Origin of the sequence: Kandleria sp., assembly GCF_017934775.1 — a bacterium.
Taxonomy (GTDB): Bacteria; Bacillota_I; Bacilli_A; order Erysipelotrichales; family Coprobacillaceae; genus Kandleria; species Kandleria vitulina.
The window spans coordinates 1-53,751 of the sequence record NZ_JAGBIX010000063.1 but is presented as its reverse complement, the minus strand read 5'-3'; the positions used below and the strand labels follow the sequence as shown (position 1 = coordinate 53,751).

Sequence of the window (53,751 nt, the reverse complement as noted above, 5' to 3'; positions counted from 1 at the left end):
TGTTCTTGTAATTAGGTGTATTTGTATTGTTATTTTTCATAGCCTAATTATATCAAAAAAGGTGGCATTCCTCATCACTTATGAGGATGCCACCATTTTTTATTTGAGTGCTGTATTTATTTCGTTACAGCCTCTTTTTTTTATTTTCTTGTCGCAATATCTTCAAAACAGAAATAATCAGGACGATGTCGTGATTGAGTAAATTCAAAAAGAGTACCATCCTTTGTATAAACCTGTCCTGTAATGACTGCCATACAATTATAGTCATTAAGTTCAAGATAGCGCTCATCAACTTCTGTTCTTCTTTCCACGCTCATCGTACGCTTACTTGTCATAATTGAAACACCCAATTGTTCTTCAAGATAGCTATAAGTAGAATCTTCCACAATCTCTTTTGTCAGTCCCTTAACAACATCCTTTAAGAACATATTGATATCTAGAATCAATGGCTTGCCATCAAGATATCTGATCTTCGTAATAAGATAAAGATCACTTCCTACAGGAAAACCACTTTGTCTTGATATATTTTCATCCGCCTTGATTTCCTCAAATACAATCACCTTCGTCTTAGCTTCAAGATGATTACGTTTAGCTGAATCCTTAAACGTCTCAATACCACCGATCAGATAATTCGCTCTACTGATTGGCTGATAGATCACAAAGACCCCACGTCCCTTCTGTGATTGCAGATAACCTTCTGCACTCAATTCTCTAATAGCTCTTCTTACTGTGTTTCTTGAACATCCGTAGACATTCACCAACTGATTCTCTGAAGGAATAAAAGTCTGACCAGGATAAACACCTGTTTCAATCTTCTCCTTTAGATCTTTATATATATTTTCATATTTCATCTTTGGCATAGTTCTTACCTCATTTACTCATTAATTATAAATAAAACATCCTAAAAACTCAATAAATCATCTTTTTATGAAAAGGTTTTCAATTACAGTTGACATGTTTAAACAACTAAGATATATTGTTATTGTGTTAAACATGTTTAAACAAGTAAAAGGAGAAAAGTTATGGGAAAGTATATTGAAGAATCAAAAGAACTTCTCGCTCTCATTGGTGGACGTACCAATATTGGAGCAGTTACTCATTGTATGACACGTATGCGTTTTGTTCTTAATGATGAAAACAAAGCTGATATTAAAGGTATTGAAAGTATGTCTGTTGTAAAAGGTACATTTACACAGGCAGGACAGTTCCAGGTCATTATTGGAAATCAGGTTTCTGATTTCTACAAAGACTTTATCGCTGTTGCCGGTGTTGAAGGTGTTTCTAAAGCTGAAGTTAAACAGGCTGCTAAACAAAATCAGAATATTGCTCAAAGAGCAGTAACTACTTTAGCTGAAATCTTTACGCCACTTCTTCCAGCTATCATTTGTGGAGGTTTGATCCTTGGTTTCCGTAATGTTATTGATTCTATCTACATGTTTGAAAATGGTACAAAGACACTTGTTCAGATCAGCCAGTTCTGGGCTGGGATTGACCAGTTCCTATGGCTGATCGGTGAAGCCGTATTCCACACCGGAATCCCTGTCGGTCTTTGCTGGTCAGTTACAAAGAAAATGGGTGGAACAGAGATGCTAGGAATTATCCTAGGGTTAACTCTTACATCTGGTCAGCTGCTTAATGCCTACGGTGTTGCTGGTGCTGATAAGATTCCATTCTGGAACTTTGGTTTTATGAAAGTCAATATGATCGGTTATCAGGCTCAGGTTATTCCTGCTATTTTTGCTGCATTATCTCTTGTCTATCTTGAACGTTTCTTTAAAAAAATCATCCCTTCAGTTGTATCGATGATTTTTGTACCGTTCTTCTCTTTATTATTATCAGTCATCGCTGCTCACTTTATCCTTGGTCCAATTGGATGGCAGATTGGTAGTGTTATTTCTAAAGTCATCTATGCTGGTATTACAGGATCATTTAGAGTTGTCTTCGGTGCTATCTTTGGTACATTCTATGCACCTCTTGTTATCACAGGGCTTCATCATATGTCAAACGCTATCGATACTCAGCTTGCTGCAGACTTTGGCGGTACTGGACTTTGGCCGATGATTGCCTTATCAAATATTGCTCAGGGGTCTGCTGTTGTAGGAATGATTCTTCTTCAAAAACGTAATGTCCGTGCTCAGGAAGTCAATATTCCATCAGCTATCTCTTGTTATTTAGGGGTTACTGAACCTGCTATGTTTGGGGTAAACTTAAAATATAAATTTCCATTCGTATGTGGAATGATCGGATCAGGTATTGCTGGTATTGTATGTACAGCTACTAATACAACAGCCAATACGATCGGTGTTGGTGGTCTTCCTGGTATCCTTTCTATCCAGACACCATATATTCTAAGTTTCGCTTTATGTATGCTTATCGCTATTGTTATTCCAATTGCCCTTGTCAGCATTGTTGGACAAAGACAGCTTACCGAATCACAGCGTGGCTTTGTCGCTGAATTAGATGACAATGTTGTACCTGGTAAAGAAGAAAAACCATTTGTTACTGCGGCTACTCCAGTTAATGTTAAAAGTGTAGTCAACGGTAAAATCATTTCTCTTAAAGATGTCAACGACGGCGTCTTCTCAGCAGGCCTTATGGGTCCAGGTGTAGCCATTGAACCAGAAACAGAAGAAATTGTCGCACCATGCAACGCTAAAGTTGCTGTAGTGATGGAAGATACTGGACATGCTGTCGGGTTAACATTAGAAAATGGTGCTGAACTGCTTATCCATGTTGGATTAGATACTGTCTACATGAACAAAGAAGGATTCGAAACACTCGTTCGTGTCGATGATCAAGTAAAAGCTGGTCAGCCATTATTAAGATTTAGTAAAGAAGCAATCAAGAAAGCTAATCATCGTGATTGTGTCATGGTCATCATTACCGATCCTGGTTTATCTAAAGACATGGCCTTAAATGAACAAGGAGATGCTTTCGCTAACGAAACAACAATTATTTCAATGAAGTAGGAGGTTTTTTATGAATGATTTTAAAGATAAAGTCATTTATCAGATTTATCCAAAATCTTTTTATGATACCAATCATGACGGTATAGGAGATATTCAAGGTATCATCAAGAAACTTGATTATCTTAAAGATCTTGGTATTGATTACATCTGGTCGACACCATTCTTCGTGTCACCAATGAACGATAATGGCTATGATATAGCCGACTATAGAAAAATAAATCCCGATTTTGGGACAATGGAAGATGTAGAAGAACTTATCAGAGAAGCAGATAAACGTGGTATTGGTATCATGTTGGATATGGTCTTCAACCATACCTCTACTTCCCATCCTTGGTTCAAGAAAGCATTGATGAATGATAAGAAATATCAGGATTACTATATCTTCAGATCATCTAAAAATGCTCCTACAAATTGGCTCTCAAAGTTTGGTGGCAGTGCCTGGAAATATGTTAAAGAGATAGATAAATGGTATCTTCATCTCTTTGATGAAACACAGGCCGATCTCAATTGGGATAACCCTGAAGTAAGAGAAGAACTCAAGAAAATCATTCTCTTCTGGAAAAACAAAGGCGTTAAAGGATTCCGCTTTGATGTCATCAATCTCGTCTCAAAACCTGACATCTTTGTGGATGATTACGAAGGTGATGGCCGTCGCTTCTATAGCGATGGTCCTCACATTCATGAATATCTTCAAGAAATCGTAAGAGATACTGGCATTGAAAATATGATTACCGTAGGAGAAATGTCTTCTACCAACATTAAAGATTGTCAAAAATACTCATCTAAAAAAGAGTTATCCATGGTCTTTAACTTCCATCATCTTAAGATTGATTATCTCAATAATCAAAAATGGGCATTGAAAGATCCTGATTATAAACAGCTTCAATCCCTCTTTAAGACATGGCAGGAAGAAATGCAGAAGACTAATAGCACCAATGCCTTATTCTGGTGCAATCACGATCAGCCTCGCATCGTCTCTCGCCTTGGTGATGAAACACGTTATTTTAAACAATCAGCTAAAATGCTTGCGACACTAATTCATATGATGAGAGGTACACCTTATATCTATCAAGGAGAAGAAATAGGCATGACCAATGCCCATTTCACAGATATCTCCTTCTATCGTGATGTAGAAAGTCTCAACTACTACAAGATTCTTCTTGAAGAAGGAAAAACAAAAGAAGAAGCACTCCACATCCTCTCCTGTCGCTCACGTGATAACAGTCGTACACCAATGCAATGGAGTAATGAAGAACATGCTGGATTTACTTCATCTACTCCTTGGATCAGCATCAATGAAAACTATCATGATATAAATGTAGACAATGCCAAAGAAGATCCAGATTCTATTCTTCATTATTACAAGAAACTCATTCAGTTAAGAAAAGACAAAAAGCTCATCTCTCAGGGAGAAATAAGCTTTATAGAAAGTGATCCTGAGCTTATTGTCTATAAACGACATTATCAGAATGAAGAACTCCTTGTAGTCTGCAATATGAACAATAAAGAACATCCCCTCCCTTATGATATAAAAGACTACAATGTTCTTCTTCATAACTACAATGATATTCATGTAACATTAAGACCCTATGAATGTCTTGTATTAGAAAAAGGTGCCTAAGCACCTTTTTTATTACTATAGACTATTATTCATTAAGATTTACATACCGGAATCCAAAGTTCCATTTTGTAGTCTTTACTGTTCATATCACCTTCATAATAATATTCAAAGTCAGGTTTTCCTGAATGAACATAACCATGCTCAGGGAAGAAAACTTCCATCGCATATTTCCATCCGTTATGAATGCACTCCGGAACAGTGCCTATTAACTCTACAACAGCATACTCTGTTTCTTCAACTTCCAAAACCTCTAAGCCCATACTTCTAGCTTTGTTTACATCATTAACGATGTAAGCTGCCATATAGTTTATTGTATTTGGATTTTCGACATCGTGACAAACACCTACGATTTCACCACTTCCTAAGCTTGCAAGTTCATCGTAGCTATATTTTTCATATAGCTTATCCCAAACACTTGGACATAGTGATGAATTGATGCTTTGTTCATTTAACCCTGCAACTGTAAATGCTTTTTTCTTTTGAATTGTAATGTTCATGCTTCTTCCTCCTCTTACACTTAGTGCCAATTGCACTCGTGAAACTAATTTAAACGGTTTTCCGTTTCTTACTTCAGAAGGAGTAAATCCATGAAAATTCTTAAAAGCTGTCCCAAATGAATCCGATGATTCATATCCAAATCTGAATGCAATATCAATAATTTTTTCATTTGTATTTCTTAATATTACAGCAGCTTCTGTCAATCTTCTGCTTCTCAAATATTCTGAAAGCGTCATTTCAGTCAAAATAGAAAACAAACGACTGAACATAGAATAAGAATATCCAGAAAGCTGAGTTACTTTCTTTTCATCAATCTTATCATCAAGAACTGTTTCAAGATAATCAATCGTACTGTTAAACGATTTAATTATATTCACTTGAACTTCCTCCTTTCTTTCAGTTTATTTTAGTATAGAAGAATATTTCTTTTCTTACCCTACATTATTCGTACAAATTACAAAGGGATCATCCATAGAATATCATTTAATTGAACTTTATCATACCAAATTTATGCATCATAGATATAATATTACAGTCTTGTAATAATCGCTTCTTTTTTAATTTTCGCAATTTGTAATATCTAATTGTTATCTCATATCTGCTTTTTTGAAAGTAACCAGAAAAAAGGGCAAAGCAAGGTAATCACTTGCTTTGCCCTTCACTATAAAATAAATACTTTTTTACTTGCCTACACAAAATCTTGAGAATAATTCATCTAGAAGATCTTCTTTAGCCTGTTCACCAAGAATCTCTTTTAGATTATTCCATGAGTCATAGAGATCTTCTACAATAAGATCAACTGGTATTGATGCTTTCATAGCATCAATACTGCGATCTAATGCTTTAGAGGCATTCATCAGCAGTTCAAGCTGACGCTGGTTAGCTAATACTTCAGCATCTTCTCCATTGATAGAAGAAAAATCAAAGGAATCTTTGATATAGTCTACAAGTTCATCAATATGTGCTTCCTTAGCACTGATGTGAATACCTTCTTCTTCAATGACACATCCCTGATCTGACTTATTGATAATGATAATACGATTTGTATCCTTGGTTTTATCAAGAATCATCTTGTCTTCATCTTCTAGTGGACGAGAACCATCCAATACGACAAGGACAAGGTCTGCTTTATTGATTAAAGATAAAGATTTTTCAACCCCCATCTTTTCAATCATTTCTTCGGTATCATGAATACCGGCTGTATCGATCATATTAAGAACAATGTTGCCAAGACGAATGCTGCCTTCAACAATATCTCTCGTTGTACCAGCGATATCAGTAACAATTGCTTTTTCTTCTTCTAATAATGCATTTAATAATGATGATTTTCCAACATTAGGTTTACCGACAATAACTGTTGAAATACCATCTTTCATTAATGAGACATTCTGTGATTTCGAGATGATCTTATTCATCTTTTCTCTTAAAGAAACAGATTTGGGTAAGAGTGTTTCAGCTGTCATGATTTCTACATCATCATATTCAGGATAATCAATATTGATTTCAATTGAAGTAATGATCTGAATAAGATCTTCTTTTAGATCCTTGATGAAATGAGAAATATTTCCCTGAATTCCTTTTAATGCTAATTTAGATGCTTCATCATTGTTGGCAGTAACCATATCGCTGATTGCTTCAGCCTGAGATAAATCAATTCTTCCATTAAGGAAAGCACGTTTTGAGAACTCCCCTCTTTCAGCCATTCTTGCACCCTTGTTTAAACAAAGATTCAATACTTTTCTAGTGATAAAGACACCACCGTGACAATTGATTTCTACCATCTCTTCACCAGTGAAAGTATGTTTACCACGATAGATGCTGACAAGAACTTCATCTACTTTTTCATCCCCATCAACGATATATCCGTAAGTAATTGTCTGTGTCTTCTTATCCTTGATCTTACCAGTAAAGAACGACTGTACAAAATCAATCACTCCGGTACCTGATAAGCGAATAATAGAAATAGCAGCTTCTAATCGAGATGTCGCAACAGCTGCAATAATATCATCATTCATAATACTTCTTCTCCTTAAATAACATGGATATAATAAGTGATCCCATAAAGGCAATCAACGCAAATAGAAAAGGATTCATTGGATTTTGAGTATAGATCAATCCAGCGATGGAAGAACCAAGAATCATTCCCAATGATTTTATAGCCTGATAAAAGCCAAGAACAAGATTTCTTGATTCCTTTTTTGATAAACTGGTAATCATATTTTGTTCTACAGGAATGATAATAGCATAGAACCCATAAAATATCATGACAATCATTATAAATAGCAAGACATTTTTTACCATCAGAATTATTGCCAGGGAAATACTGCTCGCTAAAAGCAAGAGACTATTGCTTTTAGAAATGCGAGTATGACGCATAATATAAAGACCGATGGTCATATTGGCAACAAGTGACATGAGCCCTACACTTCCTTTAATAAGTCCATTATAGCGACTTGTTAAATGGAAGATATCTTTTAGATAATAGTTGAAGCTCTGATCTAGTGAGGTATAGCCCATGAAGACTAGAACACTCATCATGAATAATAATGCAAATGTCTTATTCATAAATAGTTTCGCATTCATGAATGCGGAAAAGGGATTGGATTCTTTTAATACACCAAGATGGAACTTTTCTTCTTTGGTTTCATGACTTAATAAGAAGAAGGCCAATCCTGTCAATGCGAGCTGAAGAATCTGAATCGCAAAGGACATGAAAAGACTCACTTCTCCAAGCAATCCACCAACAAAATAGCCAATAGCACCAGCTACTGTCTGAATAGTAGCATTAAGCGTCAATAGCGCCCCTCTTTCCTCTGGTCGAGAATGTTCGGCAATATATGTCAAAGAACCGACAAAGAACGCTCCACACGATAGACCCGCAATAAGTCTTGCAGCTAGTATGAATGCGGATGTTCTACCGATACTAAAAAGCAGCTGTCCGATCGCATAGCCAATACTGCCGTAGGCCATGACGGTCTTTGACTGCAATACGTATGTCATCTTTCCCCAGAATGGAGATGAGATGAACATGCCAAATGACATCATCGCATAAGCCATTCCAAACATGGCATTATCGAGATGTAGCCATTTAAAATAAGTTGGGGTAATCGGATGCGCATAGCTCGCAGCTAAATTAAACGATATAATTAATAATAAAAATAATCCTTTTTTCTTCATATTTCTCTCCTTGCCCCATTATATACAAAAGTATGTGATGACGCAAAGCGAACGCTTATTTCAGTTTCTGCTTTTTAATCTTATGGTTTTCCTGATAAAGCATCATCAGTATTTTTAAGATCAGATCTCTTTTATCTGAAGAGATAGTAATCATTGATTTCAATATAGCCGCAATGTGTGGCACATTCATATTTAAGAAGTCTGTCATCGTGACAATGTTGGCTTTCTCTAATACTTCAAATAGTACTTCTACAAATGTTTCTCTTTCATCTACAGGAATAGAGTGAACCCATGTCTTAAATGTCTTTTCTACACGCTGGCTTTCTAGATCTCTTTTATTGGTAAGAAGAAATGATGAACCATTGACAATCCAGGTGTAGCCATCATGTTGAGAGAGACCATCCGCAAAGCTTTGGACGGTCTTATCTTTACGATAATGATCAAGAGCCATTCCTATTAAAGAAAAGTATGGTGTATAGCTATGAATACGATCTTTTATGAGATAGTATCTTTCACTTTCTTCAAAGGGAGATCTGAATCCTGGTCCATCAAAGTTGAAGATGTCATCAATCTTCTTTAAATATTTTTCATTGATATGAAAAGCCGCATAGATAGCTAAGTTTCCCCCTTTAGAATGTCCTCCTAGCTTATAATGCATAAAATATTGACGCCATGATTTTCTTGTAGTCTGTTCTACATACTTTACGGCTCTTACTTGTCCTGCTACTGGTTCCTTGTAGATCATCGTCCAGTTTTCTTTCCATCCTACGAGCGTATCATCTGTTCCTCTGAAGGCAATAAAAGTAGAGAATGGTGCATATTGTATATGTATAGCCGCAAACTGCTTGGCTTGTTCATAATCACTTTCATCTACAAAATGACTCAGCTTGATATTCTTAAAACGTTCACTTACTGCCATCTCATGGAGAAGTTCTCTTTCATGACTTTTTGCATTGTTATGTGGTTTTCTTTTGGGCTTATCTTCCATCAGGAAAACATCGCGTGCTTCTTCATTTTTAACAATGCGCAATTGTTCATATTCTACGTTTCCTACTTCTAGATAAAGCAGTTCATTGTAGGCATCTTGTAATGAGATCGTCTTTTCATTAGAAGAGACGATGCTGTTCCAGTCAAAATATGTAAGCATACTGAATATGAGCGCATCTATTTCATTGAATGACATCTTTCTAAAAGAAAGATGTCCCAAGAATCTTACGTATGTAGTAATGTTGTCTTTTCTTTCCATAATGCATCACCTTGTTTTTGTTATAAACAAAGTATAAATTTCTAATTATCTTTTTATATTTTCTTAAATGCTCGTAAAGCCTTATTCTATGTGCTTTCGAGTATTTTTACTGTAGGAAGATACTTCACGTTTCTTTGCATATTTCCTCATGTCTTAGCTGTCAGAAGTGGTAAATAAGTAGTAAATTCATTTGTACTACTAAGCAACAAGACGCTCCTGTTGCTTCTCTTTATTCAAGCGTTTCATTTCTGCCATTGCAGAATCGAATGTTGCATGTGCGTAATAGTTCAGCGTCATGGCTATATTAGCATGTCCCATAATGTACTGTAATGCCTTTGGATTCATTCCTGCATTTGCATAGTTGGTACAGAATGTATGTCGCAAACTATGTGGAGTGATGTGTGGCAATTTATCCTCGTTATACTTATTGTATTTCTTAACAAGACCTTTCATCATGCCGTTGTAATCACTTGCCACTTTTGGATAGTTCTTTCTATTAAGAAAGAGGAAATCACTATATCCATCAATCTCAACACGCTTATCATTCTTTCGATTCGCTAACACTCGCTTAAATGCTTGATAGGCTTCTTCAACCATAGGAACTTGACGTTCGCCACTTTTGGTCTTTGGTGTTTCAATGTAGTACCCAATTTCAGTATCTCTCAATAGCTGATGGTCTATATTGACAAGACGATTCTCAAAATCTAAATCTGGAAGTGTCAAACCACCAAACTCTGAAATACGAAGACCTGTTTTTAAGAGTATCAGAATTTCATCATAATTTTTGCTGTAGGTTTTATCAGCTTTTGCAAAGGCTAACAGTTTTTCTTCCTGTTCTTCTGTTAGTACGGTCTTAGGGACAGTATCATCATCAAGAACTGCTTTCAGTTGAAAGTCAAATGGATTCTTCCGAACACAATCATCTTGTATAGCAATATAGAATGAAGCCTTTAAAGAACGTTTGTAGTTATTGATGGTTTGATAAGCATAACCATTTTCACTCATTCTAATAGCCCATTCTTTAGCGTCTGATGGCTTAATACTGTCAATACTTCTTACACCTAACTTGTCTTTCTTCAAAATATCCATAAGATATTTGCGTCCAGTTTCAGTGTTTTTTCTAACCTTTGGTCTTTGAGCGTTCTGTTTTGCGTAAAGCTGGCAGAGTGTCATTTTCTTTCCTACAACATCAATACCATCATGAATGTCTTTCTGTAACTCTGCGATTTTCTCTCTAAGTGAGATACAATCACGCTTTCCTGCTGGTACTCGGTCTGTAGCCACAAGTTTCCACGAGTAAACAAATTGCGGTTCTCCAAATGAATCTATATATTTGTATAAGTATCTTCCGTCTTTTCGTTGGCTCTCTCCAGTCTTTAAGATTCGACCTTTATTGTCACGTCTTTTTTCTGACATGGCATTTGCTCCTTTCCTTTATGGAAAGAGCCTTGATACGACTTAATACTATTTTATCATATACAAGACCCTTTGGCGACGCTAGATTGCGTCCAATGTATCTATAATTTTTTCAAATTGTTTTCGTTTAATCTGAATACGATTGCCATTCATAATCAGCCAATTTGCATTTTTATTTTCCTCTGCCAAGCGTCGTAGCTTGTTTTCGCCAATACGAAAATATTTTGACGCTTCTTCAATGGTTAGGGTATAACGTTCCCAAATAGGAATGTCAGTCTGCTTCATAAAATCCTCCTTTCCAAATCACTTATTTGGATTTCATAAAAGTTGTTTTACCAGCAATCGAACAGCTTTAGCAAAGCTCACGGGAGTTCCACCCCTGCATGGTTCTCATGTAGCCATACTCATTGCCTGCGACGGTTTTATCACGCTCGGACTATTGACTGTATGGGAGTATCATTATCACGATAAGAATGTCGTTGCAGGCAATCCTGCTAAAGATTGCTTCTCGGATCACTAACATGAATCGCTCGCTATCTTTATAAGATAGGTCATGGCGGTTAGTTCCGTTGGCTCTTTTCTTATCGAAACGTATTCGATTACTTTTATTCAGTTTTCAAAGAACAATGGCTCGTTAGCCTATCAAAACACATTGAAAGCTCAATATGCTTTGGTGGAATAACAAACCTCCCTGTTCGGGAAGCGTGGAATGGTTTAGCACGCTTCCACGAAAGGAGAGAGGATATTACTTAATTTCAAATGACAAAATCTTTGTAATCAGTCTGGTTTCCATTCTTCCACGTAAGACTTCATCAACGACCATACTTTGATTGCCATATTCATCTTTCATAAGTCGTAGGGAACGCTTCGTTATGTACCCTCTGTAATGATGTAGAATCTGGTTAATCGCTTCGGTATCGCCATCTGTTGCCTTTACAATGAGAGGAAAGGGAATCATAGGATATTGTGTTTTCATTCTTCAAATTCCTCCATAAACTTTTTAATTAAGGCTAGTCCACTGGTTCTATGCCGATAGACAGTAGAACGGTTCAATTTCAACAGGTCTGCAATTTCTGAATCGCTCATGTCCATAAAGTAAAACAGCAGTAGAATTTCACGTTTCTTGTCTGGCAACTCACGTAATGCTTCACTCAACAAATCATTTTCAACGCCTACTGATAACCCATTGAGTGTAAAAATCTGAAAGTCAGTTGAATAGTTATCTGTTGTCGCAAACTGGCTAACAAGATAATCGCCAACATCCGAAAAGGACACCTCACGCTTTGCAATCCTTGAAAGATAAAGCATATAATTCTTTCGCTCGTCTTCCATAGCACGTTTACAGATATAGTCAAACTGATTTTCTATTGTGGTCTGAAAAGAAGATGGTTTCATGTTTCTCACCCCCTTTCTGTCTAGGAAAGGAAGTGAGCCTTGCTCGTTTATCTCCTTTCACTCTTAGTCCCAATGTGAAAGGGGGATTTGTTGCATTACTGATAAATAAACTTTGTAAAAAAGTTCTGAATAGCCAAAAAAGCATATAAACAGATTTATTTCTCTGTTTACATGCTTCTGTTATTCTATCTATATGATTTATAAAACCACATTGGTGGACGTACTTATCTATTGCAGATAGACGACTTTTTTTGACAAGAACCCAATGTAAGGAAATTTATTGTATATGATGTACTTCATGGCGACGTTGACCTCCAACAAACCGCCATTTGGAAGTAATATACAATATTTTAACAGCGTAAATAGCACTACCATATAACGGTTTTTTTTATTGGCGTTTAGTAGTGCTTTTTATTAAATATAAACCTATAAACCATATAACACGTTTTTCTATACCTGTTTTTAATTCAGTAGGAACAATAAAATGTATAGAGGTGGTCTACTATGCGTAAAAAAGAAGATAAATATGATTTTAGAGCCTTTGGTTTAGCCATTAAAGAAGCTCGATTGAAACGAGGTTTAACTCGTGAACAAGTGGGAGCATTGATTGAAATTGACCCACGGTACTTAACTAATATTGAAAATAAAGGGCAACACCCCAGCATACAAGTTCTTTATGACCTTGTATCGTTACTTCATGTTTCCGTTGATGAATTTTTCTTACCTGCTAATAACTTGGTAAAAAGCACCCGACGATTACAGATAGAGAAATACATGGATAGCTTTACAGACAAAGAACTATCCTTAATGGAATCTTTAGCCAGCGGTATCAACGAAGCAAGAAACATCGAAGACTAATTAAAAGAATCCATACATAACGGAAAGAGCCGATAAAATGAGATTGTATTAATCTCATTTTATCGGCTCTGCGTCTTTGCGTCTGGCTCTGTAATCACAGTTACTTTGAACTGCTTTATTTCAATTAAATTTTCTTGTCTGCATTTCGGACAATAGAGGGGGAATTTTTTTAATTCAGTATCTTCCCTTATCTTTAATCGTGTTTTATTTCCACATACAGGACACAATATCCACTTGTAGTTTATAATAACTATCTCCTCCTTTACACTTTAATTCAAATCTTTATTAAAAAATATTTCATCTTATTTAACAAGAAACCATATTTATATAACAACATAAAATACACTAAGTTATTTTATTGAACATATATCGTACTTTATCTATCCGACTATTTGGACGACGGGGCTGGCAAACAGGTTCACCGGTAGTAACATGGTACCCTTTTAACTCTGTTAAACAAACACTACGTCCATTTGTAAAGAAAGTTAAATCACTACGATATTCTTGAATACACCGAGCAGGGATTTCTCCACTAAGAATGACCTCATTATTTTTCAATTGAGTGTCTACGATGTTCGCACAATATTTAGGAGCATCGTTGTATGCTCGTGAAAGATATTCCTGTGGCGCATAAATTTTAAAACTAAGATATGGCTCTAACAATTCTGTTCCAGCTTTTTTTAAGACTTGTTCCAATACAATAGGAGCAAGCATCCGAAAATCTGCTGGGGTACTAACAGGGCTATAGTATAAGCCATACTTAAAACAGATTTTACAATCCGTCACATTCCAACCATATAATCCTTGTTCGCAACCATAGCGTATCCCTTCCATAACTGCATTTTGAAATGATTGATTTAAGTATCCAAGAGAAACCGAGCTCTCATACTGCATTCCACTTCCCAACGGAAGCGGTGATACAGATAAACCAATGGAAGCCCAGAAAGGATTTGGCGGCACTTCGATGTGAATGGTATATTCTGCATTTTTTAACGGTCTCTCCATATAAATGACTGTAGGCTCTTTTAGTTCTATCTCCACATGATACTTTTCTTGCAACAGTGCACTAATCACTTCCATTTGTACTTTCCCTAAGAAAGAAAGTATAATTTCATGTGTCGTAGAATCCACGTAATATCGTAGAAGCGGATCACTATCTGAGATTTCCAAAAGGGCATCAAGCAACATTTCTCTCTGTTCAGGTTTACTCGGTTCAACAGTTGTTTGTAGTAGAGGGTGCGGATTTTCAATCTTTTTTCTCTGTGGCAATAGTTTTGTATCTCCAAGAACACTATTTAACTTCAAAAACTCATTTTGCAAAATAACAATTTCTCCAGAATAAGCTCTATCAATCTTACATAATTCACCATTTATTGAAGTATACATTTCTGTAACTTTTATTTTTTCTTTTTCTGATACTCTAACCGAATCTCGTAAATGTAGTACTCCACTATAAAGGCGTATATATGCAAGACGTTGTCTTTTTTTTGTATATTCAATTTTGAAAACATTTCCGCAAAGTTCAGACGGACCTCGATGTGTTGATGAATAAAATTTATTCGTAATCACTTCTATAAGGTTATCAATCCCTATATTGTTTTTTGCACTTCCGTGATAAACAGGGAACAGGGAACAATTATGAAATCTTATGCTTTCCTCTTGTTCGAGTTCCAATGCTTCTAATGATTTACCGGACATATATTTCTCTAAAAGGTCATCGTTTCCCTCTATTACCGTATCCCATTGTTCAGATTCGGTAAAGTTCGTCACACACATATTAGGATACAGTTCTACCTTCTGTTTGATTACAATTTCGGCAGAAAGTTTCTCTTTAATATCCTGATAAACCGTTGATAAATCAATTCCATTTTGGTCAATCTTATTGATAAAAAAGATTGTGGGAATCCCCATTTTCCTAAGTGCATGAAATAATATACGAGTTTGTGCTTGTACGCCATCTTTTGCAGAAATCAGTAGAATTGCCCCATCTAAAACTGATAATGAACGATATACTTCTGCTAAGAAATCCATATGTCCTGGCGTGTCTATGATGTTCACCTTCGTATTTTCCCACTGAAAAGAGGTTATTCCTGTCTGAATTGTAATTCCTCTCTGACGTTCTAAAAGCGTATTATCCGTCCTCGTTGTACCTTTGTCCACGCTTCCTAATTCTGTAATCGCTCCACTGTTATATAATAAGCTTTCTGTTAAGGTAGTTTTTCCCGCATCAACATGAGCTAAAACTCCAATATTAATAATTTTCATGTGATTTTCCTCCATTCAAAAACCCAAAAGGGCATAAAAATCCCAGTGATAAATACTTTTATCACTGGGATTTTTATGCATAACCATAGGTATACAAAGCATACAGATATTCTCTGGATACTTTAGAATCACATGATAAAGGTATTCTTAAACTGGGTACAAAAAACTAAGCCCTCCTAAAAAAGGACATCTAATTATTTGTTCCCGCTATCAAATTGACAGTTTATTTAAGAATACCTTGCCGCATATTTATTAACTCCTTTTAAATAGTCACTTAAATAATAGCACGTAAGAGCATATTTGTAAAGGAATCTCCAATTTTTTATCAAAAAGAGTACATGATTACAAAGTATCTGTAATCATGTACCAATATTTGTTATTTTACAATCTTCCAATTACTCCCGTTCTTTTCAAGTACCAAATCAAATTGAGATACCTGCGTTGCTTTGGTCTGCTGGTCGATATACTCCACTGTCAGCGATACCGTGACTTGATTATCCTTACGATTGTGAATAGGATTTACCAGTTCTTGAAAGATGTACTCTTTTCCGATTGGTTTTAATATCCCGTCATTCACATAGTAGGAAAGTTCACTGGCTGTCGCTGTAGGATAGAGCTTGAAGAACGTCGTTAAAAACTCATTGATTTCATTGGTTGTAATGGAATCAACCGTCCCCTCACTTTCAATGGCTTTTGGTTTATAACTTGATTTCTTAGGTATGTTGGTAATGGTCGGATTCTTAACCAGTACCATATTTCCAGAACCATCTACATAGACACTCACTATATAAGCAGAGTGGACGGTCTTTGTATTTTCTCCCTCTGTAATGAGCTGGTCTACACTGTAGGTTACATTAAACTCATTGTCGCCAGTTGGCTCTACCGTCCATATCTGAAATCCTCTTACAGAAGACGATACAGGAATATCTTTGCGTACTGTATCAACATTGAGAGCTTGAAGTTCATCTGTCAGATAGCCTTTTAGACTTTCCATTCGATTATCAATGGACTTATCGGATTGCTCCCATGAATAGTAGACTTTCGCAAAGTTCTCTACAAAATTTTCTACATGATGAGTATCAACGTATTCCTTTTCTATGATAGTTGTTTCGTGAATAGTATGAGTATCTATAGCTGTAAAGTGCTTGAATATCGCAAAGCTGAAACTAAGCCCTAAAAGTACCCACAAGGCAATCACAACCTTTTTATGAGGATTGACCTTATAGACACGAGGTTTCTTTTCCTTTGGTATCTGTTTTTCTTTATTCTGATTTTTTCTAAATTTCATCATTAAATCTTCCTTTCTCATTGTTTGATTCGTCCTGCTCCCACTAAATGCTGTTGCCAGTAGGGGCTTGTTAAGTCGGCATAACCGATTGGGTCGCCTGCATGAAACATACGGTTATTGCCAAGGTATATCCCAACATGAGTAATATAAGAGCCAGCGTTATAGGTAGAATGAAAGAAAACCAAATCGCCAGCTTGTGCTTCCGATAGTGGGATATGCTGGGTCACATCATATTGCTGTTGTGCGGTTCGTGGTAAGTTAATTCCAGCTTTTCCATACGTCCATTGTGTCAGTCCGCTACAATCAAAAGAAGTAGTCGGGGAAGCTCCACCGTAAACGTATCGCCAGCCCTCATATTTCAGTGCTTCGTCCATGATGGCTTGTACCGTATCATCATCAAACTCTGTTGTGACAAGATACTGCGTTACCAGTTGCACATAAAACATATTGCCATAGTTGTATCGCCAGCCCCCATTGATAGGTATGGCTATGGGATTGGGGTAAGACACTTTTTCGCCACCTGAATACTCTTTTGAGAAACTTTGAGCCAGTTCAAAGGTATATTTATTTCCACGATTAGCCACATACCCTAAGAAACCACCACCATAATTGTAGGACTGGATAACCGATTCTAAATCTACACTGAGCCTTTCGCTACTGGCTAATAATTCACTGAAATACTTCACACCTTGCTTAATGGATTCTTCTGTACTCAATGAATTAGGTGGAAGACCGAGGGATTCCGAGGACTGCATAACATCTTCCGCAGTACCGCCCGATTCCACCTGTATAATCGCAAGAAGTATGTTGACATATTCTTCAACGCCATATTCTTTGGCATATTTTTCTACCATAGGCTTATGAGCCAGCACTTCTGCGGAAACATTCACACCTCCATAATGAATATTGGAAATTCCGCTGTCCTGTTCATCTGAAAATAAAATGGCAACAAACAGAAGCAGTGAGAAGACCATCAAGAATAATCCAGAACCACCAATCACTAAAGTTTTCAACTTCATGGTTTCTTACCGACTTTCTTAATGGTGGCGGTTTTGATTGGTGGTCTACTTCTTGTATTTTGTAGTGGTACTCTTTGAACAGTAGACGGACGTTCTTTTGTGATTGGACGTTGTGAAGTTCTATCTGCTGTAGTGGTTGAAGTTGCTGGCTTTTGAACGGTTTTTTCTTGAACGGTATTGCCTTGGCGTTCCACTTTTGGACTTGAAAAATCGGACTTAACTGCTGGACGCTCTTGTTTGGCTTGTTGAGATTCCTTATATGAAGTCTGAATATTAGACTGTTTTGAGGTCTGTTCATCATGATATTGTTCTTGTCTTGTAGTCGGTCTTTCATGAACAGAAGAAGCAGGCTGTTTTTTCTGTTTGACCTGTTCCATTTCAGAGCGACGCTTCGCAATGGTTTTTCGCCTTTGTTCCTGCTGTTCCTTGCGTCCACTGGCTCTGTCCGCTTTGGTTTGAGAAATACTACTGGTTAAATCACGGACATTCTCTTTTACTTTGGATTTTCCTTGATATACTGCATATCTTGCATTGGTCGGCAAATCTTTAACCTGTTCTTTCAAACCACTAGCAGTGTCTACCATTCTGTCTTTGGTATCAGCTACTGTACCGATGGTTTGACCGATACGTTTTCCAAGTGTTGATTTTTCCTTTCCGTCTGGTCGGGAGTGATCTGCTTGTGTCCTTGCAGAACTCCCCGAACCCGACTGTCCTTTTTTACCTGTAACAATGGCAGACCCAGCCCCTAGAGTAGTCATGGAACGTCCAAGTTTCCGCTGTAGACGGTGCATGTGAGCGTGCATAAGCATACGAGGTTTTCTCATCACACGACTTCCCACACTTTGAGAATCGTTACTCTGTAGAGAAAACATACTCATTAAATCGCCCAGCTTGAAGTAGATTCCTGCAAAGGTCACAATCTGTAGAAAAGCAATCAAAAAGAACGGATAACCAGCCGATAAGGTATAGAGCATGGTTGAAATACTAAATGCTGTCGTAATAATCAATGTGATTCCAGCTCGTGTCAAAATGGTATTAAAGAGCTTTGTTATGGCTCGTTTTGACATACCATCAAATGATGGAATCATGCTTAAAATAAAGCTCACAGGCAGAAACATAGCATAGATGATAAAAAGTACCTGCGAGAAAATCATGATTCCTGTTAATAGGAATACAAATATGGAAATCCCAATATTGAAGACAAATAGGAAGAAGACTGTACCTAAACGGTTAATGGTCTTTGTAATGGTTAGATTGGTATTGCTTCTGTCTTCAATTTCTTCCGCAACAATTTTTTCTCTGTCTTCGCCATTGTTGGAATCTGGGCTGGTGGAGAGCAGGCTTTCCACACGGTCAATACCGATACTTTCAATGTCTGAACTGTTGTATTGAAGCAGTAGCCACGGTTGCTGAACCTGTATGGAAAACAGGCTATCTCTGATTAAGTCCACGCTGTCCTTGCCTTGACTATCGGAATGGGGCATGACAATCTTCGTGCCAAGTGATAAACTGGCATTACTGATGTCTGATGAAAAGTCATTGATTTTTTTAATGTAGTCGGGAGCGTAGGCAATAAAGGAAGCCGATAGGATAAACACCAGCACAAAATTCATAATGGCATGAATTGCCTTTGTGGTTTCTCTCTTTATCAGTCCCGTATAGGCAACATAAACCCCAAGAACCAAAATCAAGAGTAAGAGGAATCCAACATAGAAACCCTCTGTTGAAAATCCGTTTGCACTCACACCAGCTAAGGTCTGCATATTCTTACCAATGGAATCTGCTGTAGCGGAAATGAAGTCTAAGGAATAGGCTTCCTGTACTAAGTAACCTGTCGCATTGGAAACATACAAACTGATTGTCCAAATAAAATTGGTAATGGCATATAGTCCATACATGACCTGTTTTCCAATCCCGTCCGACCAGTTCCACGGAAGCCAGCCCCAGCTATTATCCACATAAAAATCCAGTTGATAGTTTTCAAGTGGGTATCGGCTGTATTCATTTGCCACATTGACCGTATCATCTACCAAGCCCGCAGCTTGAACCACCGTTCCCAGCATGGCTAAAAGAAAAATGGCAATCACAAGTGTGAAAGCCACTGTCATTGCCACTTTACCTAGACGTTTCAGCGTCCAGTTTGATTTTATTCTGTTTACTATTGATGGTTTCACATTTACACCTCTTTTCGCACAGGTGGTCTGGTATCAAAGGCATGGAGCAGTTCTTCAAATACAGGGTGGAACTGTATCACACCGACACGACCATATAAATCACTGATAAGGCATTGCCCGTTTTCCAAATCACGCAATCGCTTCTGATTGTTTTCGTCCTCTGGGTCTACACCAAAAAAGGCTAAGGTCTTTTTAATCTCGTTAAGGTCAGTGGAACGAAATGCAAATTTTAAGCCGAGGTTATTTTTCAGTTTTTCATCTAAGAGGTCGTCTGTATTTTGGGTCACGAAATATACCCCAGCGTTCATAGCACGACCAGCCCGAACCAGCTTCATAGATAGTGTTTTTCCTTGTGCTACCTGTAAAAAGCTCCATGCTTCGTCTAAATCTACAATCTTGAAAATGCTTCGGTCTGTATGGATAAAGTCTAAAGCAAAGGTACTAATGACAATCAGCATAGCAACGGATAAAAGCTCCATAGTGGTATATTCCTCAAAGGAAGTTTCCTTGTCGGGAAGTACCAAGTCCGCAACCTGTATAATGTTCAGTTGTTTTTCTAAGCTGATAGACTGCTCCACATAACCATTACTGAATAATAAATGTGCAAAGTCATAGTCTGTAAAACTTTCGATATGGTCGGCTATACTGGTACTTAGTGGCGTATTCTCAACCCGTAATTCCTCAATCACTTTCATCAACCCTCGTACTTCACTATTGGTTACTGCACGAATGGCTTTTCTAAGGATTGGGAAGCGTTCCCCATCACGAGAGGAAATCCCCGTAAGGAATGTCAGAATATCAATAGCCAGTGATTCAGAATCTTTGGGATTTTTCATAATCACATAAGGGTCAAGTAAGCCTTTGTTTTTCTCATCAGAAGTCAGAGTGACGATATTGATTTCATGGGAAATCTCTGGCAAGGTTTCTTTCCATCTGCCACGTTCTGCTTTTGGGTCTACAATCACTGCTTGTGCCCCATAAAGCACCGCATAATAGACGATAAGGTTATTCGCAAAGGATTTACCACCACCCAGCGAACCAACAAAAGCCGACGCTAACGCATTGGTTACTGAACCCTTAACCCCTTGACTGGCAAGAGCAGGTTTCAGATAGACATTGCGTCCAGTATCTAAGCTGTAGCCAACATAAATCCCCTCATTTTCCCCCAGCATTTGAGTAGCACCAAAACCTAAACCAGCGAGGAAATCAGAGGTCACGTATTGAATATAATCATTCATATAACGCTTGCTGGCAGGTAAAAATTCTTCATGTAAGCCGAGCATATCCCCAAATGGTCGTACCAGTTTTACGCTTAAATCGTCATAAAAATCTTTCACTTCATTACAACGACGTTTGAGTTCGTCAAGATCATTTGCTGATACCCTTACCACATAAGACAGCTTGTACATAGATTCCTTGCTTTGGTCTAAATTGGTTTCCAGCTCATTCACACTTTCCAGAGCTTCCGCCACATTGGAGCTGGTTTCATTATCACTTTGCCAAGCGTGGTTATCCAAGTCTTTCAGTTCTTTCTTTTTATTGCGGACAGTAGATAGGGCTTTACGATTCGCTACAATTTCCACATTCATTGACGTATCAATCGGGAATGTAAATTGCTGTTGCTGGTAGTAGAAGATTTCAGAGGACGGGAAGTCCAGTTCTCCGACAATGCTGTTAATGGTAAAGTAAGCTACATAGACGGTTTCATCTTCCTGCTGGATTTTCAAATATCGCTGTTTTTCTTCCACCAAACAGCGAGTAGGCTTAATCAAGTCATAGTATTTAATCAGCGTTTCATTATCCAGCTTTTTCTTTGATAGATGGTACTCATACTCTTCATAGGCAGTGCCTGTCTGTCCGTAAAGGTGTTCAATCAGATAGCCGAAGTCGTCCTTATCTAACCTGCGGATTTTGAAACGACGAGAGATTTTATTTTCTAAGAGCTTTTCCATCTTCTGAAAACGCAGGATTTCATCATTACTCATACTAACAAAATCGCCCATCAGCTTATGGTTCACATCATAGACAAAATCAGACAAAGCATTTTTTGCTTCAACGGTAAGACTTTTCATAGAAAACTCCTGATCGTTGAGAAGCAACTTAAAGCCGATAAAGAAACGGTAGTTCACTTGATTTTCGCCAATCATGGATATTAAAGCGTCTGTCTGTTGGTCGATTTTGTCATAGGCAACCGCTTTGAGCTTGCCAGTGACTTCATTTTTGGAACGCTCTTGTGCAGAACGTATGCTGGATTCTGTACTGATTTGTAAAGCATGAATTTTGCCATCACGATTTTGTGCGATAAGCTGTCTGAAAGAATCATGCACTTGTATTTTCTGTTCTGGACTTAGAAATGAGTAATTGTAAGGAACAAGCTCATAGTAAGCATAACATTCCCCGTCTTTATTCCAGACGAGATTGTTTTCAATGTATTTAATTGGATATGCCATAAAATTCACTCCTAACTGCTGTAATGGCTTCTTGTGGCTGGTTTCTGCCAAGCGTTACTTTTTTTCCTGCATAGGTCAGCTTTGGTCGCAGTGCATAAGCAATGACAGACTTCAAAAATCCATAAGGCTTTTTACCATCAAAAGTTTTTGTAGACATAAACCATGTGAAAGCCACAGGAATCCCAAAGTATTTGAGAAATGCTCCCTCTATCATGGAAAGAGGGGGCAAGTTGCCAAGTATCATCACTGCAAAGAGTGACACGACAAACCATGTCATTTGCGTAAAGGTTATGGGAAACGGAAGTCTAAAATCATTGATAGAATACAGTACCTTTTCCACAGACCAGATACTGGTATAGCTTCGTATTTTCTTCATGTAATCAATCCTTTCATAAAAAATAGGGGTAGCTGATTGAGCCACCCCGTAAAATAGAAAATCTGCCAGTAGTAATGTACCGACAGATTTAATAGACGATTTCAAAAATCCCATGATTGGTTGAGATAAACGTTCCTGAAAGGTCTAAATCCCGACCATAGGCTTGATAATCAATATAGTTTTGAAGACTAGCTGGTACTTCGCCTAAAGCACCCGTTTCTTCAATGTAGTAGCGTGCCACGTCATACATATCATCACAATCGGAATGAATGATAATATCCTCTTGATGTTCGCTTAGTTCTTCAATGCTTGAAAAATGAGTGAGCAGAGCAGATAGCTCCGATTGTAATTCTTCGGGTAATTCCGATACCATTTCCCATAGTCGATTGAGTTCGCCAATGGAAGTGTATTCGTCAACCGTAAAGGGTAACTCGTAGTCATGAATGGCGTATTCCTCATATTCATCATTCAAGCCGATTTTCTCTTTGACTTCCTCAAAGTCAATGGGAAAGGTAAACCACGCACCGACCAATTCGCCCTCATTGTATTTGCCTAAATTCGCAATATAGACTTGCATATCGTCCATATATTCACGTCCTTTCTTTGTAGAGATTCAAAAATCCCTACCGCACTTCGTTTGGTGTACCATTCCTTTGCGGAACATAAGAAAACCACTTATATTCCACAAAAGAACGGTTTTATTTAAGCACCAATAATGCGATTGAATAGCTCTAGTAAAATGTCTTTTACTCCAGCAGCGTTGAAGACTAAGCCAACCGCAATAATCGCAATAATTAAAAAGCCAATCAGTTTGCTAAACTCACGCTTGAAGCCAAGATACAAGCCAATCACAACGATTGCTAAAAGCACCAGTGATTGAGCGTTTGATAGAAACCAGTTATAAAGGTTTTGTCCAAAATTCATAAAAATGTTCTCCTCTCTATATTCAATGAATTTGTATTTGAGTTATTTTTTTGTTGTTATCACGTCCTGTTCTTTTACTGACTGTTGCTTCAAAATCTGCTTGTGTCGGTCTGTCAGTTTCGCATGGTCGAGAATGTCTTTTACAACCTGCGTCTGGTTGATTTCATCAAGTTTAATCGCAACCTTTAAGGTCGGGGCAACTTGATGAGATAGCCAGTTCAGCGTCCTTTGGAAGGAGTAAGGCTCTGGTTTTGTGGTTAGTTTTAATCGTTCACGATTGTTCCCAATAAACCAAGCCCATTCTTCATTCAGTTTCCAATCAGAACGAGGTTTGGAATCGTCTTTATCTACAAAACGGATATACCGATTGATAATTTTAAAGGCGGTATGCTCTGGATTGTCATAGACGAGTAAATCACGGACTGCATAATAGGCACGCTCATTTTTCAATCGAATCTCAAAACGGTTTTTTACTTCTGCGTCTTCAATGGGAATATCATTTTTCTTGTACTGCTCGTAGTCCTTTTCATAGATACAGAAATAAACTTCACTTTGTAATGAACCGATATAGAGGGTGTTTCCCATACATTCCTTTTCCTCTTTGCGTACCAGTTCGCCACTGCGATAGCTTTTAAAACTGCGGAAGACGGAGATACATTCTTCCTGTTGGCACTTTTCAGTGAGTACAGGGATATTTAAAATCCCTGTCTTATCGTTAATGGCAAGGTCAAGGCGTTTCATCACACCGCCAGCCACCAAAACGTCCATAAAGAACTCATACCAGCTTCTTTGTTGTGCCAGAAGATAGCTTTCAAATTGTCTGCACCCACGACCTTTCAATTCCACCAGAACTCCTTTGTCCAGTTCATGGGAGCAAAGGACGAATATGTCGCCTAAAGCATAATGCTCTGAATAAGAATAGAAACCATAGTCCTCATGAAGAAAATAGGACAGTTTCAGTTGTAAGATGTTTTCGACCACCTGCTGTACGTCTGTTGTCGGAAAGCGAATTCTTACATAATCAAACAGCATTTCAAGGGGAGCGTCGGGATTGAAGCGTTCCAGAGCTTCCCAAAGGGACTGCTGTAAATCCTCTGATGGCTTGACTTTTCCTGTTTCAATATCGCTTAGATACTGCCTTGTAATACCAGTCGCAACAGCTAAACGGTTTTGAGATAGTCCATAAGCCAAGCGTTTTTCTTTTAAATGCTGTAACCAAGTTTGTTCATTCAGTAAAAATCCCTCCAATCAAAAAGGCGTATGTCAACTTTTAAAGCCCATTTGACATACGCTGAAATTTTGTAAATCCCTTGTAACCAAAGGATTTTCTAATGTTTTTTTGACTGTTTCCTGTCGATTTGTACCCCCCTGTTAGATACGGGGGGTTAAGTGCTGGCGTGGCTATTGCCACACCAGCCAGCAAGATCAGTCCACACCTGCGACTTCCGCTTCGCACGTCGCCTGCGTGGACTGTCTGCTGTTGGATAACTTTTTAATTTCCTCCAAGAAATCATATCCTTTTGGTACAAGGGGAGTATAAAACTCTGATATGACACTTGTTCCTACATCAACATAGCCACGACCTTTGATTCGCTTTAAGAAGAAATCCTTTTGTACGTCACTGCCAAACATCATGCCATAGCCCATTTCAGACATACGACCTAAAGCCACTCTGAAATTAAACTGATCACGGATTCCGTCGCCTAAATATTTTGCGTCTGGACGTTGACAAGCCAGTATTAGAAAGAAGCCAGCTTGACGACCTAACATGACAATCTGTTTCAGCTTATTCATAACTGCGGTGTTTTCTTTTGTTCCCAGCATTTCCATGAAAGCGACGTATTCATCAAAGATTAAGAAGTGTGCCGGGAGACCTAAGTAAGCATAATTTTTGCCAGTCTTATAGTTCTTCATCTGCTTCATTTCCTCACTACGTTTCATCATTTCTTCATAGAATGTTTCAATGCAAGAAAGCAAGTCTTCTTTTCTATAGTAGACATTTGCCATCACAGAACCTAAGTCCGCAAGATCAGCATTTTTCGGGTCAAGAATATACAGTTTTGAATCTGTATGAAGCAAGGCTTCAATCAGTGTCAGTATAAAGTAAGTTTTACCGCCACCTGTACCACCAGCAATCAACATATGAGGGAGCTTATCATATTCCCACCATACGTTTTTCATTAAGCGAAGTTTACCATCTTTAGCTTCTACTTCATCAATAGAAATACGACTGGCTATGGTGTCATAGAGCAAAGTATATTCCACATAGGAATCCTTTAACTCTTTATCCGTCAGCTCACAGTACAAGCCACTCTCTAATTTCTTTTCCAAGTGTAAGAGTTGGTCTTGATATTTTCCCAGCGTGATTTCCACCCGTATCTGTATCAAGCCATTTTTAAGTCGATAATACATTTTAGGGAAGTAGGTTATCTTTTCCTTTGTACGACCAGCACTATCTTTAAAGAAACCCTCTGTTTTGACCTGTTCAGATTCATACCACTTGTTTTCAAGTATCATCTTTGCCAGTTTTTGACGGTGGTAAAGTTGTTTAACCGTATCATAGCGAACCCGTTTGAATACAAACGCTACCAGCAAGCAGATAAGAATTGCGACACTGAAACTGATAATTAAATAGGGAATGTCAATCTTATCTGCTTGTGATAGGTTAAAATCCTGCCAGTTGATCTGCTGGATTGTCTTCACATGAAACAGTCCGACAACCAGCAGGAAAACAGGCAGGAGTGACGCTATCGTAAAATGAAAGACTAAATCTTTACCAGATGGGCGAATCCTTTTACCACGCTGTTTCATGCGAAAAAGTCTCCTTTCTACCTAGCGACTATTTGTCTTGTGTCGGTTCTTTCTTTGCTTGTGGTTGAGCTTTGAATGAACTAGAATCCTTTGTCAGCACAATATCGTCTGCCTTGATATACCAGTCAACATCTGCTCCTTGATAGGTGGCAGTAGCAACGGTGTCCGCAATGGGATTGATAAGTTCCACCCGTGCGTTATAATCAAACTCTTTCAAAGGCACGCTGGCAGGAATACTTACTTGAATCATGCGTCCTTGTCCTTTGGATTTTAAGTCATAGGTACGTTCCTTGATTTCATCTGAAACCGACCCGTCTTCATTTTGGATTCTCACTTCACGACGTAGAGCAGAGAATTTCAATTCTCCAAAAGTCGTGTCTTTATCTAATACAATGCCATTTGCTAATCTCATCATTTTTCCTCTCTTTCTTTATTCTTTTATCATGTCGTCAGCATGTAAAAGGTAATTTGTAAAACCACGAGTGCCGATTTTGTAGCCCTCTGCGGTAATACGTGGATTGACTAACTTCACACGTTCCTCAAAGCCGAAATGTTTTTCGCCAGCTTCAGCAGGAAGCACCACCACAATATCATCTGCTCTTTGAACATCAGAATAGAGATTATAGCTTCTTGATAAGACAGTTAGCCGTCCGTTGATTCTTCGCTGAACGACTTTATCCTCGCCAGCAAATTCTAAATTGCCGAATGTTTTTTCCATGTTGGGAATCACAAATTTAAGTTCCATATTTTTACCTATCCTTTCTTTTTTATTGGCTGAATGAATGTTTGATGGTCTTAAAGAGTGGGGAACGACCTTTTGATTCTTGATTTTTTGTTTTCATAAGTTCACTTCCTTTCAAAATCGGGTAAAAAAATAGACACCTCATTTTTTGAAGTGTCTACCTATTAAATATTCAAATTTTATTGGAAGTATCTTTATATCTTCACTTTTCAAGGATAAATCGTCGTATCAAAGCTCATTCATAAGTAGTAAATTAGTAGTAAATTGAGTGGTTTTGACCTTGATAAAGTGTGATAAGTCCAGTTTTTATGCGGATAACTAGATTTTTATGCTATTTTTATTATAAACATATCATTAAAAAAAGAAAACCAGTGAAATTCACTGGTTTTTAGTCTACATAATGAATTGTAATGAAACGATTTCTTCCTTCGCCCTGAGACTCAGTACTTAAATGTTCCATTTCTGCAATAGCCTGATGCATGATTTTTCTTTCATCAGCTGGAAGAGGATCAAGTGCAACATCGATATGTGTTCTTTGTACCTGCTTACCAAATCTCTTGGCCATAGCTAATACTTTCTTATAACGGTTTTCTTTATAGCCGTTGATATCAAGACTCACTTCAATTCTTTCTTTAAATGTAGTTGCAACTGCGTTTTTAGTAATAAAGTTTAATGTTCTTAAAATCACACCTGCTTTACCGATTAAGATTGAGTTATTGTCGGTATCAATATTGCAGTAGATGCGATCATCTTGTTTAAATGTCACGATTTCTACTTCAAATCCCATATCATTCAAGATTGTAGTGACATAGTCTTTGATATAATCTTCTACCATCTTTTCACTATAACATTCAATGACAACTTTCTTAGAGAATAAACCTCTTTTTTCATCGATGATGTTATATTTTAATTCTTCAGATGTTATCCCTAATTCTTCACATGCAACACGTTTTGCATCTTCTAATGTTTTTGCTTCAAATGTTTTCATGTTAATCACCTATCTGATGACATTAGCGTCTTTTTTCTCTTTTTCTTCTTTAGCATTCTCAATGAACTTAATCTGAATAAAGATTGTTCTAATGACTGTAATCACGTTTGTAGTGATCCAATAGAATGACATAGCTGTTGGCATAACCAAACCGAAATAAACGATCATGATAACCATCATGTAGTTCATCATCTTCATAGAACCCTGCTGAGAGCTTTCTTTGTAGTTTGGATTACGTTTAAGCATGAAATTGTTAATTTCAATAGCCGCAAACTGTGTTAAGGCCATGATCGCAATAATAACTGCGTATCCCCATAAACCTTTAGTGATCTGAGACATAGGTGTTACACCTAGGCTCAATCCAAATGCTTTTGCTGAATATAAGATCTTAACTCTCTGTACTGACTGCCACATTGCAATCATGATTGGCAATGATAAGAATGTAGCGAAACCACCAAACATTGAGACATTGTTCTTTTTGTATAGTGCCTGAATTTCAGCAGACATTCTCATCTGTGACTGTTGATCGTTCTTACCTTTATAACGATCCTGAATCTTCTGCATTTCTGGCTGAATAAGCTGCATCTTCTGCATTGAGACAGTTGATTTGATCATAATTGGTAAGATAATCAAGTTAATTAATACAGTCATACCAACAACGCCCCAAAGGACATTACCAGTAAGATTGTTTAATAAGATGATTCCTTTTGCGATAGGAATAACAAGAATAAAGTCAAATAATCCTGCACTTGGAGACCACTTTGTTGCTTCAGTGATAGCACGTGCTGGCAATAAGTGTCCTTTCGCATCAAGGTTATTTGCACATCCTGTTAAAACCAATACAAAAGCAAATAAGGCAAAAATCTTTAAATACTTCTTAGTGCGTACGTCTAATACCATTTACTTTTCCATCCTTTTTAATGTTTTTTTATATAAGGATATAAGAAGTTTCTTATTGTCTTCATAAGAACCATCAAGATACTTATTCCTTACTATAATAATATAGTCACAATTCTGATCAAAATCAAAGCCATCATGTACCATCATTCTGACCTGTCTCTTGATTTTATTTCTGACATGAGCTTTTCCTAATTTCTTAGACACAGAAATACCAACTCTTAGCGGAGAAGAAGATGGATCATAATAAAGAACAAATGCCTTATTGGCGACACTTTTTCTTTTTTTTATGATCTTTTCAAAATCCTGACTTTTCTTGACTCTTCTTGATTTTTCCATATTTTTTTAGAAAAAAAAGCCACAAAGTGGTGACTTTTTAAGCAGATAAAACTTTTCTTCCTTTTTTTCTACGTCTAGCAATTACTTTTCTTCCGCCAACTGTAGCCATTCTTGCTCTAAATCCATGAGTCTTTGCTCTTTTTCTTTTATTTGGCTGATATGTTCTTTTCATATTCACTTACCTCCGATTTTTTTAAATTACTTTATACTAAGCTAACATATGCTACCACATTATATTTGAAATCACTTTTCAAGTCAATAAAAATCCTAAAAAGATTCGGTAAGTAGGGCTTTTTTGGTCATAAATCACCACTTGTGCACAAGTTATTCATATATGAATTTGAATTGTTCACAGATGTGAATAAAGTTATTTTTTGCTTTTTTCTTGGGGATAATTATATGTGCATAACCTGTGAATAAGTATGTGCGCTAAAAAGTTACTCACAGTTATTCACAAATTTGTGGGTGTGCATATCTTAGTTATCCACAATTCACACTACAACACAAATATGTGCGTAACTTTCTTTATTCACATGAGGATACGCCAAAAATGGTGAATAAGTGTGTGAATATATTGTGGATAACTTTTTTTCATCTTCATTTTATTCACAAAATACATTATAATGTTGACGGAAAGAAGGTGAATTAATGAATCTTCAGGAAAATTGGTCACAATGCCTACCTAAGATTAAACCTCAGATTGACGATTCTGTCGTATTTGATTCTTTTATTCATGATCTCCAGGCTCGTACATATGAAGGAAATTCCATCATACTGACAACTCCTTTTGAATTTAATGTTGGTATCGTCGAAGAATACCTTCCTTTAATGGCTGAGATCTATAATAGCGAACACAATACACACTATGAGCTTAAGCTCCTTTCTGATTCGCAATTTGAAAAAGAATATAATAAAAAAGAACTTCAGGAAGAAGAAGAAATCCCTGAGTTCTCCGATAATCTCAATCCTGATTTTACCTTTGATAATTTCGTCGTCGGCAATTCCAACAGAATCGCCCAGAATGCATCGTTAGCTGTTGCCATGAAACCAGGTACAGCTTACAGTCCTCTTTTTATTTATAGTAATTCTGGTCTAGGAAAGACCCATCTTCTTAATGCGATTGGTAACTATATTAAAAAGAAAGATCCTAAAAAAATGGTTTTATATGCTTCAAGTGAGCAATTTGTTAATGATTATATTTCATCATTAGGAAATGGTACCATCAAGGAATTTAATTTACGTTATCGTAATATTGATACCTTATTAATTGATGATATCCAGTTTATCGCATCAAAAGAATCTTCTAGTGAGATGTTCTTTAACATCTTCAATAGTCTACAAAATGACAATAAACAGATTGTCATTACCAGCGATAAGCCACCTAAAGATCTAAAAGGGATGGAAAATAGACTTGTTTCTCGTTTTACAAACGGATTAACAGTCTCAATTGATACTCCTGAATTTGAAACTTCTAAAGCAATCCTTCAAAAGAAGCTAGAGATCGAAAAGGTGGATTATCCTATTAGTGAAGAAGTACTCGACTTTATTTCATCTCATTTTAATAGGGATGTAAGGGAACTAGAGGGATCTTTAAAAAGACTGCTTTTCTATAAGCTTGTATTTGGTCAATCTAAAGAATCCATTGATCTTGAATTTGCATTAGAAGCTTTCGCTGATAGCTATAAGACTGAAGAAACGAAAACTGTACAAAATGATCTAACAGTCGATGAAATTAAAAAATGTGTAGCGACATATTATAATTTAAGTGTTTCTCAGATTAATTCTAAATCACGTACATCCAATATTATTGTGGCAAGACATATTGCCATGTATCTTGTTAGAAACTTAATTTCAGATATGTCATTTATTCAGATTGGTAAAGAATTTGGTGGAAGAGATCATTCTACTGTCATGAAGGCATGTGATAAGGTAGAAAAAAATATGAAGAAGGATGCCATGTATAAAAAGGCTGTCCAGGAGATTAAAAAGAAATTAAGTTAGTCACAATTGTGCACAACTCATTCACAATTGAAATCCACTTTTTATTGTGAATAATTCGATAGATTTTAAGTTATGCACATTTGTGCACAATATTATTATAATTAATATAATAATATATATAAATAAAGGAGAAAAAAATGAAATTTGTAATTAAAAGAACTGTCTTGTTAAATGCATTATCTAAAGTATCACGAGCTGTATCTTTAAAAAGTCCACTTCCTGTATTGACAGGTATTAAATTTGAATTATTAGATGATGGATTAATTCTTACAGGTAGTGATAGTGATATTACTATTCAAACTAAAATTACTGATGATATTGAAATCATTGAAACAGGTGGCGTTGTTCTTTCTTCTAAATATATTTTAGAGATTATTAAGAAAATTGATTCTGATGATGTTCATATTTCAATCCTTGATGGAACATTAACAAGAATTGAAGGTTCTTCTTCTAAGTTTGATTTAAATGGAACACCAATCAATGATTATCCTCGTGTAGATATGAATACAGAAGGGATTCCTCTTCAGTTACGTGCTTTCTTATTAAAGACTGTTATTGAAAAAACTTCATTTGCGACTAGTGAAAAAGAAACTAGACCAGTACTTACTGGTGTTAATTTCCATGCTAAAGATGGAAAGATGGTTGCTATTGCAACAGATAGCTACCGTTTAGCTCAGAATGTCATTAATTTAGAAGATGAACAGTCATTTAATATTATTGTTCCTAAGAAATCATTAACTGAGATTTCTCGTATTATTGAAAAAGATGAAGAAATCAATGTCTTTGTAAGTGATCGTAAGATTCTCTTTGTTATTGATGATTTCTACATTCTATCTCGTTTAATTGATGGTACTTATCCTGATACATCACGTCTTATTTCTGATGCTTATGATTATTCTTTATCAGTAAATAGTTCTGTCTTATTAAGTGCCATTGATCGTGCTTCATTATTCTCAGTTGATTCTACTAATATTGTTACATTGAATATGAGTCCTAATCATGTTGTTCTTTCTTCATATTCTCAGGAAATTGGTTCTGTTGAAGAAGATCTTTCTGCTTCTTTCTATAAGGGAGAAGAATTAGAGATTTCATTTAGTGCAAGATATTTATCTGATGCGATTAAGTCAGTTGGTAGTGAAACTGTTAAAATCTTGTTTACTGGAACTATGAGACCTTTCATCATCAAAGATGTTGAAAGAGATGATAATATTCAAGTCGTTCTTCCAGTACGTTCTTATTAATAATTGAGGAGACAAATAAGGAGGTCATCTTCTTATTTGTCTCTATTTTTTGATTTAAGAGTTTTTTTGGATTTTCTATAGTAAAAATCCTATAGCCGTTTTCACTCTTATTTTCTTCATTTTTTACTGTTTTTATGATATAATATGAAAGATTAAGGTAAAAGGAGTGAAACTATGAAAGAGTTAGTTATTCATACAGAATATATCACTTTAGGGCAGGCATTAAAGCTTGCTGGTGCGACTTCGTCAGGTTTTGAATCGAAAGTAGTCATCACTGAGGGAGAAGTAAGTGTCAATGGTGAAGTGGAAACACGTCGTGGTAAGAAGCTTCGTGATGGTGATGTATTTACATACAATGGTGAATCCTATAAGGTGTCATGCTAATCAAGACGCTTCAATTGACTTCTTTTCGTAATTATAAAAAAGAGTCATTTCTGTTTGACCCTTTTATCAATATATTAATAGGGGATAATGCGCAAGGTAAAACGAATGTCCTGGAAGCTATTTATCTTCTTTCTTCAGGAAGAAGCTTTAAAGGTTCTTCTGAGGATATGATTTACTTTGATGATGAGTTCTCTATTGTAGAAGGGGAAGCTGTTTCTAATGCGATGCCTCTTCATCTTAAGATTGTACTTTCTTCCCAAGGGAAGAAGGCGATATTGAACAATAAGGATATTAAACGTTTAAGTGAGTATATCGGCTATTTGAATGTTATTCTTTTTCAGCCTGAAGACTTACTTTTGATAAAGGGGAACCCAAGCAAAAGAAGAAAGCTTATAGATCGTGAGCTATCAAAGATATCTCCGATCTATATGTATAACATCACGAAATACAATAAGCTGCTTAAGGAACGTAATGTCTACTTGAAGACATTGAAGTCTAAACATAAGAAAGCAGATCTTTATTTGGAAGTATTGAGTGAACAGATGGCTGAATTACAGGTAGATCTGATTCAAAGAAGAATTGCTTTTGTAGAGCTTCTTCATTCTTTTAGTTCTACTTTATATCAATATATTGCCAATGATGAATTGTTGATGATTGGATATGAAACACAGTATAAAAAGATTGATAAGGATACAATTTTAGCACGATATAAGGATCATTATGATCGAGATATTCGCTATGGAAAGACACAGGATGGTCTGCAAAGAGATGATCTGAAGATTACTCTTAATAAGAAAGATGCAACACAGTTTGCATCTCAAGGTCAGCAGCGTGCGATTGTGCTTTCTATCAAGATGGCCTTATTGGAAATTGTAAAGAAACAAGTAGGAGAATATCCAATTCTTCTGCTTGATGATGTTTTAAGTGAGCTTGACGATACGAGAAAGACGAAGCTTCTTAATTTAATTGATGGTAAAGTACAGACTTTTGTAACAACTACATCAATTGAAGGACTTCATCATTCTCTTATTGAGAAAGCTAAGAAAATAGAGATTGTAAATGGATCTATAAAGGAGGAGTCTTAATGGAAGACAATAAAGTCCAGCATAGTTATGGCGATTCTGATATTCAGGTCTTAGAGGGACTTGAAGCTGTCAGAAAAAGACCAGGTATGTATATTGGGACAACATCAGCGAGGGGTCTACATCATCTTGTATGGGAAATTGTAGATAACTCTATTGATGAAGCATTAGCCGGATACTGTACAAAGATTCGTGTCATTATGATGCCTGATGGTGTCATCAAGGTTGTCGATAATGGTCGAGGTATGCCTACCGGACATAATGCAAAAACAGGATTAAGTACAATTGAGACAATCTTCACTGTTCTCCATGCCGGAGGTAAATTTGGTGAAGGTGGATATAAAGTATCAGGTGGTCTTCACGGTGTAGGGGCTTCCGTTGTTAATGCCCTAAGTGAATGGCTGGAAGTTTATGTTCATCGTGATGGTCATATTTACTATCAGCGTTTTGAAAACGGTGGAGCTCCAGTAGATGAGTTAAGTATCGTTGGAGATTGTGATGATACTGGTACAACTGTTATGTTTAAAGCAGATGCTCAGATTTTCACTGAAACAACGACTTATGATTTTGAAACATTAAATCAGCGTATTAGAGAACTTGCATTCTTAAACAAAGGTTTAAGAATTGTTCTTGAAGATGAACGTGGAGAAGGGGAACCTGTCATTAAGGAATACCACTATGAAGGTGGATTAAGAGAATATGTTGCTTTCCTTAATGCATCTAAGACACCTCTTCATGATGAAATTATTGATTGTGAAGGTTCTGGTAAGTTTATTGAAGATGATGATGTTCAAGTAGAAATCGCTATTCAATACAATGATGGATATCAGCCTAATATTTATTCTTTCTGTAATAATATCAATACGCATGAAGGTGGTACTCATGAAGAAGGATTTAGAGCTGCCTTAACAAGAGTTATAAATAGTTTTGCAAGAAAGACAGGATTCTTGAAAGATAAAGATGATAATCTTTCCGGTGAAGACTGTCGTGAAGGATTAACTGCTATTATTTCAGTTAAGCATCCTGATCCTCAGTATGAAGGTCAGACAAAGACTAAATTAGGAAATGCGGAAGTACGTAGAATTACCAATAATGTATTCTCTAAAGCATTAGAAAAGTTCTTATTGGAAAACCCTGATGTCGCAAAAGTTATTCTTGATAAATGTTCATTAGCTTCTAGAGCGAGAATGGCTGCTAAGCGTGCAAGAGAAATGACAAGAAGAAAGACTGCTCTTGATATTTCTAACTTGCCAGGTAAGCTTGCGGATTGTTCTTCTAAGGATCCTAGTGAATGTGAAATCTTCATTGTCGAAGGGGACTCTGCCGGAGGAAGTGCCAAAACCGGTAGAGACAGAAGAACACAGGCTATCTTGCCTTTAAGAGGTAAGATTTTGAATGTGGAAAAGGCAAGACTAGAAAGAATTCTAGGCAATGCGGAAATCAGATCGATGATTACTGCATTTGGTACAGGAATTGGTGATGAATTTGATCTTGATAAATTAAGATATCACAAGATCGTTATCATGACCGATGCCGATGTCGATGGTGGTCATATCAGAATATTGATGTTGACATTCTTATATCGTTTCTTAAGACCACTTATTGAAGAAGGTTATGTCTATGCAGCACAGCCACCACTTTATTTATTAAGACACGGCAAGGAAGATCATTATTTATATAGTGATTATGAACTAGATAAACTTAGAGAAGAATTAGGACCTACTGCTAAATATTCTATTCAGCGTTACAAAGGTCTTGGTGAAATGAATGCTGAACAGTTATGGGATACAACAATGAATCCAGATAACCGTGTATTGCTTCAGATTAATCTTGATGATGCTATGCAGGCAGATCTTCTCTTTGATAAATTAATGGGTGAAAATGTAGAACCAAGAAGAGAGTTCATTAAAGAAAATGCAAAATATGTAGAAAATCTTGATATTTAAGAAAGGAATACTTTATGGAAGATCGTGGAATAAAGAATATAAATCTAACTAGTGAAATGAAAAAATCCTTTCTTGAATATGCAATGTCCGTTATCGTATCACGTGCATTGCCAGATGCAAGAGATGGATTAAAGCCAGTTCAAAGACGTATCATCCATGGGATGAACGAATTAGGCTGTTATAGTGATAAGCCATATAAGAAGTCTGCCAGAATTGTTGGGGACGTCATGGGGAAATATCACCCACATGGTGACTCTTCAATCTATGAAGCATTAGTAAGAATGGCACAGGACTTCTCTTATCGTTATATGCTTGTAGATGGACATGGTAACTTTGGTTCAATCGATGGCGATGGCGCAGCCGCTATGCGTTATACTGAATCAAGAATGTCTAAAATTTGTATGGAAATGGTTAGAGATATTAACAAGGAAACTGTAGATTTTGTCCCTAACTATGATGGAGAAGAAAAAGAACCTTCGGTTCTTCCTTCACGTATACCAAACTTACTTGTAAATGGTACAACTGGTATCGCCGTTGGTATGGCTACCAATATTCCTCCTCATAACTTAGGAGAAGTTATTGATGCGATTCTAGCGATATCAAAAAATCCAGATATCACAATTACTGAAATCATGGATAATTATCTTCCAGGACCTGACTTCCCAACTGGAGCCTATATTCTTGGAAGAAGTGCTATCAAGAAAGCCTATGAGACGGGTAATGGATTAATTACCATGCGTGCTAAATCTGATATTGAAGATATCGGAAATGGCAAGAAGGCGATTATTGTCACTGAGATTCCTTACATGGTCAATAAGGCAAGATTAATTGAAAAGATTGCAGAACATGTAAAGAATAAGAATATTGAAGGTATTACTGAATTAAGAGATGAAAGTGATAGAGAAGGTATTCGTGTTGTCATCGAATTAAGAAGAGATGTACAGCCTGAAGTCATCTTAAATCAGTTATATAAGTTAACTTCTTTACAGACTACTTTTGGTGTTAACACAATTGCACTTATCAATAATGAGCCTAAGACTTTAACATTAAAAGATTTAATTATGACATATCTTGAACATCAGGAAGATGTCATTAGAAGAAGAACACAGTTTGAATTAAAGAAAGCAGAAGATCGTGCTCATATCCTCGATGGATTAAATAGAGCTATCGATCAGATTGATGCGATTATTGAATTAATTCGTTCTTCTCGTACAACTGAAATCATTCAGCAGAGATTAATGAACGAATTTGATATGTCTGAAAGACAGGCTAAAGCTATTCGAGAAATGCAGCTACAGAGATTGGCTGGTTTGGAAAGAGAAAAGATTCAGAATGAATTGAATAGCTTACTTGAAACAATTGCGGACTTAAAGGATATTCTTGCCAACAAGGAAAGAATTATTGAAATTATCGATAATGAACTTCTTGAAATCAAGGCAAAATATGCGGATGAAAGACGTACTGAAATCATTCAGGGTACGTTTGATATTGAAGATGAAGATTTAATCCCAGTTGATGATATCATCATCTCACTTACTACAAACGGTTATGTTAAACGTATGCCAGTAGATACATACAAGGCGCAAAATAGAGGTGGAAAAGGTATCAAGGGTATGGCTACAAACAATGATGATGTTGTTGATAGCTTACTTAATATGTCCACTCATGACCACTTGTTGTTCTTTACAAACGCTGGTAAGGTTTATCGTCTAAAAGGATATAATATTCCTGAGTTTGGTAGAACAGCTAAAGGATTGCCTATTATCAATCTTTTAAATATGGATAAGGGTGAATCTATCAAGTCTATGATTTCAATCAAGAGCGATGAAGTCTCTGATGAAAACTTCTTATTCTTTGTAACTAAGAAGGGTATTGTCAAGAGAACACCACTTGCGGAATTTGAAAGAATCAGACAGACTGGTAAGATTGCAATTAGCTTAAAAGATGATGATGAATTAGTTGATGTTAAATTAACAGATGGTCATTCAGAAATTCTATTGGCAGCTGCCAATGGTAAAGCTATCCGTTTTGATGAACAGGATGTAAGAGCAATGGGAAGAAGTGCTTCCGGGGTTCGTGGTATGAATGTTGATGGCAGCAGTGTTATTGGCATGACTACTAATTCGGAAGGTGAAAAGATCATGATTGTTACTGCTAATGGTTATGGTAAGATGTCTTCTCTTGATGAATATCGTCTTGCTAAACGTGGTGGTAAAGGTGTTAAGACTGTTAATATTACCAACAAGAATGGACAGCTTGTCGCTTTAAGAGCGGTAAATGGTGATGAAGATCTTATGATCATGACAAGTGAAGGTATTATTATCAGATTGCCAATGGAACAGGTTAAATTTGCTGGTCGTGCAACACAGGGTGTAAGACTTATTCGTGTTGATGACGGTGCTACTGTTTCATCTATCTCAGTTGTAGAAAAGAATGAAGAGGAAGAAGAAAGTGCTGAATAACACTTTCTTTTTTGATATTACATTACTCTATACCCAACTATAGAAAAATGGTAATGTACATTTAGGATATTCTTCTTTATAGTGAATGTATTATGTAAAGGAGGAATTTTATGGGTGCATTTTTAACGAGTATTGCAGATTTCATGTGGGGGACATGGATGACTGTTCTTCTTCTTGGAATGGGAATATATCTTTCTATTAGATTTAAGTTTATGTATAACTTCAGACGTATTGGTTTTCATTTTAAGAACACTTATGGAAAAATGTTGAAGAAGGGAGAAGGAACAGGAAGTGTTTCAGGGTTTGCGGCTGCCTGTACAGCGATGGCCAACACCATCGGTGTCGGGAATATTGGTGGCGTAGCCACAGCCATCGTATCAGGCGGACCGGGAGCTATTTTTTGGATGTGGGTGTCTGGCCTTTTCGGGATGTCTACGAAGGCATGTGAGATTATTTTAGGTCAGCGCTATCGTGTGAAGTATAATGAGTCGATGGATGAATATATGTGCGATCGCTCTTTTGTAATGAAGAATGCGCTAGGATGGAAGACAGGTGCTTTATTATTGGGGGTTGCCTGTTTTGTACTTGGTCCTTGGACTTGTTCAGTTCAAAGTGAAGCGGTAACGAGTTCTTTATTTGAAGCTTTTCATATTGATACACGTTTGACTATTATTGTATTAGGAGTTAGCTGTTTTATTACGATATTTGGAGGATTAAAGCGTATTTCAGCAATCATGGAACGTGTTGTTCCATTTATGACAATGCTTTATATTCTCGGCGGAATTGGTATTCTTGTTACACATTATGATGCTATTATTCCAGCATTGACATTAATTGTAAAAAGTGCCTTTACACCAATGGCTGGTATCGGTGGATTTGCTGGGGCGAGTGTTAAAGAAGCTGTTCGTTTTGGGATCGCAAGAGGGCTTTATTCTAATGATGCTGGTACAGGATATGGGATTATTGCTCATGCGAGTGCTAAGACTGATCATCCAGTAAGACAGTCCTCATGGGGCTGGGGAGAAGTCTTTCTTGATACTATTGTTGTCTGTTCAGTGACAGCTTTATCTATCATCGTCACAAACGTCTATATTGACTATCCTAAGACGACTTCTGCTCAGTTGACTACAGTTGCCTTCAAAACGACATTTGGACGCTATGGAGGCTATTTCATGGCTATTGCGATTGCGGTATTTGCATGGACAACTATCATTGGAATGTATTATAGCTGCGAGAAATCTGTCAATTATGTATTTGGGGATACGTTCGCCAACAAAGTGGCAACACGTATTTATATGATCTACTATCTTATCCCATGTGTGCTTTTCTATAATGTAGAAGCAACATCACTTTGGGCTATGACAGATATTTTGTCCGCTGTCTATGTTATTATGACAATGATCTTTATTGTTATGAAACATAATGAAATTCTGCGATTATTTAACGATTTCTGGTATCGTTATCTTCCAGGAAAATAAGGAGAAAAAACTATGCGTACATCATTAAAAGAAACATTAGAAAAAACAAATATATTAGTTATTGATGGCTCTATGTCTACCGCTTTGGAAGCTCTAGGAATGGATCTTTCTAATAAATTATGGAGTGCAACTGCACTTATTGAACATCCTGAAAAAATCAAGGAAGTCCATAAATACTATTTTAGAGCTGGCGCTCAGTGCGGTATTACATGTAGTTATCAGGCTTCTATTCCAGGATTAATGGAAGCAGGATATACAGAAAAAGAAGCTGAAGATTATATCACACTATCAGTTGAACTGTTTAAACAGGCACGTCAAGAATGGTGGGATGAAGAAGCATCAGAAGATGATATCTGGCCACTTTGTTTAGGGGCTGTTGGTCCATATGGCGCCTATTTAGCTGATGGCAGTGAATATAAAGGACAGTATAAAATCTCTGATGAAGAACTACGTCATTTCCATAAACGACGCATTGAACTATTATGGGATGCAGGTGCTGATCTGATTCTCTTTGAAACTGATCCATCTTTAAGAGAAGCATTAATTGAAGCTAATTTAGCAGAAGAATTAGGTGTTGATTACTGGATCAGCTTCTCATGTCGTGATGATATTCATACCTACGAAGGACAAGAAATCAAGGAATGTGCTATTGCCTTAAAAGACCATCCTCATCTACAGATGATTGGTGTCAATTGTACATATCCAACACATATTGAGAATCTTATTTTAACTTTAACAAAATATGCGGATGTACCAGTTGCGGTTTATCCAAATAGTGGTGATATCTATGATCCAAAAACAAAGACATGGTCTCCTAATAAAGATCATGTATCATTTAAGGATTATGCATTACTATGGATGAAAGCTGGTGCTAAAGGGGTAGGTGGATGCTGTACGACAAAAGCAGAACACGTATCTGATATTAAAAAAGCAAAAGAGATTTATCTTAGTGATCAAGTAAAAAAGATTAAGATATAAAAATCCTAAATTATTGAAAGAAAAGTCCTTTGAATGGGACTTTTCTTTTAAATTTATATGTTGTATAATTTGCAGTGAAAACTACATAAAGGAGTATTATCATGATTGATATTGCAAAGTTAAGAGAAAATCCAGAAGCGGTTAAAGAAAATATCAAGAAGAAGTTCCAGGATCATAAACTTCCTCTTGTAGATGAAGCTGTAGAATATGATAAAAAATTAAGAGAAGCAATCACTAAAGGTAGTGAACTTCGTGCTGAAAAGAATAAGATCTCAAAGAGCATCGGTGCGCTTATGAGAGAAGGCAAGAGGGAAGAAGCTGAAGAAGCTAAGGCTAAAGTTAAATCCATCAATGAACAGCTTCCTAAGCTTGAAGAAGAAGAAAAAGAATATAATGAAAAATTAACTGAAGTTATGTATCAGATTCCTAACTTCATTGATCCATCAGTTCCAGTAGGAAAAGATGATTCAGAAAACGTTGAAGTACAGAGATTTGGTGAAGCTAAGGTTCCTGATTTCGAAATTCCTCATCATGCGGATATTATCGCAAGAGTTAACGGAATGGATAAAGAATCTGCTGGTAGAACTTCAGGTGAAGGTTTCTATTACTTATTAGGAGATGTCGCTCGTTTACACGAAGCAATGTTAGCGTATGCGAGAGATTATATGATCGATAGAGGATTCACTTATGCTATTCCTCCATTTATGATCAGATCATCAGTTGTTAATGGTGTTATGTCATTTGAAGAAATGGATGCCATGATGTATAAGATTGAAAATGAAGACTTATTCTTAATTGGTACATCTGAACATTCAATGATCGGACGTTTCCAGGGTCAGATTGTTAAATCAGAAGATCTTCCAATTAGAATGACATCTTATTCTCCATGTTTCCGTAAAGAAGGCGGAGCTCACGGTATTGAAGAAAGAGGATTATACCGAGTTCATCAGTTCGAAAAAGAAGAAATGATCGTTTTATGTGAACCAGAAAAATCAATGGAAGAATATGAAAAGATGTGGAAATATACAGTTGAAGTATTCACTAACATGAATGTCCCAGTAAGACAGTTAGAATGCTGCTCTGGTGATTTAGCTGATCTTAAAGTTAAATCATGTGATGTTGAAGCATGGTCTCCAAGACAGCAGAAATACTTTGAAGTTGGTTCATGTTCTACATTAGGTGATGCTCAGGCAAGAAGACTTGGTATCAGAGCTAAGAACGATAAGGGTACTTACTATCTTCATACATTAAACAATACAGTAGTCGCTACTCCAAGAGGATTAATTGCGGTTATTGAAAACAACTATAATGAAGATGGATCAATCACAATCCCAGAATGCTTAAGACCATACATGGGTGGCAAGGATAAGATTGTTCCTTCAAAATAATTTTCTAGCTGCTGGCATTATGCCAGCAGTTTTTTATAAATGAAGTTATATTAAAATGTTAAAATAGAAGAAATAAAGTGGATAATGATACATATCTTTATATTTCGATGCGTTTATTTTAATCTTCAATCAACATAAAATATGCATATTTCCCTTTATTTAAGGGAAATATTGTATGTTTTGATAAATATATTTAAAAGGTCTCAAAGCAACAAAATCAAACAAAATGAAAAACGGGTTGAAAAAGTGGGATAATATGCTATAATAATTCTTGCCATTACAATAGATGCATCTGAACCATGTCAGGACCGGAAGGTAGCAGCATTAAGGATCAACTTCTATGTGTAGTGGCATTTTTTAATGAGGTAGAAAAATGAATGATGAATACTACATGTCATTAGCAATCGAAGAAGCAAAAAAAGCAGCTGATGTTAACGAGGTTCCAGTAGGAGCTGTTATTGTCTATAATGATCAGGTGATTGCTAAATGTCATAACTATAAAGAACATTCTAATAGAACAATTGCTCATGCGGAGATTCTTGCGATTGAGAAAGCCAATTGTTATTTTGATTCATGGTATTTGAATGATTGTACTTTGTATGTGACATTGGAACCATGTATGATGTGTACGGGTGCCATTGTGCAGTCACGGATTAAAAGGGTAGTCTTTGGTGCTGCTGATTCACGCTGGCCAGGTATGTCTACTTTGTTAAATGATTATACATACAACCATGAAGTAGAGCTTACTTCAGGGGTATTGAAGGAAGAATGTTCAAGTATTCTTTCTAATTATTTTCGCAGTAAGAGAAGAATCTGTTGATTCTTCTTTTTAAGTATCATTTCATGTATAATGAAGAAGGTGATGAATAATGGCATATAAATCTTTATATAGAACATATAGACCACAAACATTTGCGGATGTTTCTGGTCAGGAAGCAATTATAACAACATTGAAGCATGCGATTAAAGAAAACAAGATTGCGCATGCCTATTTGTTCTGTGGTCCACGTGGAACAGGGAAAACATCGGTCGCAAAACTGTTTGCGAAAGCTGTCAACTGTTCAAGTGATGATGCGCCTTGTGGTGAATGTGAGAACTGTAAGGCAATTGAAAAAGGTACGCATCAGGATGTAATTGAAATTGATGCTGCCAGCAATAATGGGGTAGAAGAAGTCAGAGATTTAATTGAAAAGGTCAAGTATGCACCGGTTCAAGGTAAGTATAAAGTATACATTATCGATGAAGTTCACATGATGTCTACAGGGGCATTTAATGCCTTATTAAAGACATTAGAAGAACCACCTGCTCATGTTATTTTTATTCTTGCGACAACTGAACCACATAAGATACTCCCTACAATTATTTCACGCTGTCAGCGTTTTGATTTTAGCAGATTGACTGATCAGGAAATTGTAGGTCGTATGGAAACTGTTATGAAAGAAGAAGGCAAGACTTATGATGAGGGAGCACTTTCCTTGATTGCTAAGCTTGCCAATGGGGGAATGCGTGATGCGCTTTCTATTCTTGAACAATGTTTAGCTTACAATGATGATCATTTAACTGAAGAAGATGTTAATTCTATCTACGGTATTGTATCTTTATCCGATAAGATTGATCTAATTAAAGTGATCTTATCTAAAGATATGAATAGAACATTGGATATTATTCATAAGATGGATTCTAGTGGTATTGATGTAAAACGATTAACATATGATATTATTGATATCTTAAAAGATGTTGTTATTTATAAGAATACACATAATGTTGGAATACTTTCAGTATTATCAGAAGGATATATTGACAGTATAGTTCCCTATATTACAAGTGATGATGCTTTATCTTTCATTGATATTCTATTAGCAGCTACTGAGAAATATGCCCGTTCAGTTAATCCTGATATCTACTTTGAATTAGCTATTCTTAAGCTTTGTAACCAGGATCACAATGTACAGGTTGTCGAAGTAGAAAAGAAAGCTATCCCCGAAAATAAGGTTAAGATTGTAGAAGAAAAATCAGATGAAGAGCCTGCTCCTATAGTAGAAGAGAAAGAAGTTGAAGAACCAACTCCGGTAGCAGAAGAGAAAGAAGTTGAAGAAACTTCAATTGTAAATGAAAAAACAGTTGAAGAAGAAAAGCCTGTCTTCCAGTTTGAAGAAAAAGAAGAAGTAGAAAAACATGATGATAATATTGAAGTCGATCAAGCTGATATCATGAACATACTTGTACAGGCTGATCGCCACATTCTTAATCGTATTCAGGAAAAATGGCCAATTGTAAAAAGATATATGGCCAATATGAACACTGCAAAAGCTGCAAGCATGTTAGCGAGTGGTAAGCCGGTAGCTGCATGTCATGGTGGTCTGGTTATATCATATGAGTTTATGCCAGAAGTAAATGCAGTAAATTATTATAAGAACTATAAGCAGCTTGCTTCATTGTTGCATGAAATATTTAATGAAGACTATCGCTTTGTTGCTATGCAAGAAAAAGAATGGCTTGCAATGCGTAATCACTTCATTGAATTGATGAAGAAGAAAGCATTGCCTAAACCAGGACCAATTGTATTGAAACATATTGATGGTCATGATTTAAACAACGTAGAAATGAGTGATGCTCAGAAATTTGCGGTAGATCTATTTGGATCTGACCTCGTTGAATTTTCTGAAGACTAATAGAAAGGAATAAACATGGAATATCCAAAAACATTTGAAGAGCTAATGGAATGCTTTAAGATGCTGCCAGGCATTGGCGCAAAGGGAGCAGAAAGAATGGCGTATCATGTTCTTTCTATGAATGATGATCAAGTAAATCGCTTCTCTCACGCATTGACTGACTTCAAGAAAAAGATTCATTACTGTAAAGTATGCGGTCATATTTGTGAAGATGATGTGTGTGAAATCTGTAAAGATGAAGAAAGAGATCACCACACAATCTGTATTGTAGAGTCTCCTAAAGACGTCTTTGCGATGGAAAAGCTTAAAGAATTTCATGGTGTATATCATGTGCTAGGAGGAACAATCTCTATCATGGATGGGAAGACAATGGATGACTTGAATATTCAGTCATTGTTGGATCGTCTAGATGAGAATACGAAGGAAGTCATTATTGCGACTAATCCTACAAGAGAAGGGGAGACAACTGCTCTGTTCCTTGCTAAGCTTCTAAATAAAAAGAACATTACGATTTCTCGTATTGCTAATGGATTGCCTATTGGCAGCAGTCTTGATTATGCGGATGAATTAACATTGTTAAGATCATTGGAGGATCGTAAGAAAATATAGATATGTTTCACGTGAAACATATCTTTTTATATACTTCTACGCAAACAATTATGTCTTTAATATTGAAGAATTTTTTTATATAATATTGAAGTGGAGGTTTACATCATGAAAGGTTTGTTTATTACAGTTGAAGGCGGAGACGGAAGTGGAAAAACAACGGCTGCACTTCGATTGATTGAAAAACTAAAGAAAGAAGGATACCTGGTTACCTATACAAGAGAACCTGGTGGTGTTGCAATTGCAGAACAGATTAGAGATGTCATTGTAGATGTCAATAATAAAGAAATGGATGCGAAAACAGAAGCATTGCTTTATGCTGCAAGCAGACGACAGCATCTTGTTGAAAAGGTTTTACCAACTCTTGAAAAAGGGGGTATTGTGATCTGTGATAGATTTATCGATAGTTCACTTGTCTATCAGGGAATCGGAAGAGGTCTTGGTGTTAAAGAAGTCTATGAAATGAATCTCTTTGCAACTGAGAATGTTCTTCCTGATTTAACAGTCTTCTTTGATGTTAAGCCTGAGATTGCTTTAAAAAGAGTTATGTCAGATGATGAACGTGAAGTAAATCGTCTGGACCTAGAATCATTAGATTTCCATCAGAAAGTCTATGATGGATATCTTGCTATATGTGAAACATTTAAAGATCGTATTAAGAAGATAGATGCTAGTCTAGATAAAGATGGTGTTTATCAGCAGTTAGAATCATTGGTAGAAGGTCGATTATGCAAAATAAAGAATTTCTAAAAAAAACACAGCCTGTCCTATATAGGATCTTAACAAGAAGCTTCCAGGAACATAAGCCTTCCCATGCTTATATGCTTGTTGGCAACAATACAGAAAGCATTACGACATTCTTGGCACAGAGCATTATCTGTGATAATGATGTACTCGCCTGTGAAGAGTGCGAAGATTGTCGTCGTATTAAAGAAGGAATCTATCCTGATCTCATTGTCTATGATGGAAATGAATCTTCTATTAAGAAGGATGATGTTGAATATATTCAATCAGAATTCAAGAAGTCTTCTTTTGAAGGAAAAGAGAGAATATATATATTAAAGAATATTGAGAATTCTTCTCCATCCGCAATGAACAGTTTATTGAAATTCTTGGAAGAACCTCAGGAAGGGGTATTTGCGATTCTGACAACGAAGAATGTCAATAAGGTATTACCTACTATTCAATCGAGATGTCAGGTTATCCATCTTTTACCTGAATCAAAAACAAGTATCCAGCTTTCTCTTATGAATGAGAATGTAGATGAAGAAGATGCAAGTGTATTATCTCAGCTTTTTCATTCTAAAGATGCCTGCATGGAAATGAAGGATAGTGAAGTTTATGAGGATACTAAGATCTATGCATTGAATTTTGTAGAAGACCTTTATCAGAATCCTGGTAATCTTTTGATTAATACACAGGTGACATTAATTAAGAAGTATAAGAACGATAAGAATGTTACAAGATTGTTCTTGAATATGCTTGTGCTTGCATTGAGAGATTTGTTTCACGTGAAACATTCTATCCCATTGACATTTACAAAGCATAAAGAATTATTTGCTGCATTACCAGAAGATCAAAAAATACTGAAAAGAATAGAGTTAGTATTAGATACTATTTATTCTATAGATACAAATGCGAACCTTTCTTTACTGATGGATAGTATGGTCTATAAAATGATGAAAGGAGTGTAAACATGGAACGATTGGCAGCTGTAAAGTTTAACAATGTAGGGAAGTTCTATTATTTTTCTACAACGTTAGATTTGCACAAAGGAGATAAAGTTGTAGTAGAAACAATCCGTGGTCTTGAACTAGGGGAAATGATTTCAGAATTGAAAGACATTTCTGAATTCAAGTTGAATGCGGAACTGAAGCCTATCAAAAGAAAAGCTAATAGAGCTGATGTGGAAGTTTATAGTATCAATAAGATCAAGGCAGAAAAGTCATTTGAGATCTGTAAAGATATCATTGAGAAAAGTGGCTTGGATATGAGATTGATTAATTGTGAATATACATTGGATGCTTCTAAAGTAATCTTTATGTATACTGCAGATGAAAGAGTAGATTTTAGAGAGTTGCTTAAGAAGTTAGCAAGTGTCTTTAAATGTCGTATTGAATTAAGACAAGTAGGACCAAGAGACAAAGCAAAGATTGTTGGTGGTCTTGGTACTTGTGGTATGCCACTTTGTTGTAATTCATTTTTAGGAGAGTTTGATGGTGTTTCTATCAATATGGCTAAGAATCAGCTTCTTGCTATTAATATTGATAAGATATCAGGAGCATGTGGCAGATTATTATGCTGTCTTAAATATGAAGATGAAGCATATACTGATTTAAAGAAGAAGTTCCCTAGAATTGGAACCAGAACGACATTTGAAGGTCATCAAGTTAAAGTTACTGGATTGAATGTTATTAGTGGATTGGTTAAGTTTATCGATGAAGATAACAGTGTAAGATTTGTTTCTCTAGAAGAATTTAATAAGAACCAAGGAAAAGAGAAAAGAGAACATCGACTACCAAGAGAAGAGAAGAAGGCTACAAATGAAGAAAAGGGACATGCTAAAAAGCAGTCTAAACAAGAAAAGCCTTTTAAGAAGAAACCAAATAAACGTAAACCACATAATAAACAAAATAGAAATCGTAAGAAAGAGAATGTAAAGAATGAATCAAGAAGTCACTAATTATCTTCTTGCTTATGAGAATATGAAAATTATCCAAAGAAAAGATATGTTTAACTTTTCTTTGGATACTGTTTTATTAGCGAATTTTTGTTCTATCAATAAAAACGTTGAAAAGATTATTGATTTTGGAACAAATAATGCAGCTATTCCTTTATTGTTATCGAATAGAACTACGACAAATATTGTTGGGGTAGAAATACAGGAAGAAGCTGTTGATTTAGCAAGAAAGAATGTTGCTCTTAATAACCTGGAAAACCAGATCACAATTGTAAATCAGGATATTAAGGAGTATGTTAAAAACAATAGAAGAGTAAAGCTTGTGGTTTGTAATCCACCTTTCTTTAAGTTAGGGGAGAAGAGTCATTTAAATGATAATGAATATCTTCAGATTGCAAGACATGAGATTGCCATCACTTTAGAAGAGATCATCGCAAGTGCTTCATTTATCCTTGATCATGGAGGAAAGTTTGCAATGGTCTATCGTCCTGATCGTCTTATTGAGACAATCAATCTTTTACAGAAGTATGATCTTGAACCTAAGAGATTGCGTTTTGTTTATCCTAAACAGGGAAGAGAAGCTAATACTTTCCTTATTGAAGCCATAAAGAAAGGGAAGATTGGTCTTCGTATAGAAGCTCCGCTCTACAGTCATAATGAAGATGGATCATATAGTGATGAAGTGATGAAATATTTTGGAGTTGATAAAGATGTATAGACAATCAAGTTTTAAAAATGATAAAGCTTCGCTTTATTTAGTACCAACACCAATTGGTAATTTAGGAGAAATGACAATTCGTAGTATTGAAGTATTAAAGAGTGTCAATTATATTGCCTGTGAGGATACTAGAAATACAATTAAGCTGTTGAATCATTTTGATATTAAAGCTAAGCTTATTTCTCATCATGAACATAATCTTCATGTAGCTATTCCTAAGATTCTTCATTTATTAGAAGAAGGGGAAAATATCGCAATTGTAAGTGATGCTGGTTATCCTGCAATCAGTGATCCAGGATATGAGCTTGTAAAAGCTGCTATTGATGCTTCATATAATGTAGTACCCATTTCAGGATGTAATGCTGCATTGGATGCACTTGTGGTTTCAGGAATTGCACCTCAGCCATTTATGTTCTATGGGTTCTTATCTCATGAAAATAAGAATAAGAAGAAGGAACTTGAAGAACTTAAGAATCAGATGATGACTATTGTTTTCTATGAAGCACCTCATCGTATTAAGAAGACTTTAACAGTTATGTTGGAGATTCTTGGTGATCGTCATATTGCCTTATGTAGAGAGTTGACTAAGAAGCATGAAGAGATTATTAGAGGAACAATAAGTGAAGTTCTTGAAATTTGTGATGATCTAAAAGGTGAAATGGTTATTGTCGTTGAAGGGGCAAAGGAGATTGTAGAAGAAGAGGTCTTTGAACAGTCTATAAAAGAGCATGTGCAGTCGTTTGTAGATAAGGGGATGTCTGCTAAGGATGCTATTAAAGAAGTCGCTAAGATTAGAAAATTAAAGAAAAATCATGTATACGAGGAATATCATAGCTGATATTCCTCTTTTGAAAAAAAGAAAACGCTCATGCGTTTTCTTAATGATAATCTTCCAAACTACGGGAAATCGACTTTTCTGTTACTTTCAGTGGGATTCTGGAATTGTTTTTCAGACCCGCTCTTTTTTGATTTGTGGGAAAGGTATGAGGTACAATAGTATCATACCAATCGTTCAACTTCGCCTGAAGAATTGGTACTGTGTCAAGATTTAGTAGCAGAGCGTCTTGGCATTTTCTTGTCTTGATTGATTCATGCCTACATTAGACGCGATACGGTCCAGAAGAAGACTATACACATTGCACTTGGAATACGTACCGATGAACTGAATTGAATGGAGAAAGTGATCAATATTGTTTATTCAATGTCAATGATCCAGAAATGTCTGCTTCATGTGCAGGAAACATCAGCAGCAAATGTCGTGCAAGTGATCGTACTGAAATCACTGAAGACTTCTATGCTGTCATACTTTGGATGACAATAACAATACACAGGATCAGCTACCGAGCTTCAACAGGAAGTGGAGCAGAAAGCATCCCAAGATAATCGACTCTCTCAGGAGCATCAACATGTACATCTCCTATGATTTTCCAAAAGAAATAACAAGCAACATCTACACTACGAACATGATTTAAACCTACAACAAGCAGCTCAAGCGATGCTTCAAGGTCAAGGAACAGTTCCCTACAGAACTATCGGAAGAAAAGTTTCTTGTATCACAATTTGAACGCTATAACGAGAAATTCCTTCCCGAATCCATAGAGGATTCGAGAAGTCACTGAAGAATAGAAGATGCTTACTGTTGAATGCATTAAGAAGAAAAATCAGACAAAAATCCAAAAATGGAAATCATGAAATTACATAAAATTCTTGACACTATCTGTAATTTTGGAAAACAGAAACAATTTTTGTTTGTATATTGTTGTCTATATTTTTTTATGTTATCATTTAGATATAAAAGGCAATGATAAGCTGGAGTAATTTTATATGAAATTGATTTTTTGTTTATGTTCTCATTTGTATTTTTTATTGATAAAAAAGATTACTATGCTGTTACTTGAGAGGAGTTGAATAGTATTTTGAAAAAAAGTGCTTTAAAATATTTAGTGTTACAATATTGTGCACTTGCTTTGTATTACATTTCTACTTTAATGGTGTCTAATTATTTGAAAGTAAGTGACAGTGGTGCCAATCCACTTTCTCTTGCACGTGATGCAATAGTTATTGTGATTGGAGCCCTTCTGTTATCATCATTCTTTACGCTAGACAAAGTTAATATGTCTATCATTCTTGTTAATATTATTGTTTTAATTTGCTTATCTTTGTTTATCTGCATTAAACCAATGATGTTTGCGTCAAGTTCTCATTTTTTATTTTTAATATTCATATTAATTGGCATGAATTTATATTATTTATTAAAGAAGCAAAATTGATTCTGAATAAATTTTTCATAGTATTTTGTGCATTTTTGTCTTTCTTGATTACAATGTCTTCAGTTTATGCTAGTAATTTTAAACCATCTATTACCGCTATACCTTTAATGAATGTAAAACATGGAAATGAGGAAAAAGTATTACATACATTAAAAAATAAGCGAACTCGTCCAGTGGCGTAATGAGCGTAATGTAAAGATAACCAATTCGGGTGGTTAGAATTTGGCCAATTTTGGCCAGATTTGATCATTCGATTAGTTATCTTTTTTCATTTATACTATGACTTCTACAAAACATACAGGAGGTCATAGTAATGGAACTAAATTTTGCAGGAGAATTAAACATCATGATTGAGAAAGGCATAATGCCAAACTTTTCCGATCTTTCAAGAAGATATAAGATAGATCGCAAGACAATACGAAAATATTATGTTTCAGGAGGAATCCCAAAAAGAAAGCATATGAAGAGCTGATTTGACAGATACAGGGATGAGATCGAATGGAACTACAATTCATTTAAATCGTACACACGAGCCCATGGCATAAGCCTAAGAAAGTTCGCAGTTCCGCATTCTGCCTATGAGACTCCCTCTGGGGAACAGCTGCGCATCATTCCCATGTCATCAATATCGTTGGCCCATCCTATAGGAGTAAAAACATTCTGACGAAAGCAGAAGAACCAAAAAGCAAAGAATACTAACCACCCGAATTGGGGAAATTTTCATTGATATCATTACTGAAAACTGATGTTTGAGTTGTACTAAATCTTGACACAATACCACACCGGCTACTCCAACTGGCATCGCTTCAGGAACAAGGTACTGCTCTGCCTCAATTCAGAGATGACGTTCTTCCTGGAGCCCCAGCCGACAAGCAGGGAATGGATAAACGAAAAAAATGACAAAAAAGGACTGATATCAGTGATGATATCAGTCCAAACCGATAATTTTGATTTTATCTTTCCACTTTCGTGGGAAAGGCATACCCTAAAATTTGTGATACCAATCAATCAGAATCCCCCGTTATTCGGAACTTGCCTTCTTAATAAAGTCTTCGATAGTTATGTACAAAGCTTGTCCATCTTCCTGATAAAGTAGCTACCTTAACACACTGGTTAGGATCTTGACCATGAGTAGAAGAACCACGACCTGATGCATGAACAAAGTGATCATTGCCAATATAGATACCAATATGAGCAACACCTGATCCATATGAGAATGTGATAACATCTCCAGGAGAAAGGGAAGCACGGCTGACGGATTTACCCGAAGCGGCATATCCTGCAGCAGTAAGACGTCCAATACCGATACCTGCTTTGTTATAGGCCCAATAGACTAGACCTGAACAATCATAGTATGTAGGTCCTGTAGCACCCCAATAATAGCGATGTCCAAGCTGTGTTAATGCAGCACTTGCAATAGCTCTACCAGTTGCTGAACCTTTACCTACAGTACCACTGTAAGTCACACGAGAAGCACGATCACGTTCATACATGGCTTCCAGTGCAGCATCGACTTTAGATTGTGCTGAATTGTATTTTGATTTCAGCTGCTGCTGTTCAGCCAATTGTTTTTGCTGCTGTGCTTTAAGTTCAATATAGTGGTTAGCTAATTCCTTCTGCTTTTTCTTTTCTTCCGCAAGTTTAATCTGTGCTTCAGTCATAGCCTTAACTTGTTCCTGTTTTTCTTTTTTCTTCTGTTCAATTTCTTCAGCTAACTGTTTTTCATAAGAAGTAAGCTGTCCCAAGCTTGCTAATCGTGAATATAGATCACTGATTGATTTTGATTCAAGAAGATAAGATATAAAAGTATTCGTATTGTAAGTTGACTGCATACTATACATACGAGAACCAATCTGTTTAACTTTTGTATCAATTTCATTCTGATAGTTCTGGATTGTTACTTTATAGTATTCAATTTGTTTTAATAGTTCTGTAATACGATCAGTAAGTTCTTCAACTTTCTTGTTAGTCTCTTCAATGTTATTGCTTGTCTTATCGATATCAGCCTTGCTGTTATTGATGCTGCTTTTAAGATTAGCTGTCTTATTCTTTAAGTATTTATTAAATCTTTTGCAGACTTTTTCTTTTGATTTAGTAAGTGTTGCTGAAGAACATAATGAGATATATTCATCTTCTTTCCCGCTAAACTCATCTGCCTGTATGGTCTTTGATTGCATCAAAGAGAAAGATAAAGCAAATGCAAGAGAAAGAATGAAGGCTTTTTTCATAAAATTCCCCCTTAAATAATTTGGTAGTGTCAAAAATCTATATCACATAGCACTAATACACTACCCTCAATTTTATCTATATAAACAGTAAAATGATTACTGAGTATATCTTAGTAATCATCTTTTTTCGTATTTAACTAAAAAAGATGAAACAACCTGTGTTA

51 protein-coding genes and 1 other RNA gene are annotated in these 53,751 nt (G+C 36.2%); 24 read left to right on the top strand and 28 right to left on the bottom strand.

Features of this window, described 5'->3' with window-relative positions; all coding sequences use genetic code 11:
• Positions 1 to 140: 140 nt before the first annotated feature.
• Positions 141 to 860, bottom strand: a complete 720-nt coding sequence (gene treR, locus J6L95_RS06945; protein WP_029070885.1) for a trehalose operon repressor — start codon at positions 858 to 860, stop codon at positions 141 to 143.
• A gap of 162 nt (positions 861 to 1,022) precedes the next feature.
• Between treR and treP the strand changes: the two genes are divergently transcribed.
• Entirely contained in the window at positions 1,023 to 2,969 is a 1,947-nt protein-coding gene (treP, locus tag J6L95_RS06940) for a PTS system trehalose-specific EIIBC component (protein ID WP_287458573.1), read from the top strand.
• 10 nt (positions 2,970 to 2,979) lie between these two features.
• Positions 2,980 to 4,590 (top strand): alpha,alpha-phosphotrehalase, encoded by a 1,611-nt coding sequence (gene treC / locus J6L95_RS06935; RefSeq protein WP_287458572.1) that lies wholly within the window; start codon positions 2,980 to 2,982, stop codon positions 4,588 to 4,590.
• Between the two features lie 32 nt (positions 4,591 to 4,622).
• On the opposite strand, the gene J6L95_RS06930 is transcribed toward treC, so the two are convergent.
• The 8 genes from J6L95_RS06930 to J6L95_RS06890 form a co-directional block, all read right to left on the bottom strand.
• Positions 4,623 to 5,465, bottom strand: a complete 843-nt coding sequence (locus J6L95_RS06930) for an AraC family transcriptional regulator (RefSeq protein WP_287458571.1) — start codon at positions 5,463 to 5,465, stop codon at positions 4,623 to 4,625.
• A gap of 303 nt (positions 5,466 to 5,768) precedes the next feature.
• A complete protein-coding gene (gene mnmE / locus J6L95_RS06925) occupies positions 5,769 to 7,103 on the bottom strand; it encodes a tRNA uridine-5-carboxymethylaminomethyl(34) synthesis GTPase MnmE (protein WP_029070844.1) in 1,335 nt (444 codons plus the stop codon).
• Entirely contained in the window at positions 7,096 to 8,265 is a 1,170-nt protein-coding gene (locus J6L95_RS06920) for an MFS transporter (protein ID WP_074686264.1), read from the bottom strand. Before J6L95_RS06920 ends, mnmE begins: the two co-directional genes overlap by 8 nt.
• A gap of 55 nt (positions 8,266 to 8,320) precedes the next feature.
• Positions 8,321 to 9,511, bottom strand: a complete 1,191-nt coding sequence (locus J6L95_RS06915; RefSeq protein WP_287458570.1) for an Mbeg1-like protein — start codon at positions 9,509 to 9,511, stop codon at positions 8,321 to 8,323.
• 198 nt (positions 9,512 to 9,709) lie between these two features.
• Positions 9,710 to 10,927, bottom strand: coding sequence for a tyrosine-type recombinase/integrase (locus J6L95_RS06910; protein ID WP_001291561.1), 1,218 nt, complete (start codon positions 10,925 to 10,927; stop codon positions 9,710 to 9,712).
• 81 nt (positions 10,928 to 11,008) lie between these two features.
• Positions 11,009 to 11,212: an excisionase gene (locus J6L95_RS06905; protein ID WP_000814511.1), complete on the bottom strand. Its 204-nt coding sequence runs from the start codon at positions 11,210 to 11,212 to the stop codon at positions 11,009 to 11,011.
• A 460-nt stretch (positions 11,213 to 11,672) separates the two neighbouring features.
• Positions 11,673 to 11,903, bottom strand: a complete 231-nt coding sequence (locus tag J6L95_RS06895) for a helix-turn-helix domain-containing protein (RefSeq protein WP_000857133.1) — start codon at positions 11,901 to 11,903, stop codon at positions 11,673 to 11,675.
• Positions 11,900 to 12,322 (bottom strand): sigma-70 family RNA polymerase sigma factor, encoded by a 423-nt coding sequence (locus tag J6L95_RS06890; protein ID WP_000804885.1) that lies wholly within the window; start codon positions 12,320 to 12,322, stop codon positions 11,900 to 11,902. The genes J6L95_RS06895 and J6L95_RS06890 overlap by 4 nt, the downstream gene beginning before the upstream one ends.
• A 504-nt stretch (positions 12,323 to 12,826) precedes the next feature.
• Here J6L95_RS06890 and J6L95_RS06885 point away from each other — a divergent pair.
• Positions 12,827 to 13,180: a helix-turn-helix transcriptional regulator gene (locus J6L95_RS06885; protein WP_001227347.1), complete on the top strand. Its 354-nt coding sequence runs from the start codon at positions 12,827 to 12,829 to the stop codon at positions 13,178 to 13,180.
• Between the two features lie 59 nt (positions 13,181 to 13,239).
• On the opposite strand, the gene J6L95_RS06880 is transcribed toward J6L95_RS06885, so the two are convergent.
• From J6L95_RS06880 to rpmH, 18 genes are all read right to left on the bottom strand, one after another.
• Complete coding sequence (locus J6L95_RS06880) at positions 13,240 to 13,407, bottom strand: cysteine-rich KTR domain-containing protein (protein WP_000336323.1); 168 nt, start codon at positions 13,405 to 13,407, stop codon at positions 13,240 to 13,242.
• 118 nt (positions 13,408 to 13,525) lie between these two features.
• Positions 13,526 to 15,445 (bottom strand): tetracycline resistance ribosomal protection protein Tet(M), encoded by a 1,920-nt coding sequence (gene tet(M), locus J6L95_RS06875; RefSeq protein ID WP_000691727.1) that lies wholly within the window; start codon positions 15,443 to 15,445, stop codon positions 13,526 to 13,528.
• Positions 15,446 to 15,460: 15 nt separating this feature from the next.
• Positions 15,461 to 15,547 (bottom strand): tetracycline resistance determinant leader peptide, encoded by an 87-nt coding sequence (locus J6L95_RS06870; protein ID WP_011058339.1) that lies wholly within the window; start codon positions 15,545 to 15,547, stop codon positions 15,461 to 15,463.
• A 274-nt stretch (positions 15,548 to 15,821) separates the two neighbouring features.
• Positions 15,822 to 16,754 (bottom strand): conjugal transfer protein, encoded by a 933-nt coding sequence (locus J6L95_RS06865; RefSeq protein ID WP_001224319.1) that lies wholly within the window; start codon positions 16,752 to 16,754, stop codon positions 15,822 to 15,824.
• Positions 16,751 to 17,752, bottom strand: a complete 1,002-nt coding sequence (locus J6L95_RS06860) for a bifunctional lytic transglycosylase/C40 family peptidase (RefSeq protein ID WP_000769868.1) — start codon at positions 17,750 to 17,752, stop codon at positions 16,751 to 16,753. The genes J6L95_RS06865 and J6L95_RS06860 overlap by 4 nt, the downstream gene beginning before the upstream one ends.
• Positions 17,749 to 19,926 (bottom strand): CD3337/EF1877 family mobilome membrane protein, encoded by a 2,178-nt coding sequence (locus J6L95_RS06855; protein WP_000804748.1) that lies wholly within the window; start codon positions 19,924 to 19,926, stop codon positions 17,749 to 17,751. Before J6L95_RS06855 ends, J6L95_RS06860 begins: the two co-directional genes overlap by 4 nt.
• A gap of 2 nt (positions 19,927 to 19,928) precedes the next feature.
• Complete coding sequence (gene tcpF, locus J6L95_RS06850; RefSeq protein ID WP_000331160.1) at positions 19,929 to 22,376, bottom strand: conjugal transfer ATPase TcpF; 2,448 nt, start codon at positions 22,374 to 22,376, stop codon at positions 19,929 to 19,931.
• Positions 22,360 to 22,752, bottom strand: a complete 393-nt coding sequence (locus J6L95_RS06845; protein ID WP_000723888.1) for a conjugal transfer protein — start codon at positions 22,750 to 22,752, stop codon at positions 22,360 to 22,362. The genes tcpF and J6L95_RS06845 overlap by 17 nt, the downstream gene beginning before the upstream one ends.
• 88 nt (positions 22,753 to 22,840) lie before the next feature.
• Positions 22,841 to 23,338 (bottom strand): antirestriction protein ArdA, encoded by a 498-nt coding sequence (locus J6L95_RS06840; protein ID WP_000342539.1) that lies wholly within the window; start codon positions 23,336 to 23,338, stop codon positions 22,841 to 22,843.
• A 116-nt stretch (positions 23,339 to 23,454) separates the two neighbouring features.
• On the bottom strand, positions 23,455 to 23,676 hold the full coding sequence (locus tag J6L95_RS06835; RefSeq protein WP_001009056.1) for a hypothetical protein: 222 nt from the start codon (positions 23,674 to 23,676) through the stop codon (positions 23,455 to 23,457).
• A gap of 42 nt (positions 23,677 to 23,718) precedes the next feature.
• Positions 23,719 to 24,924, bottom strand: coding sequence for a MobT family relaxase (mobT, locus tag J6L95_RS06830; protein WP_000398284.1), 1,206 nt, complete (start codon positions 24,922 to 24,924; stop codon positions 23,719 to 23,721).
• A gap of 177 nt (positions 24,925 to 25,101) precedes the next feature.
• Positions 25,102 to 26,487: an FtsK/SpoIIIE domain-containing protein gene (locus J6L95_RS06820; RefSeq protein ID WP_000813488.1), complete on the bottom strand. Its 1,386-nt coding sequence runs from the start codon at positions 26,485 to 26,487 to the stop codon at positions 25,102 to 25,104.
• 28 nt (positions 26,488 to 26,515) lie between these two features.
• Positions 26,516 to 26,902: a YdcP family protein gene (locus J6L95_RS06815; RefSeq protein WP_000985015.1), complete on the bottom strand. Its 387-nt coding sequence runs from the start codon at positions 26,900 to 26,902 to the stop codon at positions 26,516 to 26,518.
• A 15-nt stretch (positions 26,903 to 26,917) separates the two neighbouring features.
• Complete coding sequence (locus tag J6L95_RS06810; protein ID WP_000420682.1) at positions 26,918 to 27,232, bottom strand: YdcP family protein; 315 nt, start codon at positions 27,230 to 27,232, stop codon at positions 26,918 to 26,920.
• A gap of 385 nt (positions 27,233 to 27,617) precedes the next feature.
• Positions 27,618 to 28,217, bottom strand: coding sequence for a Jag family protein (locus J6L95_RS06805; RefSeq protein WP_074686262.1), 600 nt, complete (start codon positions 28,215 to 28,217; stop codon positions 27,618 to 27,620).
• Between the two features lie 9 nt (positions 28,218 to 28,226).
• The gene (locus J6L95_RS06800; protein WP_029072850.1) at positions 28,227 to 29,117 is read right to left on the bottom strand and encodes a YidC/Oxa1 family membrane protein insertase; all 891 of its coding nucleotides are present in this window, start codon (positions 29,115 to 29,117) and stop codon (positions 28,227 to 28,229) included.
• Positions 29,118 to 29,453 (bottom strand): ribonuclease P protein component, encoded by a 336-nt coding sequence (rnpA, locus tag J6L95_RS06795; protein ID WP_029070839.1) that lies wholly within the window; start codon positions 29,451 to 29,453, stop codon positions 29,118 to 29,120.
• A 37-nt stretch (positions 29,454 to 29,490) separates the two neighbouring features.
• On the bottom strand, positions 29,491 to 29,625 hold the full coding sequence (gene rpmH, locus J6L95_RS06790) for a 50S ribosomal protein L34 (protein ID WP_006504672.1): 135 nt from the start codon (positions 29,623 to 29,625) through the stop codon (positions 29,491 to 29,493).
• A gap of 476 nt (positions 29,626 to 30,101) precedes the next feature.
• Between rpmH and dnaA the strand changes: the two genes are divergently transcribed.
• The 21 genes from dnaA to J6L95_RS06685 all read left to right on the top strand — a co-directional run bounded on the left by dnaA (position 30,102) and on the right by J6L95_RS06685 (position 51,831).
• Positions 30,102 to 31,454 carry a chromosomal replication initiator protein DnaA gene (gene dnaA, locus J6L95_RS06785; RefSeq protein WP_029070838.1) on the top strand — a complete coding sequence of 451 codons (1,353 nt, stop codon included), beginning with the start codon at positions 30,102 to 30,104 and terminating at the stop codon, positions 31,452 to 31,454.
• 137 nt (positions 31,455 to 31,591) lie between these two features.
• The gene (gene dnaN / locus J6L95_RS06780) at positions 31,592 to 32,695 is read left to right on the top strand and encodes a DNA polymerase III subunit beta (protein ID WP_287458569.1); all 1,104 of its coding nucleotides are present in this window, start codon (positions 31,592 to 31,594) and stop codon (positions 32,693 to 32,695) included.
• Between the two features lie 174 nt (positions 32,696 to 32,869).
• Complete coding sequence (locus J6L95_RS06775; protein ID WP_029070836.1) at positions 32,870 to 33,079, top strand: RNA-binding S4 domain-containing protein; 210 nt, start codon at positions 32,870 to 32,872, stop codon at positions 33,077 to 33,079.
• The gene (gene recF, locus J6L95_RS06770; RefSeq protein ID WP_029072848.1) at positions 33,073 to 34,164 is read left to right on the top strand and encodes a DNA replication/repair protein RecF; all 1,092 of its coding nucleotides are present in this window, start codon (positions 33,073 to 33,075) and stop codon (positions 34,162 to 34,164) included. Before J6L95_RS06775 ends, recF begins: the two co-directional genes overlap by 7 nt.
• Complete coding sequence (gene gyrB / locus J6L95_RS06765) at positions 34,164 to 36,107, top strand: DNA topoisomerase (ATP-hydrolyzing) subunit B (RefSeq protein WP_029070834.1); 1,944 nt, start codon at positions 34,164 to 34,166, stop codon at positions 36,105 to 36,107. Before recF ends, gyrB begins: the two co-directional genes overlap by 1 nt.
• A 14-nt stretch (positions 36,108 to 36,121) precedes the next feature.
• Positions 36,122 to 38,569 carry a DNA gyrase subunit A gene (gyrA, locus tag J6L95_RS06760; RefSeq protein ID WP_287458568.1) on the top strand — a complete coding sequence of 816 codons (2,448 nt, stop codon included), beginning with the start codon at positions 36,122 to 36,124 and terminating at the stop codon, positions 38,567 to 38,569.
• Positions 38,570 to 38,679: 110 nt separating this feature from the next.
• Complete coding sequence (locus tag J6L95_RS06755) at positions 38,680 to 40,047, top strand: alanine/glycine:cation symporter family protein (RefSeq protein WP_287458567.1); 1,368 nt, start codon at positions 38,680 to 38,682, stop codon at positions 40,045 to 40,047.
• A gap of 12 nt (positions 40,048 to 40,059) precedes the next feature.
• Positions 40,060 to 41,025 carry a homocysteine S-methyltransferase gene (gene mmuM, locus J6L95_RS06750; protein ID WP_287458566.1) on the top strand — a complete coding sequence of 322 codons (966 nt, stop codon included), beginning with the start codon at positions 40,060 to 40,062 and terminating at the stop codon, positions 41,023 to 41,025.
• Between the two features lie 101 nt (positions 41,026 to 41,126).
• On the top strand, positions 41,127 to 42,413 hold the full coding sequence (serS, locus tag J6L95_RS06745) for a serine--tRNA ligase (protein WP_287458565.1): 1,287 nt from the start codon (positions 41,127 to 41,129) through the stop codon (positions 42,411 to 42,413).
• Positions 42,414 to 42,682: 269 nt separating this feature from the next.
• Positions 42,683 to 42,772: signal recognition particle sRNA small type (gene ffs / locus J6L95_RS06740), an RNA gene on the top strand.
• Positions 42,773 to 42,786: 14 nt separating this feature from the next.
• Entirely contained in the window at positions 42,787 to 43,233 is a 447-nt protein-coding gene (tadA, locus tag J6L95_RS06735; RefSeq protein WP_287458564.1) for a tRNA adenosine(34) deaminase TadA, read from the top strand.
• A gap of 49 nt (positions 43,234 to 43,282) precedes the next feature.
• Positions 43,283 to 45,085 (top strand): DNA polymerase III subunit gamma/tau, encoded by a 1,803-nt coding sequence (dnaX, locus tag J6L95_RS06730; protein WP_287458563.1) that lies wholly within the window; start codon positions 43,283 to 43,285, stop codon positions 45,083 to 45,085.
• 15 nt (positions 45,086 to 45,100) lie between these two features.
• Positions 45,101 to 45,694 (top strand): recombination mediator RecR, encoded by a 594-nt coding sequence (gene recR / locus J6L95_RS06725; protein ID WP_029070828.1) that lies wholly within the window; start codon positions 45,101 to 45,103, stop codon positions 45,692 to 45,694.
• 105 nt (positions 45,695 to 45,799) lie between these two features.
• Positions 45,800 to 46,441 (top strand): dTMP kinase, encoded by a 642-nt coding sequence (gene tmk, locus J6L95_RS06720; protein ID WP_287458562.1) that lies wholly within the window; start codon positions 45,800 to 45,802, stop codon positions 46,439 to 46,441.
• Entirely contained in the window at positions 46,420 to 47,385 is a 966-nt protein-coding gene (locus J6L95_RS06715) for a DNA polymerase III delta subunit-related protein (RefSeq protein WP_074686253.1), read from the top strand. Before tmk ends, J6L95_RS06715 begins: the two co-directional genes overlap by 22 nt.
• Positions 47,386 to 47,387: 2 nt before the next feature.
• Entirely contained in the window at positions 47,388 to 48,374 is a 987-nt protein-coding gene (locus tag J6L95_RS06710; protein ID WP_287458561.1) for a PSP1 domain-containing protein, read from the top strand.
• Positions 48,355 to 49,089 (top strand): tRNA1(Val) (adenine(37)-N6)-methyltransferase, encoded by a 735-nt coding sequence (locus J6L95_RS06705; protein WP_287458560.1) that lies wholly within the window; start codon positions 48,355 to 48,357, stop codon positions 49,087 to 49,089. Before J6L95_RS06710 ends, J6L95_RS06705 begins: the two co-directional genes overlap by 20 nt.
• Entirely contained in the window at positions 49,082 to 49,927 is an 846-nt protein-coding gene (gene rsmI / locus J6L95_RS06700; protein WP_287458559.1) for a 16S rRNA (cytidine(1402)-2'-O)-methyltransferase, read from the top strand. The genes J6L95_RS06705 and rsmI overlap by 8 nt, the downstream gene beginning before the upstream one ends.
• A gap of 329 nt (positions 49,928 to 50,256) precedes the next feature.
• Positions 50,257 to 50,472, top strand: coding sequence for a hypothetical protein (locus J6L95_RS06695; RefSeq protein ID WP_287458558.1), 216 nt, complete (start codon positions 50,257 to 50,259; stop codon positions 50,470 to 50,472).
• Positions 50,473 to 51,005: 533 nt separating this feature from the next.
• Positions 51,006 to 51,359 carry a hypothetical protein gene (locus J6L95_RS06690; protein ID WP_287458557.1) on the top strand — a complete coding sequence of 118 codons (354 nt, stop codon included), beginning with the start codon at positions 51,006 to 51,008 and terminating at the stop codon, positions 51,357 to 51,359.
• 313 nt (positions 51,360 to 51,672) lie between these two features.
• On the top strand, positions 51,673 to 51,831 hold the full coding sequence (locus J6L95_RS06685; RefSeq protein WP_287458556.1) for a hypothetical protein: 159 nt from the start codon (positions 51,673 to 51,675) through the stop codon (positions 51,829 to 51,831).
• A 568-nt stretch (positions 51,832 to 52,399) separates the two neighbouring features.
• Here the strand turns inward: J6L95_RS06685 and J6L95_RS06680 are convergent.
• Positions 52,400 to 53,587, bottom strand: coding sequence for a C40 family peptidase (locus tag J6L95_RS06680; RefSeq protein WP_287458555.1), 1,188 nt, complete (start codon positions 53,585 to 53,587; stop codon positions 52,400 to 52,402).
• Positions 53,588 to 53,751: the final 164 nt, after the last annotated feature.

Excerpts from the sequence above, each read along its gene's own strand:
- J6L95_RS06800 (WP_029072850.1), bottom strand. The coding sequence starts at position 29,117 with ATGGTATTAGACGTACGCACTAAGAAGTATTTAAAGATTTTTGCCTTA.
- mmuM (WP_287458566.1), top strand. The coding sequence starts at position 40,060 with ATGCGTACATCATTAAAAGAAACATTAGAAAAAACAAATATATTAGTT.
- J6L95_RS06860 (WP_000769868.1), bottom strand. The coding sequence starts at position 17,752 with ATGAAGTTGAAAACTTTAGTGATTGGTGGTTCTGGATTATTCTTGATG.
- J6L95_RS06895 (WP_000857133.1), bottom strand. The coding sequence starts at position 11,903 with ATGAAAACACAATATCCTATGATTCCCTTTCCTCTCATTGTAAAGGCA.
- rsmI (WP_287458559.1), top strand. The coding sequence starts at position 49,082 with ATGTATAGACAATCAAGTTTTAAAAATGATAAAGCTTCGCTTTATTTA.
- J6L95_RS06865 (WP_001224319.1), bottom strand. The coding sequence starts at position 16,754 with ATGAGAAAGGAAGATTTAATGATGAAATTTAGAAAAAATCAGAATAAA.
- J6L95_RS06885 (WP_001227347.1), top strand. The coding sequence starts at position 12,827 with ATGCGTAAAAAAGAAGATAAATATGATTTTAGAGCCTTTGGTTTAGCC.
- J6L95_RS06815 (WP_000985015.1), bottom strand. The coding sequence starts at position 26,902 with ATGATGAGATTAGCAAATGGCATTGTATTAGATAAAGACACGACTTTT.
- recR (WP_029070828.1), top strand. The coding sequence starts at position 45,101 with ATGGAATATCCAAAAACATTTGAAGAGCTAATGGAATGCTTTAAGATG.
- J6L95_RS06820 (WP_000813488.1), bottom strand. The coding sequence starts at position 26,487 with ATGAAACAGCGTGGTAAAAGGATTCGCCCATCTGGTAAAGATTTAGTC.
- J6L95_RS06890 (WP_000804885.1), bottom strand. The coding sequence starts at position 12,322 with ATGAAACCATCTTCTTTTCAGACCACAATAGAAAATCAGTTTGACTAT.
- J6L95_RS06915 (WP_287458570.1), bottom strand. The coding sequence starts at position 9,511 with ATGGAAAGAAAAGACAACATTACTACATACGTAAGATTCTTGGGACAT.
- recF (WP_029072848.1), top strand. The coding sequence starts at position 33,073 with ATGCTAATCAAGACGCTTCAATTGACTTCTTTTCGTAATTATAAAAAA.
- gyrB (WP_029070834.1), top strand. The coding sequence starts at position 34,164 with ATGGAAGACAATAAAGTCCAGCATAGTTATGGCGATTCTGATATTCAG.
- J6L95_RS06835 (WP_001009056.1), bottom strand. The coding sequence starts at position 23,676 with ATGAATTTTGGACAAAACCTTTATAACTGGTTTCTATCAAACGCTCAA.
- treR (WP_029070885.1), bottom strand. The coding sequence starts at position 860 with ATGCCAAAGATGAAATATGAAAATATATATAAAGATCTAAAGGAGAAG.
- tmk (WP_287458562.1), top strand. The coding sequence starts at position 45,800 with ATGAAAGGTTTGTTTATTACAGTTGAAGGCGGAGACGGAAGTGGAAAA.
- J6L95_RS06710 (WP_287458561.1), top strand. The coding sequence starts at position 47,388 with ATGGAACGATTGGCAGCTGTAAAGTTTAACAATGTAGGGAAGTTCTAT.
- J6L95_RS06905 (WP_000814511.1), bottom strand. The coding sequence starts at position 11,212 with ATGAAGCAGACTGACATTCCTATTTGGGAACGTTATACCCTAACCATT.
- serS (WP_287458565.1), top strand. The coding sequence starts at position 41,127 with ATGATTGATATTGCAAAGTTAAGAGAAAATCCAGAAGCGGTTAAAGAA.
- mnmE (WP_029070844.1), bottom strand. The coding sequence starts at position 7,103 with ATGAATGATGATATTATTGCAGCTGTTGCGACATCTCGATTAGAAGCT.
- J6L95_RS06715 (WP_074686253.1), top strand. The coding sequence starts at position 46,420 with ATGCAAAATAAAGAATTTCTAAAAAAAACACAGCCTGTCCTATATAGG.
- tadA (WP_287458564.1), top strand. The coding sequence starts at position 42,787 with ATGAATGATGAATACTACATGTCATTAGCAATCGAAGAAGCAAAAAAA.
- J6L95_RS06845 (WP_000723888.1), bottom strand. The coding sequence starts at position 22,752 with ATGAAGAAAATACGAAGCTATACCAGTATCTGGTCTGTGGAAAAGGTA.
- treP (WP_287458573.1), top strand. The coding sequence starts at position 1,023 with ATGGGAAAGTATATTGAAGAATCAAAAGAACTTCTCGCTCTCATTGGT.
- J6L95_RS06870 (WP_011058339.1), bottom strand. The coding sequence starts at position 15,547 with ATGCTTTGTATACCTATGGTTATGCATAAAAATCCCAGTGATAAAAGT.
- J6L95_RS06680 (WP_287458555.1), bottom strand. The coding sequence starts at position 53,587 with ATGAAAAAAGCCTTCATTCTTTCTCTTGCATTTGCTTTATCTTTCTCT.
- J6L95_RS06840 (WP_000342539.1), bottom strand. The coding sequence starts at position 23,338 with ATGGACGATATGCAAGTCTATATTGCGAATTTAGGCAAATACAATGAG.
- J6L95_RS06805 (WP_074686262.1), bottom strand. The coding sequence starts at position 28,217 with ATGAAAACATTTGAAGCAAAAACATTAGAAGATGCAAAACGTGTTGCA.
- treC (WP_287458572.1), top strand. The coding sequence starts at position 2,980 with ATGAATGATTTTAAAGATAAAGTCATTTATCAGATTTATCCAAAATCT.
- rpmH (WP_006504672.1), bottom strand. The coding sequence starts at position 29,625 with ATGAAAAGAACATATCAGCCAAATAAAAGAAAAAGAGCAAAGACTCAT.
- J6L95_RS06755 (WP_287458567.1), top strand. The coding sequence starts at position 38,680 with ATGGGTGCATTTTTAACGAGTATTGCAGATTTCATGTGGGGGACATGG.
- tcpF (WP_000331160.1), bottom strand. The coding sequence starts at position 22,376 with ATGGCATATCCAATTAAATACATTGAAAACAATCTCGTCTGGAATAAA.
- J6L95_RS06685 (WP_287458556.1), top strand. The coding sequence starts at position 51,673 with ATGGAACTAAATTTTGCAGGAGAATTAAACATCATGATTGAGAAAGGC.
- dnaN (WP_287458569.1), top strand. The coding sequence starts at position 31,592 with ATGAAATTTGTAATTAAAAGAACTGTCTTGTTAAATGCATTATCTAAA.
- dnaA (WP_029070838.1), top strand. The coding sequence starts at position 30,102 with ATGAATCTTCAGGAAAATTGGTCACAATGCCTACCTAAGATTAAACCT.
- J6L95_RS06810 (WP_000420682.1), bottom strand. The coding sequence starts at position 27,232 with ATGGAACTTAAATTTGTGATTCCCAACATGGAAAAAACATTCGGCAAT.
- dnaX (WP_287458563.1), top strand. The coding sequence starts at position 43,283 with ATGGCATATAAATCTTTATATAGAACATATAGACCACAAACATTTGCG.
- gyrA (WP_287458568.1), top strand. The coding sequence starts at position 36,122 with ATGGAAGATCGTGGAATAAAGAATATAAATCTAACTAGTGAAATGAAA.
- J6L95_RS06910 (WP_001291561.1), bottom strand. The coding sequence starts at position 10,927 with ATGTCAGAAAAAAGACGTGACAATAAAGGTCGAATCTTAAAGACTGGA.
- rnpA (WP_029070839.1), bottom strand. The coding sequence starts at position 29,453 with ATGGAAAAATCAAGAAGAGTCAAGAAAAGTCAGGATTTTGAAAAGATC.
- J6L95_RS06775 (WP_029070836.1), top strand. The coding sequence starts at position 32,870 with ATGAAAGAGTTAGTTATTCATACAGAATATATCACTTTAGGGCAGGCA.
- J6L95_RS06920 (WP_074686264.1), bottom strand. The coding sequence starts at position 8,265 with ATGAAGAAAAAAGGATTATTTTTATTATTAATTATATCGTTTAATTTA.
- J6L95_RS06705 (WP_287458560.1), top strand. The coding sequence starts at position 48,355 with ATGAATCAAGAAGTCACTAATTATCTTCTTGCTTATGAGAATATGAAA.